Source organism: Desulfovibrio faecalis (assembly GCF_053570625.1).
In genome coordinates this window covers 3,407,501-3,464,290 of sequence record NZ_JBRBQR010000001.1, presented here as the reverse complement: position 1 = coordinate 3,464,290, position 56,790 = coordinate 3,407,501, and the positions used below count along the sequence as shown (strand labels likewise).

The following is a 56,790-nucleotide window of genomic DNA, read 5'->3' as shown; positions in this document are numbered from 1 at the left end:
CGTGAACGGTGCGACCCTTAGCTTTGCTGACAGCGCCAGCGATTCTGGCAAGATGACCTCAACCGTTGTTGCCGACCAGACCAAGCTTGGCACCAAGGTGGTGGGAGATGCCGGCGCACAGAGCTTCACCGCGAGCACCGCCATTACCTTCGACAGCGCCAAGCTCTCGCAAAAGCTTGGCGGCACAAGCGCTGACGGCACAAAAAACTTTACCTATACCTTTGTTGACAACACTGGCGGCACGCAAACCCTGACCATTGCGCAGGACAAGACCTATCAGGATCTGCTGACCCAGCTTCAGTCTTTAAGCGGTAGTACATTAAGTGGGGATGGCAAAACTGTCACTTTTGCCAATACGGAAAAATTCTATTTAAGCGCTGGCGGTACCGGCGGCGGCATGGACGGAATCACCGTCAAAACAGACGCCACGGCCACCGTTACCAACATGGCCGCTGGCACCGCGCTGGAGACGCCCCCGGCCCTGACCTATACCTACACAACCAATAATAGCACCACGCCGCAAACATTTACGATTCCTGGCGGCTCCAAGATTGCGGACGTCATCGCCGAACTCAAGAGTAAAGGGCTGTCTGGCTCACTGGTCAGCGCGGACGGGGCTACGACCATTGACCTGCAAACAGGCACCCTGCCTACAACCGGCAGTTATTATCTCAAGCTCAACAATATTGATTCGCTCAGCGGGCCGGGCATTACCGGTCAGGTGACGTCGTCCTCCAACTGGAATATCCGTGGCGCGGCAAATGCCAAATTTACGGTGGACAACTGGCCCCTGACCATGGAATCCGACACCAACAGCGTGAGCAACGTGATTGAAGGCGTGGTCTTTACCATTCAGGACAAAGGCAGCGCATCCATTACGGTCAATACAGACATCACCTCGGTGGAAAAATCCATTCAGACATTTCTTGATTCCGTCAACTCCGTTTTGATGACCATCAATGATTACACAAAATTTGACACGAACAAGGAAGTCACCACCAACGATCCCAAGAATAAGACCAGCAGCAACTACAGCACCTCGCAGCTGACCGCAGAAAAAGGCGGCTTGTTGCAGGGCAACTATGGCGTGCAATTGTTCAAGTCGCGCTTCACTTCGTTGATCAACAGCGCCCCCCCTGGTTTTGCCAGCCGGTCATCCGCCTCTGATGTGCTGTCGGGCGACGTGCTTGCCAACCTCGCCAACATGGGCATCAAGGTTGAAACCGACCAGTCGAGTTCAAACTATGGGCTGTTGGTAATTGCGCCTTCGTCCGGCATCGCTGAACTGCAGCAGATGGACAAGAGCAATTATGAGAAAATGATCAACAGCAACCTTTCGGATGTTGTGGATTTTTTCTGTTCCAGCGGCACCGGCACGACTACCAGTTCTGATTTTCGCTATGGCAGCCACATTGCGGGCATCACCAAGGGCGGTTCCTACGATGTGAACTACACTGTTGATGCTGGCGGCAATATTACCAATGTCACAGTTGGCGGCGTGGCTGCAACGCGCGACACCAGCCAGCCGGGTTATTATTACAGCGTTGCTTCCGGTGATGCGCGAGGCCTCTCACTTCAGATAGACAACCTCACCCCCGGAAACCACACGGGGCAGGTACGCATCAAGGAAGGACTGATCCAGACGGTCAGCACATTCCTCAAAAGCGAACTGACCTATACGGACGTCAACGTCTCGGGCACCGGTACCGCAGAGCAGACGTCCGCAGCCATTGCGCTCAAATCGAAGAATGGCGCGTTGATGGTTCTGAAAAACAATTATCAGAGCATCATGGAAAATATCGATAAAAAGATTACCCAGGAACAGGAGCGTCTTGATACGTGGGAGGCTCGGCAAAAAACATACTTTGCCAACCTTGAAACCCTGCTCAAAAAATACAATACCCAGAAAGACCAACTCACTTCGCAGCTCAAGCAGCTTTCCAGTTCGTCAAGCAGTTCCTCCTAACCAGCATGAAACAACAATAAGGCCAGCCAAAGAACACCGCCATAAGGACACACTATGAACAAAGCGGCGCAAGCATATTTTCAGACCAAGGTCGGCACCACGGATCAGGGGCAACTTTTGCTCATGCTCTATGACGGCGCGCTCACATTCATACAGCAGGCGCGCACAAAAATGATTGCCAATGACTATGCGGGAAAGGGCATCCTTATCTCCAAGGTTATTGACATAATCAATGAGCTTTCCGCTTCTTTGAACATGGACAAGGGCGGCAGCCTGGCTGTGAACCTGAACAACCTGTACCTGCTCTGCACGGCACGTTTGCTGCGCGCCAACCTGAAAATGGATATGGATTCACTTAACAGTGTGGAATCCATCCTTTCAGGCCTGCGTGGCGCCTATGCCCAGATTATTGAAACCCCAGAGGCCCGTCAGGCGAGCAACGATATCGCCACCCGCCTGCAACCCCTGGGGACAATGACCAGATCTCCGCAGCCTATCATACCGTCAACAGTCACTGCCGTACCGCGCTCCCATGCTCAGGCGGCCTATGGCCGTAGCGCCATGCGCCCTGCGGCAGAGGCACCCAGCCAGACGGCCGATGCCCAGCGCGCGCATGTGCAGTCTTTTGACCAAGCCACGCCGCAGGCGACAGCACCACAACCGCGCCTGCCCGGCGCTTACGGCAAACCCTAGTACAAAGCCTTGCCCTGAACAGGAAGGCTGATAGCAGTATTACGCAAAAAGCGGCGGCATCTTGGTGTCGCCGCTTTTTGCGCTGACATGCGGTCTGCCGAAAAATACCACCGATGCGGATGGCAAAAGACGCAAGGCTGTTTTGGAAAATTGATCATGATCCTCTTTGACAGGCTTATCCAGAGAAGCTAGTCTTCACAAAATTTTTAAAGAGCATCCGCTCAAAGTTTATCCATATTTTACTGCACTGCGAAACAAGCGCCATGGTGAAATCCAAAGAGTCTTCTGTTAACTGCAAAAATACATACCTCAAACTATTTGATATGTTTGATAAAGCAGGCGTCCCGCCAGAAACGCGCTGGCGCTCCCTGCTGCTTTTTTTCAGGGAAATGAAGGACTATCATTTTCTTGACGAAGAACAAAAGATTGCCATTCTCGCACAGATGGAAGATCTGTTGAAAAACAGACACTACTCTGATGAGCAGCTTGTTTCCACAATCCGCAAATGCAGCGAAATATTCAGTAAGCCAATAGTGACCCAGCTCGACAGCATGGTTCACGAAACGTCTTCCATCATAGACCAGTTTTTCAGCAAGCTGTCTTCGCGCTACGGCGACATTGCCCACCTTGAGAAAGAAAGCCTTTCCATTGTGGCGGAAAACGGTGATAGCACCGTCATGCTTGAAAAGCTGCAATCAGCCTTTCACCGGGTCAAGGTTCTTTTTGAGGAAGACATCTGCAACCTTGAAAATCTCGCCTTTATTGACCCTCTGACGCAGGTTGCCAACCGCCTGAGCCTTGATCTTTTTATCAAAAATTCTACGGCCCGGTGGCACGAAGAAGGGCAACCCTTTGCCTTGGCCCTCTTTGATATCGACCACTTCAAAACCTTTAACGACACCTACGGCCACCTTATCGGCGATCAGGTGCTTAAGGTTGTGGGCTCGCACCTCCGCAGGGCACGCGAAGAAATTGATACAGATACGGATGCCCTTGCAGCACGCTTTGGCGGCGATGAGTTTGCCCTTGTGGCCTCCGGGGCCAACGCGCATCTGTTGCCCGAAATAATCAGCCGTTTTTGCAAGGCCATCAAAAATTTCAACCTGCTCATCCGGGATACGGAAGGCAATGTTGAAAAAAATAACCTGCACATTACCGTCAGCGCCGGCATAGCCGTGTTGGATGCCAAAGCGCCCCAAATCCAAACGGCAGAACAACTTTTTGACCGGGCGGACAAAGCCCTGTACCACGCCAAGCACAATGCCCGTTCGCGCGCGGTGGTGTTAAAGGCTAACAACCAATACCTGATTCTGGACGAAGAAAACCACAAGGCTGTCTAGTGCCAGGGCAATGCCCGCAGCTTGCGCATCATTAAAAAAGGCGGGAAAACCCGCCTTTTTTATGGTGCCGAAAAAATCAGCCGCATGCCCGCCAGCAAAGGGTTACCCCCTCGCGCCCCCGTTTTTTACAGCCCAGCCCATGGTTTGGTGAAAGCTGAGCTTTACCGCCACTGCGGCAAGGCAAGCTGTCAAAAACGCCCCCGCCATATCCAGCGGATAATGCACCCCCACAAAAATCCTGGCCCAGGCCGTAGCGAACCCCAGCAGCATGACAAACAGCGCAATGCCACGCGAGCCATTTTGCAGTAACAGAGCAAACGCCAGAGAAAACAAAAAAGTGGCGTGTAAACTGGGAAAGGACGATGTGGGTTCGTGGGCAATCAGCATTCGCCCAAGCCCCAGTACAAAGGGCCGAGGATTATAATGAAGCATTCGGATCAGGCAGGCTGAACCCATGGCCACCGCCACGGTCAAAACCACACGTAAAGCCAGAGCAATGGCAAAACCGCGAGGCTTTTGCCGCACAACAGCCAACAGGGCCAACACCACAGCGATGCCGATGGGCCATTCTGCCAGTGCGGCCCCGGCCCATACTGCAAAGGGAGATGCCGCATCGCTGGCGTTAAGAACGAGAAAAATCTGGTGATTCAGTGAAATCATGATTTATGCCGGGATGCAGTGCATCAGAAAAAATCCGCATTATGCGCGCTGAAGCGTGTTGTCAAAAATTCCTTGAACATAACCACGGCCAAGGCCGCAGTGGGACTCCAGGCAAAATCCTGAAAAACAAAATGTCCGCAATACGGCAGCATGAGCAGGGAGGCCCCTGGAATCAACTTTTTCATACCCACAAGCTGCTCTGGCAAAACGATATCCCGGTCGCCACCCACAACGAGCGTTGGCGTTTGCAGGGCTTGCAGACGCTCAGTTTTTATAATGTCCATGCACTCCCACAGCTCTTTTGTCTTGCTGATGAAACTCTCGAACTTGGGGACCGGATTAAGTTCCTCATACTGTTGCGCAACTTCCGGCATATGCTCCCGAACAAAATCCGCAGACAGATTACCAACAGTTTCCAGCCAACCATCCGACATACCTTCACCAAGATAATTGCCGGATATGGCAATGAGGCTCTTTACCCTGCCCGGCAGGCGGCTTGCCATATGCAAGCCGAGGTTCGCCCCATCGCTGTAACCAACGATATGGAAAGATGGCAGATCAAGCGCCTGCGTGAAAGAAATCAGCTCCTCCGCCATCAGGGCATACTCAAAAGGCGCGTCTGTATCCGCTGTTCTGCCGTGCCCGCGCCGGTCAACAGCGATAACGCGAAAATCCTTTGCCAGCTCTGCCAGCAGGGTTTCGTAATTTTCGCAGGTATCCAGCCCGCCGTGCAAAAAAAGAAGAGGTTCCCCCTGCCCCTTTGTTGTATAAAACCAGTTGATTTCGCCAGTTGATATCTGCATTTCTTGCACTCCGATGTCTGATTTATTTATTACATTACCTTTTTACGTTGACTTATCAACTCTAGAGAGTTGCCATTAGTGCCCTGAACTGAAAAATATTTTCGCGGATACTCACACAACACGCCCGGTCCTGTAAACAAAAAGAGCCGGAGCAAATAATACTCCGGCTCTTTTTGCGCATATCAGAGTTTGCTTTCAGGCTGCTGTCAGTGCACGCCCTTACCATTAAGAAATGGCCCGTAGCGTTTGTCCGTCCCCATAATATGTCCCACGAGCCACTCTTTCAAAAAACGCATGATTTCCATGGTGACCTTGGCGCGACCACTTTTAAGCTCCTGCTCAAAAGCCAGAACTTTTTCTACCAGATCACGATGCGCTTTTTTGTGTGCAGGCGCTTCTGCGTAGCCATAGCGGTCAAAAAATTCTTCTTCCGTGGCGAAATGCTTTACTGTGTATTGCTTCAGCCTGTCCAGCACGCCTGCAAGCACCTCTTCTGACCGACGTTGCCGCATGGCGGAATTCAACTCATTGATAAGGGCCACAAGAGCCTTGTGCTGTTCGTCAATCTTTGCAACCCCTACAGAAAGATCGCTCGTCCAGCATATCAGCTGATCGGAATCTACAACACCGCCAAGATTTCCCTGCCCCATGGCGCTGACGATGGCGTCCAGTTCTTCTGCCTGACCGGATATTTCCACAAGCACACGAATGGAATTATTGACATGTTCCGCCGTTTCCTTTGCGATTGTGTTGACTTCAGCCGCACCTTTGCGAACATCTTCACTCGCTGCAGTTTGCGCCTGGCTGGATGCTGCGATGGCAGAAACTTCGTTGGCGGCCTGCTGGACAAATCCCGCAATCCTGTCCACATCTTCAGCGGCCTGTTCGGCGGCGCTTGCGCTAGTAACAATATCTTGCGCGGCGGCATCCACAGCCTGAACATTTTCGCGGGCCCTGGCCTGAATATTTCTCAATGACTCGCCGACCTCGCTGGTGGCCTTCATTGTCTTTTCCGCAAGCTTGCGCACTTCATCGGCTACCACGGCGAATCCACGGCCGGCTTCGCCAGCCCTGGCGGCCTCAATGGCGGCGTTCAGGGCCAACAGATTTGTTTGATCCGCAATGTCGGAAATAACTCCAAGCACAGCTCCAATGCCCTCGGCCTGTTGCCCAAGATTGGTCATGGTTTCCTTGAGCAGCAGAATGCGCTCTTTAACCTGATCAATGGAAAGAACTGCCGAGCGCACCCCTTGCGCGCCCGACACAGCCCCCTGCTGCGCCAAAGCAGCGTCATCCGCAGCTTTAACGGTATTGAGCGCTATACTCTGAATGGCGGAATTAATCTGCTCTATGGCTTGCGAGGCTTCCTGCATTCTTTCCCGCTGAAGCACCACATCGCGATCCACATTCTCCATGTTTTGGCCAAGTTCGCGGATACCGGAAAAAATACTCGAGGATGCAGTGGCCGCTTTTTGCGAGGCGGTGCGCATGTCATTGAGCAGTTGCCGCACCTGCGCTTCCGCAGCGCGGCTTTCCTGCAATGCAAGCTCGCTGTCTGCCGCGAGCCGGTGCGCTTCGTCGCCTTTCTGCCGGGCATCTTTAAGGGCCTGATCCAGTGAGGCGACCATAGTGCAAATACTTTCTTGCAGATCTGAGTATTCTTTGGGCATGGTGTACGCTGGGCATGCTGCGGGACGGCCACTGGCGATCTCTTGTGCGTAATCACGTATGCTGCGTAAAGGAAGTATCAGTTGCCTGTAGACCGTCCATATTAAAAAAAGACCAGCCGTGGCCGCTAATAAAAATAACACACCGTGTATTATAAACGATGCATTAGAAATAACGCCATATGTGAATGATGCTGCGCCACCGCACATCAGCACGACAGCAGAAGAAAACAACCGGAATGAGAGGCTTGTTCCTGATGCAATAGCCATGACAGATCCCCTAATATAGTCGATTGTCGATTTTCAGGAAGCAAAAACTGTCTCGATAAAAATGCAGGCTAAACAACTCAACGGGAACATTAATAACTTTTATATATAATTATACAAAGTTAAATGCAACTGTCACTCAAAAAATACGGTAGCTGCCTATCTTTTAAATCAATGGCAAAGCGTGTGCCCATTCTTGAGTAGTTTGCTTAATAAAATAAAAAAATATCTCTAGAGACTTACCGCCCCATGCATTGACCTCAGTATCAACCTTATTTGAAATATAACGGATGCATCAATTTTTTTATTAGTTGAAAAAATAATTTTTTTTGGAAATAAGCAAAATAACCATTGCCATACTGAACAAAATAACGACTACTAAAACTTCCCACTACAGCAACAAGGGAAAGCATGCGCGCTTCAAGCTCACACGTGCCCCATGATAGCCACGTGTGATATAAAGCAGCACATGACCGGGAACTTGCTTTCACATAGCGAACGCATAATTGCAGAAGCTGCGCGCCGATAAGAGTGTAGAATGGTGCAGGGGAGGGGGAAGGCTGCTTAACTAGAAAAAAAGACTGGAGCTGCATGTACGGCATTGCACCATACATGCAGCTGACGCTGACGGGAGTATGCCCTACCCTGCCAGTTCACCAAGCTCTTGCAGGCGCTGTTCCGCAAACTCCCAGCGTTGCAGCAGCTCGGTCTGCTCTGTTTCCAGCGCCACCAGACGGTCTGTCGTTTTGGCAAAAGCTTCTGGATCGCGAGCGAACAGTTCCGGGTCGGCAAGGGTCGCTTCCAGAGTTTTCTGCTCCTGCTCCAGAGCGTCCATGCGTTCGGGCAGGGCTTCCAGCTCCTGGCCCAGTAGTTCAAATTCCCTCTGTTCCTTAAAGCTGCGTCTGCGGGGCTTATCCGAGGCTGGGCGGGGAGTTGAGCGGGCGCTTTTTTCTTCCGGCTTGCGCTCCTGCGCAGGGGCCGAGCGCTGGCGCAGCCAGTCGGTATACGCGCCAACGTACTCGTGCGCCATGCCGTCGCCCTCCAGGGCGATGACGCTGGTGACAAGATTATCCAGAAAACTGCGGTCATGGCTGACCACAAGCACCGTGCCGGAATAATCCGCAATCAGCTCTTCCAGCAGATCAAGGGTTTCCGCGTCCAGATCGTTGGTGGGTTCGTCCAGCACCAGCACGTTGGATGGCCGGGTAAAGAGCTTTGCCAGCAGCAGGCGGTTGCGCTCGCCGCCGGAGAGCACCTTGACAGGCAGACGCAAGCGGTCGGGAGTGAAGAGAAAATCCTGTAAATATCCTGCAACATGGCGCGTGCTGCCGCCCACTGTGACCACGTCGTTGCCCTCTGCAACGCTGTGCATGACGCTGGCTTCCGGGTCGAGCGTTTCGCGCAGCTGATCGAAATAGCTGATTTCCAGATTGGTGCCGAGGCGCACCTCGCCTTCTGTGGGTTGCTGCTCGCCCAGCAGAACGCGGATAAGCGATGTTTTGCCCGTGCCGTTTTCGCCGATCAGGCCCACACGATCGCCGCGCTGAATGATGGTGGAAAAATTACGGATAAGCGGCGGCTGACCAAGGTAGCCGACTGAAACATTCTCGGCCTCAATAACCAGCTTGCCCGAGCGCCCGGCCTCCTGCGCGGCCATGCGCACGTTGCCCTGCCTGTCGCGCCGCTCGGCGCGCTCGGCCCGCAGGGCCACAAGAGCGCGCACCCGCCCCATGTTGCGCGTGCGGCGAGCCTTGATGCCCTGCCGAATCCACACTTCCTCCTGCGCCAGCTTTTTGTCTTGCAGGGCAAAGGCGCGCTCCTCGGCGGCAAGGCGTTCCTCGCGCCTCTCGGGGTAACGGTCGAACCCGCAGGAGTAGTTGTGCAGCTTGCCCCGGTCGATCTCCACAACACGCGTGGCAAGGCGCTTGGCAAAGGCCCTGTCGTGGCTGACAAAAATCAGGGTGCGGGCCTTGCGCAGCAAAAAATCTTCCAGCCAGGTGATGGTGGCGATATCCAGGTGGTTGGTAGGTTCGTCCAGAATGAGGTCTTCGGAGCAGATCAGCGCCCGCGCCAGAGCCACGCGGCGCTTGGTGCCGCCGGAGAGGGAGGTAAAATCCGCATCGGGATCCAACCCCAGATGGTTGATGACGGCAAGCACATCGCCGTAGCGCTCCCAGCCGCTGGTCAGCTCAAGGCTGTGCTCGGCCCCGGCATGGGCAGCGGCAAGGGCCGTGCCCTCCTCGCCCAGAACCTCCGCCACCAGAGAAAAGACAGTGCCGCGCCAGCGTTCCGGCACATCCTGCGGCATCTGGCCTATGAGCGTGCCGGGGCGGATAATCATGCCGGAATTGGGCTGCATCTGCCCGCCGAGCAGCGCCAGCAGCGATGACTTGCCCGCGCCGTTGCGGCCCACGAGACAAAGCCTGTCGCCCACTTCAACCGAAAAATCCGCAGAATCCAGTAGCGGCTTGCCGCCAAGGTTCAGGGTAACACCCTGCATGCTCAAAAATGCCAAAATATTCTCCAACACGGTGATATGATTCTGCCCAGGGCTGTGGCTGCTCTGGGTTGCGGCTGCCCTGCGGATGCTTGCTTTGCGCGATCCGCAAACTGGGCGACCAGCGCTGTGCGCAAAAAATGCGCTGCACCTGCGCCCCGCAGAGGCGTATCATTACCCCAGCGGCGAAACTGACGCAACGGGCCAGGGGCAAGGCTGCGCGCGGCGCAATCTGCACAACACACGCGGGCGACCTTGTATTGCCCGCACAAAGCGAGTACCCGAAGACATTGCCGGAACTTCATTCATTACCTAAGGGCGGGAATATGCGGAGCGCAAAAATCTTTTGCTGGTGTTTTCTGTTTGTGTTTTTTGGCGGATTTGGCTGCGCCCTTGCGGGCGAGATTCAGGTTCACGAAACCACGCAAACGACATCCCAAGGCCCGGTTGAGGTCAAAAGCTTTCTTGCTGCCGGGCAAGGGCCGCACCCGGCTATCATCGTGCTGCACGGCAGCCAGGGCCTGGATAAATTTCGGGCGTTTTATGAGCGTAACGCCACGCAGCTGGCCCACGCGGGTTTTGATACCTATGTGCTGGATTATTATAATGAGCAGGACGTCGCATGCTCCAAAACTGTGGAAACGCGGCGCGCAAATTTTTCAAAGCGCATAGGCGCGTGGTCGCAGATGATCAGCGATGTTGTGACAGACGTGCTTGCGCAGGGGCAGAAGGCCCGCCCCGTTGGCATCGTGGGTTTTTCTCAGGGGGGATATCTGGGAACATCCGTAGCCAGCAAGGATACAAGAATCGCGGCGCTGGTTGTGTATTACGGCGGCATCCCCGCTCAACGCAGGGCTGACGGCAAGCACCCCATTACCCACATGCCGCCCTTGCTGGAACTGCACGGCGACGCGGATACAGTTGTGCCCATGGAAAGAGGCAAGGAACTCGTGGAACTGACCCGCAGCCTTGGCCAAACGGCTGAGATGGTGATCTACCCCGGCGCAGGACACGGCTTTAACCGCTCTGCCGCCACAGACGCGGAGCAGCGGACGCTGGAGTTTTTTCAGCGGGTGTTGATGGACAAGAGGTAAAGGGGGCCCAATAGTTAGTGTCCGTGGGACGCCAGATAACTACCAGAAGGAATTTTCACCTAAAGAGCCTGCCGCCAGATGTTAACCCCTTGGCGGTGATTATTGAATCTGTGGTTCTGTCGGAATCTGTTCGGAGGCATGAGGCCAAGGCCAGTTGGCAACTCTGGACATTTTACCACATGGGGGGACAATACAGAAGCTTGCCCTTATGTTTTTATGCAACAGGGCACAATGAACATGACGGGGAACTGGCAAAATGATTCGTATTTGCAGGTTAGGGCTTTTTTGCCGTGCCGTAGCGAAAAACGCCGCGCTCCATAATGATGAGATCAGAAAAACTGCTTTCTTTCAAAATCTCGTCTGTGCGACGGTTGAGGTTGCATCCGTCGGCAATTCGTGTCCATGAGCCATTAGCAAAGTCAAAAATTTTACCGGCCCGCGCTCCTTTGGGCCGCACATGCTCTATGAAAATGAACAGGCCGCCCGCCTTGAGCACCCGCTGTATTTCGCTCATACTTTTTTTAATATCCGCAGTGCAAAAAAGCAGCGTGGCGACCACGGTGTCAAACTGCCCTTCTGCAAAAGGCATTTTTTCAACATTGCCCTGATAAAACGTAAAATTCTTCCCGGCCCGCCGTTCAAGTTCCTGTGAGCACTGGCGATCCAACCCTGTCAGACTGCGTATTTTTGCTGGATTATAATATCGGAGGTTGACTCCTGTTCCTATCCCGGCTTCAAGCACATCGCCATAGGCACCGGGCATTATTGCTGAACGCATTTTCTTCAATACCCACGCTTCTAAGGGCATCATGGCAATATCGTATATGTCCATGCCCGATTCCATTTGTATTACAGGGTGCGATGAAGAAGGCGGAGAGGGTGGGATTCGACAATAGAAACTAACACAACGAAATATCATAATAAAAAATAATTCCCCCGACAACAATATCCGCTTTTATGTCCCACTAAGAAAAAACTAAGAAAACAATTGAAATGCTATCCTCACGAAAAAATAAGTACGAATCCTGCCACAATCCCTTCCGCATTCTTTACGAAATCAAATAAGGTACACGCTGAAGATGAACCCCATTCAAAACAATCTGAACTTTTTTGTAGGACGACCGAGTTTTGAAAACAAATAGAAGCATGAATATATTGAATCTTGTCAAAAACCGAGGTAATTTCGAGTAAAAAATTTGGGGGGGAATAAATGGATTTTTCAGTCATAACCATCCACACAATTGACCTTGAGCAAACTAAGATTCTTAAGCGTACGATACCACAAGGATTTTCAGAATTTTCCTCTGAACTGTTTGACCACATTGACAACAACAAAACAACAAGGAACTACAAAACAAGATCGTTGAATACAGAGGTAATTAGTGCAGCGACTGAAGTCAGCAAAAATCAATCAAAGGAAATGTTTCATGAAAAATCTGAAATCATTGCAAGTCGCTTACTAAGAGAAGAACTCAATGCCCAAGATTCGATAAAAAACATGAATGGGGCCGTTCGAAAAGGATCGTGTATTCAGGCATTTGCACAATCCAGCAATGGTTTTATTTATCTTTTGGCAAAAGTCCAGCACCGTAGCTACATTGACGACATTGAACTTATCTCGAGGACTGGATTTCCGCAGGATCAAAAAGGCATTTGGAAATCATGTCTCATTTTCTTTGACTCCAATTGCAACATAAATACAATTAAGATATATTCTGACAACGGCGCAAAATACTGGAATAATACTTTTCTTGAACTCGATCCTATTAATTCTGATGATGACAATACGGCTAATTCATTTAGTGCAATCGATAATTCACTAAATATTCTTAAAAGCCACCCACGAGATAAATTAATTTTCCGAAACAATATCATTACGTATATAAAGACACATGATACAATAAACTATGATGAAATGATCTCTGATTGTGTTTCAAGAATTGACAACACAAGTGTAGAGAAGGCAACGATTGAAAAGCTGGAAAGAAAACTACGGGACCTTCCTGACAAAAAAAATTTTGATAGACAATTTACTTCAGCCCCCAAAGCAATTACCGCTAAAGTACGAAAAGTCTACACAGTGAGCCAGGGCATTAAGCTACACATCGATATTGCAGACGGAAGCCCTTGCGACAAGATTGTTTCAATTCAGGACCCCACGGGTGAAAAGTTTTTAAAGCTTGCAGTTGAAGATGAAACAACCTATCAAGCCTTCCTAAAAAGAGATTAGGAGTTACCATGAGTTTCCTAGAAAGCTTACACAGCCTTTTCCCTGGCGATGGGAAATTCTGGGAAAACAGATTGAACGCTCAATACACAATTTCGCTTGATGCAAATAACCTCCCGAAATTTAAAAGCATCTTAGATTTTTTATCAAACCTTCCAGAAAGAGATCATATTGACATAACCGTGACAGTAGATGACGAAAATTTTTTTAGCTTCGAAAACAAAAAACCTTGCGACGAAGATAGTTGGGAAACCTATTTAGAGGATTGGTTCTTCCGGGTTTTCCGTGGGTAACCCCTGTCAGGAACTGGCCGGGTAGAGGTTTAGACCGCCACAGAAGAAGTAGATGGCTGTCTTGAAATGCTCCCGGTTCCTATAACCGCAAGCCTTCCTCTTGATGGCCATGATCTTGCTGTTGAGGCCCTCGGCCACGCCGTTGGTGATCCTGTGGCGGCAGAAGGTCAGGATGTTCTCAAGATGTCTCTGAATCAGTCCGCCCACTTTGCGCATTGGGGCAAGATCTGACCTGTTCACCCAGACCAGCCATCGCTTCACAAAACGTCTGGCCCATCCCGTGCTCAGGTACTTCCAGACGTCGTTCAGGCTTTCCTTCATGGCCCAGGCCTTGGCCACCTTGAGGTTCGCTGTCTTCAAGGCCTCCAGGGCTGGCCGGTGTTTGTCCGGCAGATTCTCCTCCCGGTATAGCCAGAGGAATTTCGTGCCCTTGAGTCGATGGTCATCCTGACTTGTGAGTTCGCGGTGCTCTTGCTTGCGTACCCGGTCCACAGCCTCGCCTACGTGTTTCATGACGTGGAACCGATCGTGAACGATTTTCCCCGCCGCGTCCGGCACATGTTTGAGCGTAGCTTTAAAATAGGGCTCCCACATGTCCATGGCCACGGCCTTGATCCGCTCCAACTGCGCCTTGGTGAACTGAAGGTAGTACCCCTCAAGGCTTTCGGCCTTACGCTCGTCGGCCACATACTCCACCGTGCTGCCGATCAGATCACAAACCACGGTCACATAGTCGTGCCCCTTGCGGAATGCCTTCTCGTCAACGCCAAGATACCGCGAGGGATTCGATTGCTTGCGCTCCCGGCCCCGGCGCACCGCCCTTTCCATGACACCCCATGCTTCGTCCCAGGTGATGCGCAGGATGCGCCGCGCTCCTGTTACGGTGGCGCACTCGGTCAGCACGTCGATGATCAATCGCTCCATCAATATGGTGAAACGTGCCTTGGACTCGGCCCAAGGCACGTTGACCTGAAGGACGCCATGCTCGGGGCAGTCCACTCGGGGAATCCGAGCATGCAGGAACGTCTTGAACTGGCACGTGTCCAGATGGCGCCAGACACGAGGCTCGGCATGGTCGCGGCAAGCCAGCTCTCGACCACAAGTAGGGCAAAACCAGCGAACACCAGGACCATGCTCCACGCGGATGTCTACCCGACCTTCCGCCGTGTCCAGTTCAACAGCCTCAACAAACCAGGGCTCGGTCAGCCCGAGAATCCGAAAATATAGGTCCGTATCCTTCATTGGTGCCCTCCGGGAAGGACATTAGCAGATCAGCTACCCACGGAAAACCCGGAAGAGCCGTTTTTTTGTTTGTGCGTGATTCTCACAGGGCTAGCGAAGTCTGGAACGGATCATGCTTGGTATTTAATTCTGGCTAAAGTGTTACATGGTTAGCATGGAATTAAAATAAATGGAGCGCTGCAAGTGTTGAAAGAAATGCTGCTGGTTGAGAAATTAAAAGATAATGGATGCTCACTTAATAGGTTGATGCCGTATGCAAGCGCAAGCATAATAATAATCCAGATATTAATAATTTGTTTACGCCGTTTTTTCGCGCGCTTTATACGATTTTCTACAGTGGTATTGTCAAAAATTTGAGCGAGTTCTTCCTCAGAAAATATATTAATGTAGTTATCCTTTAATGCCGTAAAACTTTCTTTAACAGTCTCTATCCTGTCGTTTAAATTTATTACACATAATATTAAGTATGCGAAAGAAACAAGTATCACAAAAAAACAATGTTTCGTGAGGTGTCGCCGAATAATATTCCAGTATTTCCTGAAATAAGCTTTGGAAATATAGTAGTAAGTGAGAATGCTAATACCCCAATTATATTGTGAATAAGGCTCATTGATAGATTGCTGATGTGTTCAGATAAATTTAAAAGAACACCGCTGATATAGTCGCCAATTTTGTTTCTAGCTTCTAGATACTCGGATATGTTACTTTTTAAATAAATGAGATAGTTTGATTGAATTGAGGCAAGCAGTGATTCGTCAATATCGAGTATTTTTTTGAATTTGCAGTTTAGACTAACAACGTTACGAACTAGCGCAAGCTTGTCTGAAATATGCGCATCGGAGTATGCCCACTCATATATTTTATACCAATGTCTGTTAAAACGCAGATCCGCAAAATGGATTTCTTCTTTGAAATCTCTCAGGGCTGAAAATGAAGTTGAGCAGCCTTCTTTATCAAAAGAAAAAGAGTTTGAGATGAATGCAATGGATAAAAATGTTTCAAGTTTGCTGAATTTATCAGTTAGTGGATTCCCTTCGTAGTTGGTGCCTATGTGGAAATCAGATGGCAACAAGTGGCAAGATGAGAAATTTAGGAAATGGGCGTTGTCGCGGCATGCTTCAAGTGTTTTTAGTCTGCAGTCATCAAGCTGTATGCTTGCTCCATCAGAAACAAAAGCTAAATGTTCTGTCCCCCAGCATTTGCCATCCTCTAAGACATCAAAAATGATGTAGGATTCATTAAGCAGGAGTGTATTAAAAAAATTTATAAGTTCATGAAAAGATTGGTTCGCTAGGTCGTCAATAAAGTCATTATAAGAATAAATTGTACAGTGACCAAGATGCTTAGTTTTTGAAATCCTAACGGCTATATCAAACGAGCAGTCCTCATCGGTTGAATCCTCTGGCTCTTCCGGGTTTTCCGTGGGTAGCTGATCTGCTAATGTCCTTCCCGGAGGGCACCAATGAAGGATACGGACCTATATTTTCGGATTCTCGGGCTGACCGAGCCCTGGTTTGTTGAGGCTGTTGAACTGGACACGGCGGAAGGTCGGGTAGACATCCGCGTGGAGCATGGTCCTGGTGTTCGCTGGTTTTGCCCTACTTGTGGTCGAGAGCTGGCTTGCCGCGACCATGCCGAGCCTCGTGTCTGGCGCCATCTGGACACGTGCCAGTTCAAGACGTTCCTGCATGCTCGGATTCCCCGAGTGGACTGCCCCGAGCATGGCGTCCTTCAGGTCAACGTGCCTTGGGCCGAGTCCAAGGCACGTTTCACCATATTGATGGAGCGATTGATCATCGACGTGCTGACCGAGTGCGCCACCGTAACAGGAGCGCGGCGCATCCTGCGCATCACCTGGGACGAAGCATGGGGTGTCATGGAAAGGGCGGTGCGCCGGGGCCGGGAGCGCAAGCAATCGAATCCCTCGCGGTATCTTGGCGTTGACGAGAAGGCATTCCGCAAGGGGCACGACTATGTGACCGTGGTTTGTGATCTGATCGGCAGCACGGTGGAGTATGTGGCCGACGAGCGTAAGGCCGAAAGCCTTGAGGGGTACTACCTTCAGTTCACCAAGGCGCAGTTGGAGCGGATCAAGGCCGTGGCCATGGACATGTGGGAGCCCTATTTTAAAGCTACGCTCAAACATGTGCCGGACGCGGCGGGGAAAATCGTTCACGATCGGTTCCACGTCATGAAACACGTAGGCGAGGCTGTGGACCGGGTACGCAAGCAAGAGCACCGCGAACTCACAAGTCAGGATGACCATCGACTCAAGGGCACGAAATTCCTCTGGCTATACCGGGAGGAGAATCTGCCGGACAAACACCGGCCAGCCCTGGAGGCCTTGAAGACAGCGAACCTCAAGGTGGCCAAGGCCTGGGCCATGAAGGAAAGCCTGAACGACGTCTGGAAGTACCTGAGCACGGGATGGGCCAGACGTTTTGTGAAGCGATGGCTGGTCTGGGTGAACAGGTCAGATCTTGCCCCAATGCGCAAAGTGGGCGGACTGATTCAGAGACATCTTGAGAACATCCTGACCTTCTGCCGCCACAGGATCACCAACGGCGTGGCCGAGGGCCTCAACAGCAAGATCATGGCCATCAAGAGGAAGGCTTGCGGTTATAGGAACCGGGAGCATTTCAAGACAGCCATCTACTTCTTCTGTGGCGGTCTAAACCTCTACCCGGCCAGTTCCTGACAGGGGTTACCCACGGAAAACCCGGAAGAACCAAATACCATATCCCGTTTCCAGATAACGAGCTGATATATCATTCTGATCTCATGCTGAGGTGGCCTTTCGAATGTTATTTAAAAATATGCTTTGAGCTGTTTAAGAAGCGATTGTGCATGTACGTTGTGACTGAATCGTATCTCTCTGAGGATGGTGAGGTGGAAAATATAATAATGAGTTTCCCGACTTCAAGCCTTTCTTATGATTTTGCAACTAAGTCATTTAATGCCTTTGCATTCAAACGTGAGCAGGTTGAAAAAAATTGAAAAAAAGAAAAAGGAATATGTTTATGCGCCAGCTAGCGATTTAATTTCTCAAGAATTTCATTTATGCACAGTTAGGAATATTAATAGATTGGCGGCGCAACTTGCTTATGCAATATGCCTTACATCTCATGATAGGTATTATAAAAATTTTGAGCCAGACAACGTGCTTAATGCAATCTATGGCCCTAATTACGACCCCCTGATATATGAGGGGAAAGAGAAAAAGTCTGAATGGCAAGTCAAGGATGAAAATCTTTGGAGCAACAATCGGACTAGACCCAAAGATTCGCGCAAGGAAGAAAAAGATTTGGATCCAGTTCGTGCTTTTATCCAAAAGAAGCGAGAGCAAGGGGTTACTTCTAAAAAAGAAATCGCCAGAGCCATTGATATCTTTTTCCCAGACTTTTTATCAAATCAAGAACTAGGTGAATTGCTGCCCGCTAAGCGCAAAAAGACGATTAAATATGACAGTCAAAGAAAACACGGTTATCGATTGCGCAAGGTTACATAAATTTGTCCCACTCAATTTGTCCCAGATTATTTTTATTTTTGTCCAATAGTTTTCCTTGACTGTCCGACTAGTGGGACACGCCAAAATAGGCCCATGTTCTCCAACATGGGCCGTTTTTATTTCATAACGGCCCGTAAACCTCAGGAGCCGTTATGGCAAAAGTCGATTTTTTGTATCGGCAACGAAACTACCTGCCTGACGAGGGGTTTGTTCGTTTGTCGCAAATTCTCCAAGTCTTGCCCATTGGCAAAACAAGCTGGTGGGAAGGCGTCAAAAAAGGCCGCTATCCCACCCCTGTGAAGTTAGGGCCGCGCACCACCGTTTGGCGCGTTGAAGATATTCGGGCGCTGATCAGCAATGTGGAAGGAGGGGACGCCGCATGACCTCCCCATTTGTTCCTCTTGGTTCACAAAATAATCTTCCCCCATTGAAGGCGATCAGTATGGAGGAATTTCTTTTAAGCACCTTGCCCGAACGCGACTACCTGCTTCATCCGGTAATTCCTGAGCAGGGGATAGTCATGGGGCATAGGCAAAACCTTTACGGCGTTGCACATGTCCCTGTCTGTGGCTGGTGGGTTGTCCCTGTTCAACTGGCATGCTCCCAAGGCTCGGCGCGTTTTGTATGTGGATGGCGAAATGCCAGCTATCTCCATGCAAGAGCGCCTAGCAGCTTTGGCCACGGGCATGGCAGCACCGCCCCATGCGATGCAGAATTTTTCCATTATCACCCCCGACATTCAATCGCGGCCCATGCCGGACTTGGCAACAACCTATGGGCAGCAGGCTCTTGAACCATTTCTTGCTGGAGTCGATTTGCTGGTTTTAGACAACCTCGCCACCCTTTGCCGCACTGGCAAAGAAAACGAATCCCAATCATGGACGCCCATGCAGACCTGGCTATTGGATTTGCGGCGGCGGGGCATGGCAGTTTTGCTTGTGCATCACGCGGGCAAATCAGGCGATCAGCGCGGAACCTCGGCACGCGAAGACATTATGGACACGGTTATAAGCCTACGGAGGCCCACAACCTACAGTGTTGCCGAAGGTGCGCGGTTTGAAGTCCATTTGACCAAGGCGCGGGGAATTGTGGGCGAGGATGCAATGCCCTTTGAGGTGCATCTGCGCAGTGAAGGGAATCAGCTCATTTGGGATGTGAACGAGCTGGTCAATGTTCAGGCCGAACAATTGAAGCAGCTCTTGGCAGAAGGCTTCTCCATTCGGGATTGCGCCGACGAAATGGGGGTGAGCAAGTCTGTGGTTCATCGGCTCAAGAAGAAGCTGGAGGAGGGCGGCGATGCTGGTGCTGTTCGTTATTAATGCTGTGTCCCACCGTCCCACCCCTAAGGACAGGGACAGTGGGACAGCTTTGCAAAATATCGCCTCCCCCGCGTCAGATGGCTTGAAGCAAGCCATGTTTTCGCTTCGCTCAAACGGCTTGCTCTGCGAGGCGTCAAAGCACATTGCCGCTTCACGGCAAAAGGAGCGCGCCTATGCTTGCTGAGTCGCGCAAACACGCCCCCCGAAAAAGTGGACGCCCAAAGGGCGACCCCATAAAGGTGCGCCACATGACAATCGGGGTGCGTGTTAATCCGGCAGAGTGGGAGGCGCTTCAGCTTCGTGCGCGGCACATGGGCATGAGCCCTGCGCAGTGGTTGCGCACAGCAGCTTTGAGCAGGCGCATGCCGCTTCCCCCTGTGCCAGAGGTGAACCGCAAGGCCTACGGCGAGCTTGCGCGGCTGGGCGTAAATCTCAACCAGATCGCCAAGGCTGCCAATGCGGGGCGAACGGCTGTTCCCTTCGGGCTGCTACGGGAGCTGCTTAGCCAGATAATGTGCTTGCAAGCTTCGCTGATGGGGGTTGCTGGCAGCATGCCGCCAGTGGCAGGGGAAGTGCCTTGATTGCCAAGTGCATCAAGGGCAAAGGCTTTCGTGGAGCGGCAGCCTACGATTTGCAGCCCCATAAAAGCCTGTTGCTTGAAACCAATATGGCAGGCCGCACACCACGCGCCCTTGCTGCGGAATTTGGAGCTATTCGTGCCTTAAGGCCGAATCTGTCCAAGGCCGTTTGCCATGTGAGCCTCAGTTTGCACCCGGAAGAATCCCTGTCAGATGAACAGTGGTGTGAGGCCGCGCATTCGTGGCTTCAGGGCATGGGCTTTGTAAACAATCAATATGTCATTAGCCGACATACAGACGCGGCGCACGCACACATTCATATTCTGGTGAACAGGATTGCGCTGGATGGAAAAGTGGTGAGTGACGCGCACGACTACAGGCGACAAGAAAAAATCATGCGGGAGCTAGAGCAACGGTTTTCTCTTCGGCAGGTGCGCTCAAGTCGGGAAACGTTGCGGGCAGCCCTTACGAAAGGGGAGATTGAGCACGCCCTGCGTACTGGTGAGGCTTCCACCCGTATGAACCTACAAAAAATAATTGATGCGGCCCTTACGCAAAAAATTGCGTTGAATGCGTTTTGTCAGCAGTTGGCAGCCCAGGGCGTGACCGTGCGTTTAAATAAAGCCTCCACCGGATTTGTTTCGGGGATCAGCTTTGCGCTTAGTGACGTGACGTTTAAGGGCAGCAAGCTCGGCAAAGGCTACACATGGGGGGCATTGCAACTTAGAGGATTACTCCATGAGCAAGATAGACGAATTAAAGAGTATGAGCAGGGCATCGGAAGCGACAACGCCACCAGCCCCGCCGAGCGAGATAGATCAGACAAGGTTAGAGGCAAGCCTGATGGTTCTGAGCTTGCAGGAGGAAGCGCGAATCAAGAATTCACAGGAGCTGATTCAGCTTTTACGAGAATTGCAGAGAAGTACCTCTCAGGCCGCGCGGGAGATCGGAACCGCAGCTCACCAAGTAAGGGATTATCCCGTTGAGGTTTTGAATCAGCACCGGGCGCGTATGGAGCAATGCTTGGCAAAGTGCGAGGCGGCGGCAATCGCATCAAAGGAATATTTTGATAAATCGCGTGCAGTAATGGATGGTTACGGCAAGGAATTGCGGGGTGATACGTGGTGGTTGGCAAGTGTAACTTCTGGATGCACAGCGATTGCTTTCATGCTCCTGTTCTTGTTTCTCCGCTGGCTAGGTCATTGAGTATTGCCGTAGGGATTTAGGCTATCATCCCAGCCAGTTAATAAATACAGGCTGCTATGCGTAACCGCATGGCAGCCTTCTTTCGCGCTGTAAAAATCAGATACCAAGCCGGATATTTTTTCTGGCGTTTCCTTTATGAGCAGTTCTCAGGCTGCTTGCGGAATTTCCCATTTGTCGCTCAGGCGCCCTCCTTCCTGCACATTTGAGCACCTTACTTTTTCATATCGGCCAAAGCCGCGTCCACCTGCTGTATAATTTCGCGCACTGTCCGAGCGTCCACATCCACGGTTGCGGCGGCCGCAAAAAAATCCTTTTCGGTTATATCCTTGCCCTTGTTGTTGACCATGCAGGTCTGTTCCCCGTTAATGCCCTCTGACGGCGTAAGGTCATAAACCGGGGCCATGCGCCACTGGTTTTCCTTGTTCAGCAGAAAAGAAAAGTTTTTGGAATGGTCGTCCTTGTTGCCGGAGCGCACGTTGAACACCATGAGCCGAACCATTTTAAGTACTTCGCGCATGTCTTTGGTGAGCAGCAGCGTCAGGCGCAGCAGGCTTTCATAGGTGAGCGAGGGTTCGCGGTGCGATGCGTGCAGCAGGCCGCAGGCGGTGTGCACATGCACCTTTTGGCCATGCACCCTGTCAAAGCGTTGGACGCCGAAATATCCCGGCGAGGTTGCAGACGGAAACAGGTGCGTTTCCGGCATATCCAGTCCGGCTTCTCTGGCCGCCAGGGAATATGCGTATTCCGTCAGCCCGGTGTTTGGCGGTTCGTGCGCGGAGCGAAATTTGATGATCCAGGGGGTTCCTTGGGGTTCCCCCGCCCCCTGCGGCACAATGCGGTAATCATCGGCAACGTTCACCAGAATTTTGGGTCTGGCCCCTGCGGATGAGCCATTGAGCTGAATAAGTTTGTCCAGTTGCCCCGCATCCACAGGCGCATCGCGCAGAATCCGCAGCGATTCGTCTGCCAGAGCATCCAGTTCCGCCACAGAAACGGCTTCTTCTGCCTGTGCCGCCGCCGGGGTGTACTCTAGCGCGCCCATGCCGTGGGCACCCACCATGGCAAGGCGCTGCAAGGGCAGGCAGGCATGGAGCGATGAGCCTTTTTTTCGTAATGCCCTGTCCAGCAAAAGCAGCCCCCAGCCATCGGGCAGGCTGTCGTTGAACACGCCGAACAGCCCGTCAAAGGTGCGCTTGGGGTCTTCCTTGACCTCTGGGCTGAGCGGAAGCCTGAACGGCGAAATGTTGATGCCCGAATCAAGAAATTCTGGCGCGTACTGGAACAGAATGGCGTTGCTGTGCGCGGCCAGCTTACCCACATGGCGGCGTACGCCGTATGCATGCAGATGCACGTCAAGATTCATGGCGTTTTCTCCCTGCCCGCTTGCGGGGTGCTGGGGATTGCGGCTTGAAGAGGTTTTCTGTGCGCGGCGGGTTGAACAAGCCGGAAAAGGCTTCAAGATCGTTAAGAATCAGGGCGATAGCCAGCAGGGACGCGAGCGAGATTTCCCCTGTTGTTTCAAAGCGCTTCACAGAGCCAAGGGAAACGCCGCTACGGGCCGCCAAATCTTTCTGGCTCATATTGAGAGCAAGACGTTTGGCCTGCGCCTTGGCGGCGATGCCGAGCCGGATTTCCTGCGGAGTTTTTAGAATATCGTCTAACATAATAGCTCTTAACTTTATTTTTTGGTATAGTAGCTAAAATATGAGATGATAGCAATTGGTTGATGGGGGATAGCCCTCCACAATTGCGCTGGAGCTGCGGATTCCGGCCGCACGAGTGCATGAAATTATTAACGAGAAGCGGGGCATTTCTGTGGATACAGCCCTACGGCTTGCAAAGTTTTTTGAAACTGACCTCAATCTGTGGGTCAACTTGCAGGCGCAATACGAAGCAGATTCGAGGGATGCCCAGAAGCGCACGGATATGGAAAGGATAGTTCCTTACAGCGCGTTGCAAGCTCAAAAAGCATCTTTATAAATCAAAAAAATATCGCTCAAGCGGCACAGAGTTCTTTGCAGAAATTCTTGGAAGAGTGCTTAAACCTGAGCTTGTTTTTTTGGTTCTTCCGGGTTTTCCGTGGGTAACCCCTGTCAGGAACTGGCCGGGTAGAGGTTTAGACCGCCACAGAAGAAGTAGATGGCTGTCTTGAAATGCTCCCGGTTCCTATAACCGCAAGCCTTCCTCTTGATGGCCATGATCTTGCTGTTGAGGCCCTCGGCCACGCCGTTGGTGATCCTGTGGCGGCAGAAGGTCAGGATGTTCTCAAGATGTCTCTGAATCAGTCCGCCCACTTTGCGCATTGGGGCAAGATCTGACCTGTTCACCCAGACCAGCCATCGCTTCACAAAACGTCTGGCCCATCCCGTGCTCAGGTACTTCCAGACGTCGTTCAGGCTTTCCTTCATGGCCCAGGCCTTGGCCACCTTGAGGTTCGCTGTCTTCAAGGCCTCCAGGGCTGGCCGGTGTTTGTCCGGCAGATTCTCCTCCCGGTATAGCCAGAGGAATTTCGTGCCCTTGAGTCGATGGTCATCCTGACTTGTGAGTTCGCGGTGCTCTTGCTTGCGTACCCGGTCCACAGCCTCGCCTACGTGTTTCATGACGTGGAACCGATCGTGAACGATTTTCCCCGCCGCGTCCGGCACATGTTTGAGCGTAGCTTTAAAATAGGGCTCCCACATGTCCATGGCCACGGCCTTGATCCGCTCCAACTGCGCCTTGGTGAACTGAAGGTAGTACCCCTCAAGGCTTTCGGCCTTACGCTCGTCGGCCACATACTCCACCGTGCTGCCGATCAGATCACAAACCACGGTCACATAGTCGTGCCCCTTGCGGAATGCCTTCTCGTCAACGCCAAGATACCGCGAGGGATTCGATTGCTTGCGCTCCCGGCCCCGGCGCACCGCCCTTTCCATGACACCCCATGCTTCGTCCCAGGTGATGCGCAGGATGCGCCGCGCTCCTGTTACGGTGGCGCACTCGGTCAGCACGTCGATGATCAATCGCTCCATCAATATGGTGAAACGTGCCTTGGACTCGGCCCAAGGCACGTTGACCTGAAGGACGCCATGCTCGGGGCAGTCCACTCGGGGAATCCGAGCATGCAGGAACGTCTTGAACTGGCACGTGTCCAGATGGCGCCAGACACGAGGCTCGGCATGGTCGCGGCAAGCCAGCTCTCGACCACAAGTAGGGCAAAACCAGCGAACACCAGGACCATGCTCCACGCGGATGTCTACCCGACCTTCCGCCGTGTCCAGTTCAACAGCCTCAACAAACCAGGGCTCGGTCAGCCCGAGAATCCGAAAATATAGGTCCGTATCCTTCATTGGTGCCCTCCGGGAAGGACATTAGCAGATCAGCTACCCACGGAAAACCCGGAAGAGCCAATACCGGAAAGATCGTCACCATCGACCAGTCCACGGATCTGGACGCCGTGCTGGGGGCAACCGCCAGCGACCTCAAAACCCAGGTGACGGCAGCGCGCCTCAACGCCGGGCAAAACTGGTACGGCTGCGTCTTGCCCTACACTGTGGCCGAATCCACGCCTGACGCTCTGGACGCCGCCTTTGAAAGCGCCGTCAACACGGCAATGGAACACGTCAAGGTCGAGGCCATCATCCGCACCGACCCCGTCACCAGGGCAACCAGCGTGGAAGCCATGCAGGCCCTGGCCGAAGGCATCATGGCCAAGTACATGCGCCCCCTCTGGATCATGGCCCGCGCTCCCCAGTTCAACAGCGCAATCCAGACCTTTGCCGATTATCAGGCCTTGGCATCTGCCCTTCAGGCGGGCATTGCCGCCGACCAGGTCATGCTGACCGTGAGCCTTTGGGGGCACGAGATGGGCACCCTTGCCGGACGGCTGGCCAGTGAGGCCGTCACCGTGGCCGACAGCCCCATGCGCGTGGCCACTGGCGCACTGGTGGGCGTGTGGAGTAACCGCCCCACAGACAAAACCGGGCGCGTCATTGACCTCTCCGTGCTCAAGGCGCTGGACGCCGCGCGCTTCTCCGTGCCGCAGTGGTACCCTGACTATGAGGGCATGTACTGGGGCGATGGCAATGTGCTGGACGTCAACGGCGGCGATTTTCAGGTCATTGAAAACCTGCGCGTGATTCAAAAATGCATGCGCCGCGTGTACCCCCTGGCCGTGGCCCGCATCGGCGACCGCAGGCTCAACCAGACACCGGCCAGCATCGCCCAGGCGCAGACAGCCTTCATGGCTCCGCTGCGCGCCATGAGCCGCAGCCGCACCATTTTGGGCATCGTCTTTCCCGGCGAGATTGAACCGCCCAAGGAAGGCGACATCACCCTCACTTGGGTCAGCAAGTACAGCGTGGAAGTCTTCATTGCTGCGCGCCCCTACAACTGCCCAAAAAAGATCACCTGCAACCTTTTGCTTGACCTGACAAACTACGCAACCGCGACAGCGTAGGAGGCTCTACATGCAACGCATCAGCGGCAAAAATTTTGATGTTTCCATTGGCGACCTCACCATGAACGTGGGCAAGGCGACCCTGACCATCGAGGACAAAACCGATGTGGCCAAGGACAACGGCGTTCCCAACGGCCACGTGGACGGAGAAGTCTCCGGCTCTGGCGATATGGAACTGGACGCCCAGGCCATTGGCATCCTGGGCGAAGCCGCCAAGGCGGCTGGCTCGTGGCGTGGGCTCCCATCCTTCGACATCCTGTTCTACGCCAAAACAGGGCAGGATGAAGAAATGAAGGTCGAGGCCTTCGGCTGCAAATTTGTGCTCGACAGCCTGCTCGACCTGGACAAGGCGGGCGGCCAGAAACACATCAGCAAGGTCAAATACTTTGTCACCAGCCCGGACTTTATTCGCATCAACGGCGTGCCCTACCTGCGGCCTGAAGAAACCGAAGGTCTTATCAGCAACGACAAGTAAGGAACCAACATGGATCGCAAGGAAGTTCTGCGCCGCGCCTTTATTTTTAGCGAGCTTGAAGAAGGCCGCGACAAATACACCAATGACCCGCGCGATGCGGGCGGCCCCACCAAGTGGGGCATGGCCCTCAATTATAACCGCGACATCATGCCCGACAAGGACGGCAACGGCATCATTGACGAAAATGATGTGCGCCTTCTTGAAGAGACTGACGCCCTGGTCATGTACGAAAAACGCTACTGGCGGCCCAACATCAAGCCGGAATACCCGGACGCCCTGGCCTTCATGCTGGTGGACATGATGCTCAACCCCGGCCCTGGGGCAAGCCCCAAACTTCTGCAACAGGCGCTCAAGGCCTGCGGCCAGAAGGTGGACGTGGACGGCGATATCGGCGGGCAAACCCTTGCCGCGGTCGCGGCGGTCGATCTTGTGTCCCTGCTCCGCGCGCTCGCGGATCAGCGCCTTGCCTACTACCAGTCGCGGCCCAAATTCCCGGTGTACGGCAAGGGCTGGACTTCCAGAACCCGGCGCTGCCTTGAGGCCGCGCTGCAAATGGCGCGGGGGCAGTAATGGGCAAAACCATCGCTACCATCGTTTTTGCCGTGCTGCTCACGGCCGTGGTTGTCTGGCTGGTCTGGCAGGGGCGTGAACAGGCCACGCAAATGGGCAAGCTGGAAGAAACCGCCAAGGCCAATGCCGCCGCCGTGCAGGAACAAAAAGAATGGGCGGGCAATGTGGACAAAGCACTGGGAGACTGGCGCATCCAGCGCGACGCCCAGGACAAAAAAACTGCCGACCTGCGCAAGCAACTGGAGGCCGCGCGCCATGATGACAAAACGTTTTCTGCCTGGGCTGATAGCCCTTTGCCTGACACTGCTGTTCGCCTGCTCCAATCCGGCGCCGCGCGTTGAGGTTGTGCGGCAAGCGCCCCCGGGCGCGTTGCTTGCCCAAACGCCGGAACCTATGCCGCCTGCCCAGGGCGCAACCAACGGCGAGCTGCTGGACTACGCCATTGAACTACAAGACGCCGTTCACAGCGCTAACGACGACAAAACAGCCCTGCGCGGGCTTTACGAGGATGCACATGCAGGATCCCGAATCTCTCAACTACCTTGAACGCTTCCTGCAATTCATCCTCCTGCCGGCCAGCCTGTACGGCGCGGGCGGGGCGCTCATGCACTCCACCCGCAAGGGCCGCACCCTTGGCCAGGCAATGAGCGAAGTTGTGGGCGGCGTGGTCACGGCCAACATGGTCTGCCCGCTGATCCAGGCGGAAACCCCGGCCCAATGGCACTACACTCTTTTTTTTCTGGTTGGTTGGGGTGGGCTGGAGCTTGTGGGCAGGCTGTATGAGGCGGGCGTCTGCGCTCTGGAAAGGTACATTCAACGCAAGGTCAACCCCGGCGACAATGCCGGCACACCACAATAAGGAGCTACTCATGGAAAAGAAGATTTCCCTCACGGTCAACGACCAGCCGCTGAACTTCACCGTCACCCTGGCGGACTACAACAAGTACATCAACGAAATTACGCCGTTCAACAAGATTGCCCCAGGGCGAAACTTCCTTATGCGCACGGTCGATGCAGACAGCAAGGATGCCCTGCGCGAGGTGGTCGACCTGCCCGGCGTTGGCGTCCAGATCGCCGCGTCTATCCTTGAGGAATATACCCCCGATGTGAATATCACGGTGGGAAAATAGAAGCCCATGCTGCCTCGCTGGAAGACGATGCCATAGGGCAGATGGTTGCCCTTTCGCTCCACTGGTTCCCCGGGCGGGAACTCAGCGAGGAAAGCATGGGCGAGGCCCTGTGGCTGGAAAAAGATTCCTGGGAAAAGATGAGCGTGGCCGTGGCAAATGGCATTGCCAAAGCCTTCAGGGGCTAGAAGCGGCTCTTTTCGCCCCAGGCTGTGTTGGGCCGCGCCGCGCGCTCGGTGCTTCAGCCGTTGCTGCGCAGCAGCTTACGGATGAAGACAGCAATGGGTTATACGGTAGGCAATCAGCGCAATTGCTGTCGCTATGCGTAGCTTCCTTCGTCGCAACGCCTACCGCCATGTATTGCTCGATACACTCCCTCGCCTTGCGGCTTGCCCGCCTTGCCCGGGACGAAAACTGCTCGCTTCTAGAGGTCATAATGTCAGCACTGCAAAAACTGCTTTTCGCCATCGGCGTGTCGGATGAAGCCAGCGGTAAAATGCTGGGCATCCAACGCGCCGTGGATAAGACGTGCAGTACGGCAAAAAACAGCTTTGGCGGTTTGACCTCTGCTCTGAGCGGAGCCTTAAGCGCAGGCGCGCTTTCCGGCATGATCGGCCCTGCCAGGGCCTTCAACAAGTCCGTCAACGAGGTAGCCAGTCTTGGCACGGATACCACCGCCCTCGATGCCCTGCAAAAGGCATCAAAGCAGTTTGTCATCAGCTACGGCGGAGACGCGGCGGAAATCGTCAGCTCCGCTTACGACATCAAAAGCGCCATTGCCGGGCTGCAAGGCACGGAGCTGGCCTCGTTCACCGTGGCCTCCGCCACACTGGCCAGGGCCACCAAGGCCGATGCGGGCACCATCACCGCATACATGGGCACCATGTACGGCATCTTCAAGCAGCAGGCGGACAAAATGGGCAAGGCCCAGTGGGTGGAGCAGATGGCCGGGCGCACAGCCCTGGCCGTGCAGATGTTCAAAACCACAGGCATGGAAATGAGTTCGGCCTTCACTGCCCTTGGGGCTAATGCCCAGGCTGCCGGCATATCCGCACAGGAGCAAATTGCCGTGCTCGGCATGCTGCAATCGACCATGGGCGGCTCTGAAGCCGGCACCAAGTACAAGGCCTTTCTTGCTGGCGTGGGCAACGCCCAAAAGGAGCTTGGTCTCAAGTTTACCGACAAGAGCGGCAACATGCTGGGTATGGACAGGATTCTGGAAAAGATTCGGGGCAAGTTTGGCGACACCTTGAGCGTCAAGGAATCCGACATGCTTAAAAAGGCTTTCGGCTCGGACGAGGCCGTCAGCCTCATAAAGCTGCTGCTCACGCAAACCGGGGATCTGAAGCAGAATATTGCCGACCTTGGCCAGGTCAACAACATGGACAAGGCCCAGGAAATGGCCCGGACAATGTCTGGCGTCTGGGGCCGCCTGTCAGGCTCCTGGCAAGCTGTGCGCATCAGCTTTGGGCAGCGCCTCCTGCCCACCATCAACATAGTGGTGGGCAAGCTGGCGGACTTTGTGGCCTACATCCACAAGTGCATTGAAATCGCGCCCGGGCTAACAACAAAAATTGGCCTGCTGGCGGTTGGACTCACCGTTGTGGGCGCAGTGCTTGGCCTTGTGGGGGCTGCCTTTGCCTTTGGCAAGGTTGTACTCATGGGCTTTCTTGTGGCTGGCGGCCCGCTCATTGGCCTGCTCGGCAAGCTGAAAATGCTCTTTGTCTTCGTCAAAACGGCGGTGTGGGTTTTCGCCTTTGCCGGAACCTACCTGGCCATGGTCTTTAAAATGATGGCCGTCGGCGCTCTCAAGTTCGGGGCTGCCCTGCTGGCCAACCCCATCACCTGGGTAGTCCTGGGCATCATGGCTCTGGTGGGCGCGGTCGTGGCCCTGGTCTACTACTGGTCTGACCTGGTCGCGTGGTTTTCCAACACCAGTTGGGGGCAAGGCCTTATCACCATGTTTCAGAATCTGCGCCAGTGGTGGAATGACCTCACCGCCTCCTTTACCGATGGCACATGGATACAAACCCTCATGGGCCTGCTGGATACCCTCATGGCCCCTCTGCGTTCCCTAGGCGACGGCATCGGATGGATCGGCGAGAAGCTGGGCATCATCAGCGGCGAAGGCCCAAAGATTGAAGCCTCTGGCGTGGGCGCTCTTGCCGCTCCCCGCCAGTCGCAGATCCTGCCTGGCGGCGTGGCTGGACAGATCAGCAATGCCACCAACAACAGCGGCAAAACCGTGACTATCGGCTCCATCACCATTCAGCCGCAAACCATGCCCTCGCTCGATGATTTTGACGGCCTGGGCTACCTGGGGTGAGGCAATGAAAGGCACTCTTGGCTTTCCCCTACAACTGACCGACCCCGGCAATTACTGGGATCTGCGCATTGTGGATAACGACATTGCGCTTGACGTGGGCCGCCAGCCCCTCAAGCTGGCCGACCGCGCAAGCATTGCCCAGGACATTGCCCACATGATCCGCGAGCGCGGCTACCTCACGGCCATGATTGCCGAGCGTGACGTGCGCAAACGCAAGTACCAGATGGTGCTCATCACCCTCGCCGTGGACGACGACAAGCGCATCGTGCCCGGCACGGCCAGAATCACGGAATCCGTAGCCGGGGAACTCTGGCTCACGGCCAAAACTGTGGACTACGGCGAGCTGACCCTGCAACTCACCTATGCCCAGGCGGAGCAAGCAAATGGCTGATACAAACACCACAGACGCCTTGTTCACGCAAATGGCCGCAGAGGCGGGCATGCCCACAACCGAAGCCGAGATGCAGCAGGCCTGGGCCCAGTGTAATGTGGAGGCCGGTTCGCCCTTCTCCAACAGTTCGGAATTTTCGCCCTTCTGGCGGCTTATGTCGGCCATTGCCACCAAGCCCAGCCAGTGGTTGCTCACCCTGCTGGTCAAGCATGTCCTGCCCAACGTCTTTTTAAAGTACGCCTCGGGCGCATGGCTGGACGTATTCGCCTGGGGCGTGGACGTTACCCGCAAGGGGGCTGTAGCCGCCCTGGGCAGTCTTACCTTCAGCCGCAACCCCGGCACCGCTGGCGCTGTGGCCATACCTGCCGGCACGGTGGTGGAAAGCCCGACCATCAACGGCACCACCTACCGCCTCACCACACTTGCCGCCGCCGTCATACCCGATGGGCAGGAGAGCGCCCTGGTGCCCGTGCGGGCTGAAGCCACGGGCGCAGCCTACAACCTCGGCCCGGGCTATTACTCCCTTCTGCCCAAGCCCGTTCCCGGCATCGCTTCCGTCGCCAATGCGGACGGCTGGCTCACCACCGAAGGCGCGGACGAAGAATCGGACGAAGCCTTGCGCCTGCGCAGCCGCAACCAGTTTGCGGCCGTTGGCCAGTACCACCACGATGCCGCCTACCGGGCCATGATCGCCGCCTTTGCGGGCATACGCGTGGACTACATATTTTTTGAGAAAGACGCCCCGCGCGGCCCGGGCACGGCCAATGCCCACATCATGACCGAATCCGGCGTTCCGCCGCAGGAGCTGGTGGAGGCCATCAATACCTTTGTCCAGACCAGTGGCAACCATGGCCACGGCGACGACTTGCGCTGTATGGCCATAACCACCACGCCCGTGGATCTGCGCGTCACCGTGTACCCGCCTGTGGGCATGGATGCGGCCAGGGCTGAAGCTCTGCGCCTTGGCGTGGAAAACCGGGTGCGCTGCGCCTTCAGGGAGAATACCGACTTCACCCTTACAAGGGTGCTTCCGCTCACGCGCTTTTCCTTCTCCACCCTCTCGCAGGAGCTGCACGCCCAGTTGCCGGATCTGCGCAGCGTGGAGTTTACCCGCCCGGCTGCGGCAGGCGAAGCCGTTGAAAACGAATTTGTGTGGGTGGACATTGTGCCCGCCCGGGCGCTGCCTGTGCTGGCAAGCCTTGAGGTTGTGCTGGGGGCCGGGCAATGAGCGACGACAACAAGCTGGATCTGCCGGAAGTAAGTTTCTGGATGAACGGGGCCAACGCACAGGCCCTGTGCAAGGCGGCGCAGCTCTGGTTTCAGCGCCTGGGCGATGCGGCCATCTGGCCAGCGCGCCAGTTCAACCCCATGACGTGCAGCCTGCCCGTGCTGGATCTGCTGGCCTGGCAGCGCGGCGTGGCCCGTTACAGCAACGAGCCGGAACGCCTCTACCGCCTGCGCGTCACCCATGCCTACGCCAACGCGCGCGACTCTGGCCAGACGGCAGGCTGGGGCCGCATTTTTGAGCGCCTGGAGCTTGGGGGACTCTCCCTGGCCGAGCGCGTACCCGGGCAAGATTGGGATCGCGTGGGCATCATTGCCGATGATTCGCAGTTTCCCGACCAGCAGAACGTGCTGGAAATCATCATTGACGACTACGGCCGCACCTGCCGCCGCTATTACTTCGACAGCCGCATTCCCATTCCGGCCCTGGCCCATGTGGGCCGCTTTTCCTGGCATCAGGAAACCGTAGAAGCCGCCATGAGCACCCGCGCCATTACCGATGCCGGCGCGCGTCTGGCCGTGTTTGACCACCATGCCGCCACACTGGAGGCCCACGCATGCGGCAGCCGTTAGGCGAGTTTTCGAGCCTTACGGATGGCGACAGCAGTTCGTTACCGAGGCTTCAACCCACAGAGGTTTTACGATGAGTACAATACTGACCGCCGCGGGCGAGAGCCTTATTGCCCGCCTTCAGGCCGAGGGCAAGGCCCTCATTATCGACACCATGATTCTGGCCAATGTGCCCGGGCAGGATCACACCCAGGCCATCGCGCCCGGCGTTACCGTGCCGGCAGAGGCGCAAATCGCCCTGCGCTACGCCATCCCCCCGCAGTACCGCGCCTACGTCAACCCCAACCAGGTTGTCTACAGCGCCATGCTGGGCAGCGACATGGGCGATTTTACCTTCAACTGGCAGGCCCTCTGGTGCAGCGAGCACAACACCCTGGTGGCTGTGGCCACCTTCCCCGCGCTGGAAAAACGCCGCTACGACGAGGCCAACGGCAAGACGGGCAATAACCTGACCCGTAACTTTCTGCTGACCTTCACGGGCGCGCGCGAACTCACGGGCCTGACCATCAGCGCCGACGTGTGGCAGCTTGATTTTACCGTGCGTCTCAACGGCATTGACGAGCGCCAGCGCCTCGCCAATTTCGACATCTACGGCCAGGCCTTTTTCGATGCCGATGGCTGGCTGCTGCAAAAAACGGCAGAGGCCTACGCCTTTGCGCCGGGCCTTGGCTATGTGGGCGGCATCCGCGCGGCCCTTGCCGAGAGCCTGCCCCTGGCAGCGCCGGAAAGCGCCAACCTGCCGCAGAACGTCTGGCTTGACGTCTGCCTCAAGCACACCGGCAGCGACCGCGTGGCCGAGGCCTCGCCCATGCTCACGCCGCCCGCAGCGCCCCTGGCGGACAGCGCCGCTGACGAAACTGGCCTCATGCACTACCGCGCCCTGGTTGCCCGCATCGAGGCGGACGGCACGGTAACGGATCTGCGACCGCGCAAAACATCCGGAGCGCTGCCCATACCGGACGTAGCCACGCCGGAAGTTGCGGGCACCATGCGGCCCGATGGCATCACCTGCCACATGGACGCGGAGCTGCTGAAGGTCAGCGGACGCTACGCCATTTGCGCCACAGCGGCGGCCACGGCGGCCAAAACCGCAAGCCTTGACCACTTTGCGCTTATCCCGGGCGTGGTTCTTCAGGTGGCATTTGCCACGGTAAACACCGCAGCAAACCCCACATTGAACATCAATGACACAGGGGCCAAACCGCTCACGTACTGCGGCGTAGCCGTTGAGGTGGGCGCGCTGGCGCAGGGGCAGGTCTACACCCTGATTTTTTCCGGCAACGCCTGGCAGATCATCGGCGGCATGGCTCCCTACCCCATCGGGCAATATACCTGGTTTGAAGACGAACTTGTCCGCCCAGGCTTCAAGCCTTGCAATGCCAACGTCATTTCGGCATTCGCCGCCACATACCCGCAGATGGCCGCCTATCTGTCCACAACGCACGGCGCAAAGCGGCTCTTTGCCTCGCTTGCAGAGTACGAGGCGGCCCATAACGCCGCGTGGGCAACGCTTGCCGATGGCTCCCAGGTCAGGTGGAACAACATCGGCGGCGCTGCAAAATTCTGGTGGAACAAGGCCGCGGACACGCTCCTTATGCCTGACCTCACGGGCATGCTCCGCGAAATGGCGGGATATGACGCTCTCGGCGTGGGAGGCGTGCATATAGACACAATGCGGCGGCTACGAGGATATTCTGACCGAAAATATGGAACGCTTGTTGGATTGCAAGACCCCGGAAAACTCAAATGGTCGGAATACGCCGGTTACCAAGATTCACAAAGCATTGCCGGACAGATTGCCGCCCTTAATGTCGAGCGCGAGTGGTTTGACTCCGGCAATGTTGCGCCGACTGGTAACAAAACCGCGCCCCGCGCTTGGGGCGCACTGGCCTGCGCTTACCTCGGCATTCCTGCGGTATAGTTATGTAGGCTGCCCCAGATAGCAGCACGCAAGAGCGCCCCAACCCCTCGGTTTGTTGGCTGCGCCGGTGGACACAATGCGAGACGCATCAAACACAAAACCACGTTGACCACTGACAGACTGATTGTATGAGTTTGCACCGGGAGTTGTTGGGCCAAAGGCAATCGCCCCCACGGCCCCACCATCAGGGTAATACGGGTACATGCCCCAGGTGGCACCACTCAATAACGAGCCCGTGATGTTGCGAATCATATCAATATGCACACCTCCCACGCCGGGAGCTGGTTAAAAAATTAAGGAGTAACCAATGGCAATTGCCCATAGATATACGCGCCCTGACCAGTATTATATCAGCTCAGATGAAGACTACGGCTACCCGCCGTACAACTCCACGCCCGATGCTCTGCCCCCAAGGCCATGGAAAAACCAGTGGCCGCAGTACGTGGACAACAAAGGCTGGGTGCTGGTTGAGGATCACCGGCAGCGCGCGGAACCGCACTTTGCAGCAGAGGACGTGCAACCCGGCACCGAGTATTGGCTGCCGGGCGATACGCACCTTACCCCGGCGCGCCGCATGCACGCACCTGGCCCCTTGCCTAAAGACGCCCTGACCAAACGCCCGGAGCAACCGCTGGCAGAAATCAAAGCCGCAAAGGTTGCAACTATCATTGCCGGGCATGAGGCAGCCCTGGCCGGTGCCGTGGCACTGTCTGACCCCACACCGTCAACAGTTGCGGTAGAGGCAGGGCTTCTGGCCGCTTCTGACCCGGAGGGGCTGGAGTACGTGCGCAATGCCCTGGCCGCCCGCCGCGGTGAACTGCTGGCAGCAGTGGAAGCCGCCGAAACGGCTGAATCCGTGCAGGCCATTGTCGTCAGCTACGCTGTGTAGGAGGCCCGCATGTTCTCCACCTCACTGCCTACCGAGATCAGGGGCGGCATCTGCACTGGCCCGACATCCCCCAAGGAAGACGGCGCCACCGCCCGCGGCCCGGGGCGTGTGACCATCATCAGCGACCGCGTGTTCGACTTCCGCGACTACCCCGCCGCAAAACAGGACGAAGTTATCAGCGGCGTGGATGGGGCAATAGTGCGTTTGCAGCGCTGCGTTATCCTCGGCGGCATCAAAGCCGTACTTGCGGGCAATGGCGATCACCCCGGCAACGACATGCGCTTCGGGCACTGGGAAATGGAGGATTGCGTCATTGTGGGCGCGGGGCGTCGCTGCCCTGAAGCGCAAGATTTTGTGGAGCTGACCATGCGCCGCTGCTGGATCCACAACTGGGGCCGCGCCTTCGACGTGCGGGCATTCGGCGGATGGGCCCACAGGGGCGGGCGCATAGCTGCGGAGCGCTGCCTGTTTACCCAGAGCGGCGGCATATGGGGCCTTGGGCTGCGCACCACTCTGGCAGATATTTTCGCCCACGTCGGGCAGGCGTGGAATGACGATGGCCTGGGCGGCCTGCTGCGCTGGCAAACCTATTTACCCGGCGTATGCCGTGGGCTCATGTGCAACACAGGCGGTCTAGCCCTCGCCACAAAATGCTACCGAAACAAGGCGTGGATCCGCGTTGAAAACTGCAACGAGTTTATCACCCGGGCCGAAGCTCTGGAGATTGTTTCCGGCATTGACGCGCTTATGTCTGAGGAAGGCCGTAAACGGCTGGGCAGTCTGGTGGATATATTCAACGCCCTGGGGGATGCATGACCGTCTCCTTTTCCCCTTTACGACTTCGCCAGCCCACCAGCATTGCCGACATGGCCGAGCGGGTGGGCGGAGCGCTCACGGCCGTGGGCCAAACCATCAGCGATGGGCTGGCGGATCTGGGCAACCTGTCCCTGCCACCGCTGCCGGATATGCCCGAGCTTCCTTCAGCCGACGAGCTGCGCAAGGGCTTGGCCACGGCGCTTGAAGGCACAGCGCGCTTTCTTGAAGTATCGCCCTACCAGTACGGCATTGGCAGCCGCATGGGCGAGGCCGCGTGGCTCACGCCAGCGCAGGCGCTGCGCCTCACCGCGCAAAGTCTTGGCGGCCTGACCGTGGACGATGTGACGAATATGGACACAGCCCTGGTGCTGGTGCTTACCGCCGCCGTGGATCAGTCCAGCCTGGCCGGGGCGCTTGGCAGCCTCAACAAGGCTTTTCCCCTGCCCGAGCTGCAAAAGCTGCAACGCCGAGCCAAAGGCGTGGCAGATCTGGAGCAGACAAAATTTGTTGTGCCGGCAGCGCCAGCCTACCCGCCGTGGAGCACAGTGGCCCCGCGCCAGTTGCCGCAGGCGCGCAGATCCAGTCGGGCCATGACGACAATGGTTGCCCAGGCTGAAGGCATGGAAGCCGCGGCAAAGCCGCCCGCCGATGTCATGGCAAATTTTGCCAGACGGCAACAGGCCAGGGTGCAAAAAGCACAGCAGGATCTGGCGGCGGTCGGCAATGACCTTGCCGCCCTGGTGGATCTTTCCGCATGGTTCGGCGTGTATGTGGACGGGGCAGCCGCAGTTGCGGCCAAGGCCCTCGCCAGCCTTGCCCCGCCCCTGGACGAGCGCTTCAAGTGCTGCACCGTGCTTTCGTGGTACGGCACCAGGGCCGAGGTGGCCTACTACAAAGAACTTTTCGGACTCTAGGATTACCGCCATGCCAGACTTCTTGCTCCTCGATGATTACACCGTTCCCGGCTTCGGCCTGACCGTCTCGCTCACCCTGCCCATCAAGGACGAGGACGCCAGCGGCGATTCTTCCAGCACGTCAAAGGCGGAAAAGGGCAAGAAGGGCAAAAAGCTGGAGGTCAAGACCAAGATCCGCTTCAAGGACGAGGACAAACTCACTGAATTTATGTCCCTGGCCGAGGCCATGAGCAAGGGCGACGGCAAGCTGTTCACAATCACAAACCGCGTGGCCAATGCAGGCGGCATGCGCCAGGGGCGCTTTTCCGGTGACGTGAAGGTAGATCCGCAGGAGGGCCTCGCCATGTGGGAGCTGTCCTTCAGCTTGTCCGAACACAAGTCCGTGTCTGAAATGGCTGAAGACCGTGAGGGCACCCCCGCAGTTGCCGCCCAACAGAACAACGGCGACAAGGTGGACGGTGCAGCCGCTCCGGACGGATCCACCGGGGAGAACTTGGACATGCTGCAACGCGGGCTCAAGAAGCTGGAAGACTGGTGGGGATAGGCCATGCGGTTACGCAAAAAGCTCATGGTCGCAGGGCAGGAATACGGCCTGGTCGACGATAACGTGGCCCTCTACTACAACCGCCCCGGGCGCGCCGTGTTTCAGGTGCGCGCTACGGACGAGCAGGCGGAAGCGCTCACGGGCATGGTGCAGTTCGCCCTTGGCTGGGCGCATTCAGACGGCATGACCCTGTTTTTCACGGGCGACGTTGAACGCGCCGTGCGGGTGGACGGCCAGCAGCGCCGCCTCTTCTGCCGCGAAATTTCGGCCCGGCTGGATAGCAACATCCCGCTGGCCATTCGCCACGCCACCCTCAAGGACGTGCTAGGCGCGTATGCCGCCGCTACCGGGCTTGAGTTCATCCTGCCGGATAAACCATATGCCTCGGTCAAAGCGCCGGCCTTTTACGGGCACGGCAGCGGTTTTCACGGACTGGCCTGCGCGGGCGACATTTTCGGCATTGCCGACTACCACTGGCAGGCCCAGGGCGATGGAAAAATATTTGTGGGATCCTGGGCAGATTCCCGCTGGCCAGACAGGCCCGGCACAATCTCGGAAGAATTTTTCACCGCTGCCGGCAGCGCGGCCCGCAAAATTGCGGCCGTGCCCACCATGCGCCCCGGTGCCGTGCTCAACGGGCAGAGGGTGCGCATGGTGCGATTTTCTGGCCACAACATGACCGTGGGCTTTGAGGACGTGTAACCATGCGCGAAATGATAAAAAAAATCGTCATGGAGCTGCTGCCGGAACTGGCGGGCGGTCTGCATCTGGATCGCTACGCCCGGGTTCTGGCCGCGGGGGATTCCCCCACAGAGGGAGCCACCAGCGAACGCTTTCGCCCCCGGTATGCCGTGGATCTGGAAATTCTCGGGCCGGATATGGAGCCTGACAAAAACTTTCCCCGCTACAGCGCCGTGCCGCTGCCCGTGAGTGTGGGCGGCGGGCAGGAAAGCGGCACGTTCTGCTTTCCCGAAGAGGGCGCGCTGTGCGTGGTGGGCTTCGCCTATGGTCGGCAGGATCACCCCATCATCCGGCAGATTTTCCCCCTGGGCGTGAGCCTGCCCGCGCTGGAACGCGGCGAGGTGCTCATGCAGCAAAGCCCCACCAGCTTTCAGCGGGTGGACGCCCAGGGCAACTGGAAGCGCGAAACCACCGCCGACATCAACGAAAGCTCGCTTGCCCGCACCGTGAAGGCGGAGAATTACTCCGCAGACCTTGGCAGCGAAAACCGCAGTGTGGCCGCCCACAGTACCGAAAGCGTGGGGAGCTGCAAAACTATCGAGGCCGGCACGGTGCTGACCATGCTGGCAGGCCTGCGGGCAGACCTGGGCAGCCTTGGCGCGCTCAACCTCACGGCAGGGGGCGACTCCACCCACTCCACCGCAGGCGCTGCGCAGGAGACGGTGGGCAAGGATCACACAAGCAAGGTCGCAGGCAACCGCCAGATCGACATTGCGGGCAACCGAGGCCTGATTGTCCAGGGAGCCGACACCGTGACCGTGGAAGGCGAGGAAACCATCAAGGCCAAGGGCAAGGTCACTATCGAAAGCGCGCAAGAGATCCTGCTGCGCGCGCCCGTGGTCAAAATTCAGGGCATCCTCACCACCGAGGGCTACGAGGGCGGCCCGGGCAGCTCTACCCTTTATGGCGACTTTACCGTGCGCAACGGCGGCGTAGCCGTGCCCGACAAGGACGTTAGCGCAGGGGCCGTTTCCCTGCGTGGCCATACCCATACGGGCGTCATGCCCGGAAGTTCCACCACCGGCACCCCGGTGGGTGGATAATCATCAACCCATGAGAGCCACGAGCCCCAACACCACGCCCACGAGGCTTCGGACTCCTCATGCAATCGCTTACCCTTTCCCCGTCCATAACGTTGTTCCAGGGCGATGCCCTGGACGTGCTCCGCTCCCTGCCTGACGACAGCGTCGACATGGTGCTGACTGACCCGCCCTACTCAAGCGGTGGGTCGACCTTGTCTGCCCGGCAGGCTGATCCGGCGCAAAAATACCAGGCGACCGGCACCAAACGCACATATCCAGCCATGTTGGGCGATGCCAAAGACCAGCATAGCTGGATCCTGTGGAGTACGTTGTGGCTTTCCCAGTGCTTGCGCGTAGCCCGGGAGGGTGCCGTGTGCCTTGTCTTTACCGACTGGCGGCAGTTGCCCAGCCTTACGGATGCTGTGCAGGCGGCTGGCTGGAAATGGGTGGGCATTATCCCCTGGGACAAGCGCAGCGCCAGGCCGCAAATCGGCAAATTCAAACAACAATGCGAGTACTTGATCTTTGGGATCAAGGGGCACTTCTCACCGCATACACGGCAGTGTCTGCCGGGGTTATACTCATACCCCGTGATAGCTGCGCGCAAAAACCACCTCACAGCCAAACCCGTGCAGCTTCTCCGCGACCTGCTGGCCATCGCGCCTGAAGGCGGGCGTGTGCTGGATCCTTTCATGGGCGGCGGCTCCGTTGGGGCTGCCTGCATTGCCACCGGGCATCCCTACACCGGCGTTGAGCTCTCGCCGGAATATTTCGACATCAGCTCCCGCTGGCTGGCAGACCTGGCCGGCCTTCCTCTGGAGGGGCAGCCGTGCGCGTAACCACCACCCAACCGCTCCCCGAACTGCGCTGTCAGCACTGCGGCAAAAAGCTGGCTGAAGGCTACGTCGACCTGCTGGTCATCAAGTGCCCCCGCTGCCGCGCCTACAACACATTGAGGACGGATTGTCCCAAACGCGAGGGCAATAACCTCCAAAGCCCTGCGCAAAACCACTAAAGAACGGCAAAAAACAGCAAAAAACCACAAAAAAGGCGGAATTTTCCGCCTTTTTTATATTTTCGGTCATTTTCTGGCCTGTTTTCCCATTCTGTACATGTCTTTTTGCCGCTTTTAGCTACCCACAGCCACGCCTTGAGCCCAGATGTGAGCGCTTCTTCCATCATCAAACCTTGCTTTGTAAATTGACTCTAATCTCGGAACTGCCAGCCTCAATGAAAAGTGAGCCCCTCGCAATCTCAAAATAAATCTGCCTTAAGATCGCGATTCTGCTCCAATCAAAAAAATGATGGCTCTTCCGGGTTTTCCGTGGGTAGCTGATCTGCTAATGTCCTTCCCGGAGGGCACCAATGAAGGATACGGACCTATATTTTCGGATTCTCGGGCTGACCGAGCCCTGGTTTGTTGAGGCTGTTGAACTGGACACGGCGGAAGGTCGGGTAGACATCCGCGTGGAGCATGGTCCTGGTGTTCGCTGGTTTTGCCCTACTTGTGGTCGAGAGCTGGCTTGCCGCGACCATGCCGAGCCTCGTGTCTGGCGCCATCTGGACACGTGCCAGTTCAAGACGTTCCTGCATGCTCGGATTCCCCGAGTGGACTGCCCCGAGCATGGCGTCCTTCAGGTCAACGTGCCTTGGGCCGAGTCCAAGGCACGTTTCACCATATTGATGGAGCGATTGATCATCGACGTGCTGACCGAGTGCGCCACCGTAACAGGAGCGCGGCGCATCCTGCGCATCACCTGGGACGAAGCATGGGGTGTCATGGAAAGGGCGGTGCGCCGGGGCCGGGAGCGCAAGCAATCGAATCCCTCGCGGTATCTTGGCGTTGACGAGAAGGCATTCCGCAAGGGGCACGACTATGTGACCGTGGTTTGTGATCTGATCGGCAGCACGGTGGAGTATGTGGCCGACGAGCGTAAGGCCGAAAGCCTTGAGGGGTACTACCTTCAGTTCACCAAGGCGCAGTTGGAGCGGATCAAGGCCGTGGCCATGGACATGTGGGAGCCCTATTTTAAAGCTACGCTCAAACATGTGCCGGACGCGGCGGGGAAAATCGTTCACGATCGGTTCCACGTCATGAAACACGTAGGCGAGGCTGTGGACCGGGTACGCAAGCAAGAGCACCGCGAACTCACAAGTCAGGATGACCATCGACTCAAGGGCACGAAATTCCTCTGGCTATACCGGGAGGAGAATCTGCCGGACAAACACCGGCCAGCCCTGGAGGCCTTGAAGACAGCGAACCTCAAGGTGGCCAAGGCCTGGGCCATGAAGGAAAGCCTGAACGACGTCTGGAAGTACCTGAGCACGGGATGGGCCAGACGTTTTGTGAAGCGATGGCTGGTCTGGGTGAACAGGTCAGATCTTGCCCCAATGCGCAAAGTGGGCGGACTGATTCAGAGACATCTTGAGAACATCCTGACCTTCTGCCGCCACAGGATCACCAACGGCGTGGCCGAGGGCCTCAACAGCAAGATCATGGCCATCAAGAGGAAGGCTTGCGGTTATAGGAACCGGGAGCATTTCAAGACAGCCATCTACTTCTTCTGTGGCGGTCTAAACCTCTACCCGGCCAGTTCCTGACAGGGGTTACCCACGGAAAACCCGGAAGAACCAAAATGATTTCAGTTTTAAACGAGGCAATACCCAGAAGCTGATAAATACCCCTTGACTAACTTAATCAAAAATAGCAGTTTCTAATTAAGAAAAAACAAGGAGTGAAAAATGCCTATCGAAGACGTTTTGTCAATGTTGTCAGCGGAAATAAAGGATTTAGCATCCCAAGCCAATCTTGTAAGCCTTTTAAGGGGGAAATCAAAAAATGACAATGGGAGGTTAACTGAATTTGGAAGGAAATTAATACGGATTTGTTTGGAGCATCAAATTTCACAAAAAAACATTGCTCTTCTGCTTGGCATTAGCGCCTCAGCAGTTAACCAGCATGCAGAAAACACTTCTACTCAAATGAAGGACAACGCCATGAAAAAATATGATGTTATTAATTGGCTGTATGGTGATGTGGCAGTGAATGTTTCGTTTGCAATTCCTGATTTCATTAATGGCATAAAACAAATACCAGAATATAATGGTCAGGCTAAATATGGATCATATAACAATGAAGATTATATTATGATCACAGGTAGCATGGATCTGTCACGTAGTTGCGCTAATGTTATGGGTGAAATTTGCAATTCTAACCGCCCAGCAGGCATCACAGCAAAGATAAAAATTGAGGGTGAAGCCACCCGCGATGGGTTCGTTGAAAACGCCAGCTATCCCTTCATGAGTAAAAATCCTCCGATGGTTCTTATTTGCCTGAAGAAGCTGGTTGTTAAGCCATAACCCCATTTACCCCGATGGATAAACCAATTGTTGAAGCAAGATTGCTTTCAGTAAAACGAATCCCTCGAGATAGTTACAGCTATCGCGAGGGATACAAATATGCCAAGAAACCCAGATGACCGGCAACTTGGCAGATCCGTGAACGTACACGTTTGCACAAGATGATTATTTATTAACAGTAAAGGTAGCTTTCGTAAAGACCCGGAGGGATGTTTTATCCATTAGGAGGTAACCATGACAACTCGTCCTAGTTACTAGGTGGTCTTCCGCATGTGGTTTCGTCATCCGAAATCCAGAAAGATTATTCGCACCGGGCGCCGATCCCCATTTGGGTAAAGGCGTAACAAGAGAGAGGTAAGGGAATTTTCCCTTACCTCTTTTTTTGTAGCACTTGCCAGAGCTCTGCCAAGCGCTTGGGGGAAGCGGATATTGCTGCAAGCAAAATCTAAAGAGATCACATGCAAAGGGAGATGCCGCTCCGCCGCGCACCCCAGAAAAAAAGCACTCCTCCGCCCCAAACCTTCGGCGTTTTTTTGACGCTTCTGTGCAATCCCAGGGACTGCGCAAAGGGCAGGCAAATCTACGGGGCCAGGGGCGGGAAAGGGAAACTCTCCGTTGCACGCAATGCAGCCATTTGCAAATGATTGCAGGCTGATTGCACACATCCTTGCCATTCAATTAGGCATAATGTGCCTATTTTTTTACCTTTTTAAAAAAAACGTGACCGTCTGAATCGTGTTGTTTTGCAAGGGCCTGCGAACAGTATCACGAATGAAATCACGAATTGTCCCTAGGCACACCCAAAATCAGGGCATAAAAAAAGAGCTGGTCACATTTGTAACCAGCTCAAATTATTTACTAATGGCGGAGAGGGTGGGATTCGAACCCACGTAGGAGCTATTAACCCCTAACTCGATTTCGAGTCGAGCGCGTTACGGCCGCTTCGCTACCTCTCCGCAGGCCACAAAGGGCGTTGGGTGCCCCGCTTGCAGCCGAAGGCGGTATATAGCCTATCTTTGGGTGAAAGGCAATGCTTCTGTCTCACAATGGCGCGTCGCCGCTGTGCTTTGTCTCAAAATGGCTAAGAGTCGCCCGCAATTCCTTTATTTACATCCCCCGGCAACCTGAGGGAAACGCCCCCATGGATATAGGCGCAAGGCCGAGGACAGAAGATCATCAGGTAAGAAGGGACCGGGAAGCAGGCCAAAATTTTCGTCCAGCCCTGACCAGCCAAGGAAAAAGGCCGCGTGCCCATATCTACGATATCGTCCTAGTCACGCTCTCTCCCCTCCTGCAAAACCCGCCCGTAGTGCTTGCCTGCGCCACTCCTAGTGCTTGCCCAGCGCCGCCATGACCTCCAGAGCATCAGCCTGCTCGGGGTCTGTCTGCAAGGCGCGCAGGGCGTTATCTTCCGCAGCCTGTTTTTTACGCCAGGCAAGATATAGCTTCGACATTTTGCCAAAGGTGGAGGCATGTCCGCCAAACGTACGCAGCACCGCCTGATACACCGCCTCGGCCTTTTCGTATTCCCGCAGTTCCATCCACGCCGCCACAGCTCCGGTGTAGGCCGAGGCCTCGCGCGGCTGGATGGTCATGGATTCCTCATACATGGCGGCGGCTTCGGCAAACAGCCCGGCAGCGGCAAAAATCTGGCCCATTTGCAGGCGGATGCCTTCCTCATCGCCAAACTCTTCCACTATGCGCTTCAAAAAAGCGCGCCCCTTGGCGACCTGCCCCTCGCGCAAAAAATCGAGCCCGCTGCTGATAAGCTGCTTTTTCCGCTCCAGCCGGGCCTCTGCCTCCTGCTGCACAGCCTGCTCTGCCGCAGTTTGCAGAATCTTTGCCAGCCCATCCAGTACGGTGGAAAGCGTTGCTTCCTTGCCCGCTTGCAGGGTGATGCTGCGCGGATTGCCCGTATTGCCGGGATCAAGCAGCGGTTGCAGGGCGCTATGGCGCACAATGCCCCCCAAAAATTCCCCGATCTGAATATCCAGTTCCGCCCTTGCTGAACGCATCAGCTTTACCCCGGCCAGAAGCCGCAGCGCCTCACTCATGGTCACAAGAGCGCGCTCAACTTCGTCTCGCCGCAGATAGCCCATTGCACGGGCGATATTTTCCCTGATTTCTTTTGGAGCAGTAGTCAGCATGCCGAGCCGTCCTCCAGCCAGTGATGCCGCACTGTTTGAACGTTGCTTCGCAAAATCTGCAAGGCCGCATCCGGCACAAGGAAATCCACGTTCCGGCCTGTCAGCCAAAGTTGACGCACCCGAGATGCGCTCACAGCCAGCCACGGCACAGAAAGAAAATGCGCCAGGCCCCCCCCCGGCAAGACCATGCACGGGCAGGCAGGCAGCAATGGAGCGAACTCTGCGGCATCGGGCCACAAGGCTTTGGCGGCGGTGATAAAATCGGCAGAGGTATGTCCCTTGCGGGGCACAACCACAAAATGACACAGCCGGGGCAGATCCAGCCCCTTATGCCATGTGGAGAGCAAGGCGAAATCCGGGCTGCCCAGAATAAAATACAGATCCGTATCCGGCTCTGCCTCACGATAGGCGCAAAGCGTATCCCACGTATACGACGGCCCCTGGCGCTGAGCCTCCATCCGGTTGCAGCGCAGCCAGGGCAAGCCCTGAGCGCAGGCTTCTACCATGTCGGCGCGCAGATCAAAAGGCAACATGCCGCGCTGCGCCTTGTGCGGCGGTACGGCGCAAGGCACCATATCCACGCCCTGCACAAGATCGCCCAAGGCCTCGCGGGCCTCTATGGCCAGCCGCAGGTGTCCCACATGGGGCGGGTTAAAACTGCCGCCAAGAATGGCTCTGCCCGGCGGGGGAGACGCCGCTTCCGTCATTTATCCGCGCACCTGCCCCTGGCCAAGCACCACAAACTTGGTGGTAGTCAGTTCGTCCACGCCCATGGGGCCGTAGGCATGCAGCTTTGAGGTAGAAATGCCGATCTCCGCGCCCAGGCCAAGCTGCCCGCCATCGTTGAAACGGCTGGAAGCGTTGACTGCCACCATGGAAGCATCCGCCTCGCGCAAAAAGCGCATGGCATGCTCATGGTTGTTGGTGCAGATGATTTCTGTATGATTTGAGCCGTAGCGGGCAATGTGATCCAGCGCGGCATCCATACTTTCCACCACGCAAACAGCAAGCACCAAGGCATGGAATTCCTGCCCGAGATCATCGGGCTGCTGGGCAACGGCAGTCGCGCCAAGCAGGGGCAGCGATTGCGGGCAGGCGCGAAATTCCACCCCGGCAGCGCCAAGCTTTGCCGCCACCTTGGGCAGAAAATCCTTGACCACGTCGCAGTGCACCAGCAGGCATTCCAGCGCGTTGCACACACCGGGGCGCTGCACCTTGCCGTTAAAAACAATCTCTGCGGCTGCATCCAGATCGGCATCCACATCAATATACGCGTGGCACACGCCCTTGAAGTGCTTGAGCACGGGCATGGTGGCAGCTTCGGTCACGGCGCGCACAAGGCCCTCGCCGCCGCGCGGGATGATTACATCAATATAGCTGTCGAGCTTGCACAGAGCGTTGACGGCTTCGTGTCCGGGTATGGACACAAGCTGGGCCGCATCGGCGGGCAATCCCGCCTGGGCCAGCGCATCGCACAGGGCCTTGGCAAGCGCGATGTTGGAGCGCAAGGCCTCGCTGCCGCCGCGCAGAATAACCGCATTGCCCGCCTTGATGCACAAAATGGCGGCGTCGATGGTCACATTGGGGCGCGCCTCGTAGATCATGGCGATCACACCCAACGGCACGCGCATACGGCCCACAAGCAGGCCGTTGGGCCGCTGCCACTGACGCTCCGTAGCGCCCACAGGGTCAGGCAGATTGGCCACGTGGCGGCAGGCTGCGCGCATTTCATCCATGATGGCAGGGGTAAGCGTCAAGCGGTCAAGGCGGGGGGCATCCTGCCCGGCGGCACGGGCCGCAGCAAGGTCTTCCGCATTGGCGGCCAGAATTTCGGCCTCCCGCTCCTGCAGCAGTTGCGCCAGCCCCAGCAGGGCTTGCGTTTTGGCATCGGGGTGGGCCTTGGCTATGGCCCTGGCCGCTTCCTTTGCCCGCGCGCCAAGGCGCGACATTTCTTCTGCAGGCGTCATGCATACTCCTTATTGTATTGGCCGGGGCCGCGCGGGCAGCCTGACCAGAGGATATTTGTTTTGACAGAGGGGCTTATTCTGGCCTAAGAAAAAAGCTTCCGTCCAGCTCCGCCGATCGTGAAACGCGCAGGGCAAACGCGCGGAAAAACTACGGCGGTTCCGCCTCCCTAAGGAGTTTTGATACATGAATCCGCAAAAGAATCAAGGCGCAGAGGATTCCCCCCTGTTGCGCGACCTTCAGGCAGAAGTCAGCTCCGAAAGCGCCCCCATGCTCCAGTTCATGCTGCGCCACGCTGGCACCATAGCCAGCATTGTGGTGCTGTTTGTGCTGGTTCTGGCGGGCACCGGCATCTGGCGCTGGTACAGCACATCTAAAAATGATGAGGCGCGGCAGTCGCTTGCGCGCATTGTGCTGCAAACCAGCGGCCCCGCGCAGGTCAAGGAACTTGCCGCCCTGGCGGAAAAAGCTCCTGCTGACGTGAAGTTTTCCGCCTATCTGGCTCTGGGCCAGAGCGCCATGAGCAACGGCGACAACGCCACTGCCGCAGATGCCTTTGCCAAGGCCGCCAAGGAAAGCGAAGGCCCCCTTGCGCTGATTGCCGGCATGAACGAGGCCGGCGCCATGCTCAAGGCCGGAAAATACGCCGATGCCCTTGCCCTGCTGCAAAAGCTGCAAGCAGCGCTGCCGGGTGAAGTTACAGCTCCCCAGCTCAAGCAGATGATGGCCGAAGCCGCCGTAGCCGCCGGGCAGACAGAACAGGCCGCACGCATATACCTTTCCCTCTCGCGCGAGGCGCAGGGCCTCAACAGCGAATATTTCCGCGCCCGCGCAACCACGCTGGCCCCCAAGATTGTTGAAGAAGAAGCTGCCCAGACTGCGACCCCGGCAGCGCCAGACGGCGCTGGGGAAAAATCTTCCGGCAAAGCCCAGTAAATATCTCTTCGCAAGCCCGCGCATGTGCAAACAGCGCGGGCTTGCGTCATTGTAGGCGGGGCCGCATGGGTCGCGCCATTCTGCATCCAGTTGCGGTTCAGGCGCATATGCCTGGGCCTGGAGGGAACATGAGCAATCATCCGCTGTTGCAGGGCGCTCGCGGCGAGCGGCACCTGCTGTTGGGAAACGAAGCCATTGTGCGCGGCGCGCTTGAAGCGGGTGTGCATATGGTCAGTTGTTACCCTGGCACTCCGTCTTCGGAAGTGCCGGACACGTTCCACCGACTTGGCGGCGAAGGCCGCTATCGGCTGGAATATTCCGTCAACGAGAAGGTGGCTATGGAAGTGGCCGCCGGTGCCGCCCTTGGCGGTGCCATGAGCCTCGTGACCATGAAGCATGTGGGCGTCAACGTGGCTGCCGACCCGCTGTTCACCTCCGTTTACACTGGCCTGCCCGGCGGCATGGTCTTGCTGACGGCAGACGACCCCGGTTGCCACTCGAGCCAGAACGAACAGGACAACCGCACCTATGCGCGCTTTGCCCTGCTTCCCTGTTTTGAGCCTGCCTCAGCGCAGGAAGCCAAGGACATGACCCGCGAGGCCTTTCGTCTTGCCCGCGAGCTGCAACAGCCCGTGATGCTGCGCACCACCACCCGCGTCAGCCACATGCGCGGCGCTGTGGATTTTGACGATCTGCCCGCCACCCAGCCCAAGGTTGAGTTCAAGCGCGACCCGAGCCGTTTTGTGCCGGTTCCCGCTGTGGCCCGCAAGCGCCATCTGGTGCTGGACGGCATCATTGAAAAAGCCCGTCAGTTTGCGGAATCCAGCCGCTTCAATACAGTGCATGAACCCCAGACACCCACGCGCCTCGGCATCATCACCAGCGGCGTGGCCCGCAACTACCTAGCCGACGCCCTTTCGGCTGGCGGATGGGAAGACCGTGTGCGTGTGCTTGAGCTTGGCATGACCTGGCCCCTGCCCACCGCCATGATCACCGAATTTTTACGCGGCTGCGACCGTGTGCTGGTGCTTGAAGAAGGCGTTGACCTGCTGGAGCAGGACATCCGCGCCCTGGTGCAAAAGCAGGACATCCACGTGCGCATTGAAGGCAAGGATTCCGGCCTTACCGGCCAGGGTGAATACTCCACCACCCTTGTCATGCGCCGCCTTTCCTCCTGGCTCGACACGCCCTGCCCGGCCAAGCCCGTGCGCAGCGTGGATATGGAGCTGCCGGGCCGCCCGCCGAACCTCTGCGCCGGTTGCTCGCACCGCGCCGTCTACTATGCCGCGCGGCAGGTTTTTGGCGACGATGCCTTCTACTCCAGCGACATCGGCTGTTACACCCTGGGTCTGTTGCCGCCTCTGCGCGCTGCGGATTTTCTGGTGTGCATGGGGTCTTCCATATCCGCAGGCAGCGGCTTTGCCCGCGCATCGGAAAAACCCGTTGTGGCCTTTATCGGCGACTCCACGTTCTTCCACTCCGGCATGACCGGCCTTGCCAACGCGGTTTTCAACCAGCATGACGTCATTCTGGTCATTCTGGACAACGGCACCACGGCCATGACCGGGCATCAGCCCAACCCCGGCATGCTGCAGGACATGCTTGGCTCCATGAGCCAGCACATGGATATCGAAGCCATTGTGCGCGCCATGGGCGTTACCCAGTGCGCCAAGGTGCGCTCCTTCAACGTGAAGGCCGTCACCAAGGCGCTGGAAGAAATGAAGGCCCAGAGCGGCGTGCGCGTGCTGATTACCGAAGAGCCCTGCGTGCTGTATGCCCGCCGTCAGCTCAAAAAGGCCCAGCCCCAGGTGGCCGAAGTGGCCCAGCAGGGGCCGGAAGCCATGCGCTGCCTTGAGCAGCTGGCCTGCCCCGCCTTTTACCGCGAGGGCGACAATCTTGCTGTGGACGCCACTCTCTGCACGGGCTGCATGGTCTGTTTGCAGGTTGCGCCCACGGCCTTCAAGGCGCGGAAGCGGTAGGGAGATATTATGAAGACACAAGAAATGCAAAAACGGATGCGTATATTCTTTACCGGCGTGGGCGGTCAGGGAACCCTGACGGCCACAACCCTGCTGGCCCGCACGGCGCTGGAAGCCGGACTGGATGTGGTGGCTGGCGAAGTGCACGGCATGGCCCAGCGCGGCGGCGTCGTGGAATCTGTCATGCTGCTTGGCGGCTGGCGTTCCCCCAAGCTGGACTACGGCGAAGCCGATGTGCTGCTTGGCTTTGAGCCGCTGGAAACCCTGCGCGCCCTGCCCTATTTGCAACCCGGCGGCGCGATCTTTTCCAGCAGCGATGCCCTGCCGCCCCTCAGCGTTTCACTGGGCAAGGCAGTGTACCCCGACATGCCGCACATTATGGAAAAGGCCCGTCAGGTCGCCGGACAGTGCCACTTTGTGCCCTGCCGCGAACTTGGCATGCAGGCCGGTTCCGTACAGAGCGGCAACACTGTGCTGCTGAGCGTGGTCTGTTCTTCTGGCGTGCTGCCCTTTGGCGTGGACGCGCTGGAAGCTGCCATTAAAAAATTCCTGCCCGCGAAATTGCAGGAATCCAACCTCAAGGCGCTGGAGCTGGGCAAGGCTTACGTAAATAAATAGCGCCTTACGCTTAGCCTGCGCTGCCGCAGTGCCTGAACGTACTCCATTGAACGCAAGAAGCCCCTTCATTGAAGGGGCTTCTTTTTTGTGGCGGGATAATTTTTGCCTCAGCAGTTCTGCATCTGCTCAATGAGGCCTTCAAGATTTTTGGCCTGGGCAGAAAGCCCCGCAACGGCGCGCGAAGCAGCGTTCATGGCAACAGCTGTTTGCCGCGAAAGGCTGGTAACATCCCCAATAGTACGGTTAATCTGGTCAGTGGCCACAGCCTGCTGCTCGCTGGCGGTGGCAATGGCGCTGACCTGATTAGCGGTTTCTTCCACTGTTCCCACAATGCCCTCCAGCGCCTGCCCTGACTGCTGGGCAGCTTCGGTTGCCAGCGAGATGCCTTTTACCGCTTCCTCCACAGAGGCGGCGCTATGGGCCACGCTTTGCTGAATAGCCTTGATGGCCGTATCAACATCGTGGGTGGAAGCCATTGTTTTTTCCGCAAGTTTGCGCACTTCGTCCGCCACCACGGCAAAGCCGCGCCCTGCATCCCCAGCCCGTGCGGCCTCAATGGCGGCATTGAGGGCGAGCAGATTGGTCTGATCCGCAATATCGGAAATTACGTTCATGATACGCGTGATGGCCTGCGCATGCCCGCCAAGCTGCTCCATATCATCCTTGAGGCGCAAGGAAGTGGAGCGCACGGTTTCAATACTCTCCAGAGCGTGGCGAACCACCTTGGCCCCATCCTCTGCTTTTTGGCGGGTTTCTGCCGAGGAATCAGAAGCCACTGCTGCATTATGCGCAACCTCGCCCACAGTGGCGTTCATCTGCTCCATGCCAGTGGCGGCTTCTGTGAGCCTCTGGGCCGTGCTGTCGGCGCTTTCTTCCGCCTGCCGGATGGTTTCGCCGACCTGACCCGAGGCAGTGGCCACAACGTGAGTCACTTCTTCCAGAGCCTCGGCCACCTGCTGCATGGCCTCTGTTTTTGCCCGTGCATCGCGCTCCGCCGCCTCAGCCTGCTGCAGGGCGGCATTAGCCCTGGCGGATTCTTCTCGGGCCTTTTCCGATTCACTGCGCGCACTTTCTATATGCGCCTTCAGAGCCTGAACCATGAGTACCAGCGAGGCGTACACACCTTGCTGGCGGCCTGAGTGCTCAAGATCGTAATCCCCTTGAGCCACGCGGCACGCTATAAGCTGCAACTGCGCGGGATCCTTGCCGAGCTGACGCTTGATGGCAAGCGTGATGCCCGCCGTAACCGCAATGCTGAACAGTATGCCCACGATGGCAAGCGCGGCCCCGGCCATGCGCGACTGGCGCGCAATTTCCTGCGCGCCCGCCGCAGCCTCCTGACTACGCTGCACGTCGTGCTGTACAAGCTGGTCAAAATAGCGCGCAAGGCGGATAAAATCGGCCCTGCTACGGGTGAACAGCGCAATGGAACCATCAGTGTCACCCTCGCCCGCCAGTCGGATAATTTCTTCGCGTGTGGCTTCCTCCGCACGCAACTGGGCCGTGATGTTGCCCCACAGCTCATCATCCACTTGTTCGCCCGCCTGCTTACGCGTCTCAATCAATGCCTGATAGGCCTCAGCGTGCTGCGCAAACTGCTTGAGTGCGCGCTTGATACGGTCGCGATACTCGGCAATGGTGACTCTATCCGTATGGGGGGTGAGGGCCGCCAGATCTGAACGAGCCGAATAAAGCAGGGAGGCCATGGTCTGCACCGCAACGAGCGAGGGTACATACTGCTGATCCATATGGCTGACGGCGTGATCAATACGATCGGTATTGACGTAATACACGCCGAACAGCGCCAGCATGAGAACAATGATGCTGCTGAACGAAAGAACCAGTTTCGTGGTCAGCTTCATGAACACTCCCGTAGTTTGATTGCTGCCCCTGCGAGGGCAGCAAAGATCGTTAGGCTTCAAGCTGGTAGTTGCTGCCGCTGATGCGTTTGCACTGTTTTTTCAGCGTGGCTGCGGCCCGCGCCAGATCAAAGCTGCTCTGAAAGTTGCTGGCCTTGACGCCGACAATGGTCAGGGACATGAGCGGGAAGCGCTCCTCAATATTGCTGCGGCTTTTGCCCTCAATGTAACCGCGCTGGACGTCATCGGCACTGTAAAAGGCAGGCACGCTATCGTTAAAGGCCGAGATGATGGTTTCGCATACGCTACGAGCTGTCAGGGCGTCTGTTACAGCGATAAAATCATCACCGCCGATGTGCCCCACAAAGTCATCCTCGAGCGCGCTTTCCTTGATGATGGAGGAAAGGCGCTTGAGCGCCCTGTCGCCATTTTTAAAGCCGTATTTGTCGTTGTAAGCCTTGAAGTTGTCGATATCGAAGTAGAGAACAATGCGTGGCAAACCAAGACGCACAAGCCGTTCCAGCTCAATATCTATGAGCGCGTTGCCGGGCAGTTCTGAAAGGGGGTTGAGTTGGCGCGCATTGGCGACCTCAAGCTCAATGCTTTTTTCGAGCAGTTCCTTGACTGTCACCACGCCCTGGTAGCGCCCCTCGCGGGTCACGGTAACAAAATCATAGAGTTTGGCGTCATCACGGCGCATGGCCTGCCGCGCTACCAGATCAATGGTGCACTGGTGGTCTACACACAGAAAGGAGCGGTCCATGACCGCCTCCACGGCTTTGTCGGCAAAAAGGGAAAAACCGAACCTTCCGCTCAGTTGCTCGTGCAGGCGGTTGCGCGTGAGCGCCCCAACGGGAATCTCGCCCATGACAACGCACAGGCTATTGAGCTTGCTGTTTTTTTCAAACAGATCAACCACGCTGCGTATGGGCATGTGCGGCGGTACAACAGTGCCTGGGCGGCAAATGTGCCGCACATGAAACTTGTGGACGCGCGCGCCGAAAAATCTATTTTTAATTTTGTTTTCACGGTGAATGACCTGAAGGGCCTCCGGATCTACGGCCCTAGGCGTGGGGTCTGGCCTGCGGAGAAAATATCCCTGCCCGTAGGGCACATCAAAGCTTATGAGGGTTGCCAGCTCTTCTTCAGTTTCTATGCCCTCGGCAATGATGCGCGTATTGGTGAGCGCCGCGAATTCCTGCATGCTCTTGATAAGCGCCTGCCGGGTAAGATCTTTATCCACACCGCGTATGAGCTGCATGTCGAGCTTGATAAAGTGCGGCTGTACGTCTGATATGAGGTTGAGGCCGGAATAGCCCGCACCTGCATCATCAATGCTGATCTGGTAATTCTGGCCTTTGTAGTGCTCGATAATCTGTTTGAAGCCGCGCAGGTTCACGACGGATTCACGCTCGGTGATTTCAAAAACAATATCTTCGGCGCTGATGGCAAAACGGGTCAGGTATTCCTTGGTGAATCCCATACCGAAATGGGAATCCTGAATAATGTTGGGATTTACATTAAGGAACAGACGGATGCCCGTTGGCATCTGGCGGGCAGCGCGCAGAGCGCTGCGCCTAAAGAGATGCTCAAGCTCCAGCATGCGGCCGTTTTCCAGCGCGCACTGAATGAGGGCCTCGGGATTTTCAAGCGGAGTGCCTGCAGGGCCGCGACCCAACGCTTCGTAACCAAAAACTGCGCCATCACGAAGAGAAACAATGGGCTGGAGCACGCTGGTGATGGTCTGATCCTGGAGCACGTCCAGCAAGGCCTGACGACGCTGATCATCATCATCGGCATTTGCAACATTCAGTGAAGTTGATGCGGGGGGCGGAACCATGGAAGTAGCACGGCGTGGATGAGAGCACGAATCCGCCAAGCTTGCAGGATGCAGCGGCAGATCGCAAAAAGTTTCTACAAATAAATCCTGCGCGGAAGAATCGGGCATGACCCCCTCCACATGACTTGCTGTGTTGGTTGGGCTGCGGTCTGTTCGCCTGAAGTAGGCGGTATCAATCGGCTGTTAGCTCGGTACTCAGACTCGTAGTCACAAACATCACTAAGCCGATACTATGGCGGGTCTGTTACAAAAATAATTGAATTTGACGGCGAATCAAATTCGTCAGAGATAATTTGAAAAGACAATTACCAAAAAGAAAGAGGGAATTGAGCCAATTGTTACAGCAGTATTACGCGACTTTTGACAACAAAGTTACAGCGGTAATTGTGCGTTTGCGCGGGGCCTCAATTGATCGGCGTGTAGATGGGAGAACGGATGATCTTTAGTGATAGCCCTGTCCGATGCGGCAATGATGCCAAGAACACGTTGATCGGCTCAACTTAATTTATTATTGCCCTTCGGGCGCTATCTTCCGCCGTCCGGCGGAGTTTGGTACGCCTGTGCGGCGCGCAGCAAGGCGGGGCCTGTTATGGGGCTACGCCCCCTTCTCGGCCCCCCTTGCATCCCCCCCGAAGCACCCCGAAGAGGGACTACCAATTACCCCAGCATGGCGAGGGCAACGCGGCTGAAGCTCCGGGAGCTTCCTTCCCTCGCTGCGCTCGGTCAGGCGATCTCCCTCCGCGCCGCGTAAATGCCAGATGGCGCATTTGCTTGGATAAAGTCCGTTTCAGCCAACTCCCCTGACAACAATTATACTGTTAAAGCTGGTCGTTGGCTCAAGATGTCTCGCCACAATCGCGGGAATGATGTGAAATGGTTGTGACGCCGCCTTCCATCCCAGCCTTTCTTACGGCCTGCCATCAAAAGGTGGTTGTGGCGTTGACTTCCTTAGACTCGCCGGAGCGTGAGTGGAGGCGATGTGCGGGTGTTGGACGAATTTGCAAAATACGCATTTTGCGGCCTGAAAAGGAAGCGCCGGGATTTTGAGCGCAGCGTACTCAAGTACGTGAGCATCAAAATTTCGGCGCTGACGCATTCAGGGCGTAAAAGACGGGTTTGCGTAAATGCGGCTGACAGGCTCTGGCAGAACTGCAAGCGGTGAGGTTCAAGGGATTTCGGGCAGAGGGAGGCTGTGAAGCAAGAAGGAGAAGGAAGAAGAAGGCCACGCCCAAGGTGGCGTTGCGGTAAAGCGGAGGGATGTTGGCAGGCGAGAAGGCCGCGAGGAAGGAGCAAGGGGGGAAACGACAAAGCCCCTTGCGCTAGTAGCAGCAAGGGGCTTTGGAGCAATCGTTGACAGCGGCCTACTTTCCCACATGACGTTATGCAGTATCATCGGCGATGGAGAGCTTAACTTCCGAGTTCGGAATGGGATCGGGTGTACCCTCTCCTCCATGGCTATCAACGAAATTTGTCAAAATATTAATTGACAGGGACGGAAGGATTTTTTTCAAACACAAGCCGCACGGGCTATTAGTACTGGTCAGCTCCACACCTCGCGGCGCTTCCACCTCCAGCCTATCAACGAGGTAGTCTACCTCGGCCCTTTAGGGATTGCTCCAGGGAGAACTTATCTTAAGGCAGGCTTCCCGCTTAGATGCTTTCAGCGGTTATCCCTTCCGCACATAGCTACCCTGCTGTGCCGTTGGCACGACAACAGGTCCACCAGGGGTGCGTCCATCCCGGTCCTCTCGTACTAGGGACAGGCCCTTTCAATTCTCCAGCGCCCACAGAAGATAGGGACCAAACTGTCTCACGACGTTTTAAACCCAGCTCGCGTACCACTTTAAACGGCGAACAGCCGTACCCTTGGGACCTGCTTCAGCCCCAGGATGTGATGAGCCGACATCGAGGTGCCAAACCGCATCGTCGATGTGAACTCTTGGATGCGATCAGCCTGTTATCCCCGGCGTACCTTTTATCCAATGAGCGATGACCCTTCCATTCGGGATCACCGGATCACTAACACCTACTTTCGTACCTGCTCGAGATGTCTCTCTTGCAGTCAAGCTCCCTTATGCGTTTGCACTCGACGGCTGGTTTCCAATCAGCCTGAGGGAACCTTTGCATGCCTCCGTTACTCTTTAGGAGGCGACCGCCCCAGTCAAACTACCCACCAGACACTGTTCCCTCACCGGATAACGGTCGAGGGTTAGGGACCTGAAAAAACAAGGGTGGTATTTCAACAATGACTCCCCCCATACTAGCGTACAGAGTTCACAGTCTCCCACCTATCCTACACATGCAGTTCCAAATCCCAATGTCAAGCTATAGTAAAGGTGCACAGGGTCTTTCCGTCTTTCTGCGGGTACACGGCATTTTCACCGCGACTTCAATTTCACCGAGTCTCTGGCCGAGACAGTGTGGAGATCGTTACGCCATTCGTGCAGGTCGGAACTTACCCGACAAGGAATTTCGCTACCTTAGGACCGTTATAGTTACGGCCGCCGTTTACCGGGGCTTCAATTCGAAGCTTCGCTTGCGCTGACCTCTCCTTTTAACCTTCCGGCACCGGGCAGGCGTCAGTCCGTATACGTCGTCTTTAGGACTTCGCACAGACCTATGTTTTTAGTAAACAGTCGCCACCACCATTTCTCTGCGGCTCCCTCAGGCTCGTTAAGTGAATTAACTTCACCCGGAG

At 56.0% G+C, this 56,790-nt stretch carries 55 protein-coding genes, 1 tRNA gene and 2 rRNA genes (2 of these 58 only partly in view); 39 read left to right on the top strand and 19 right to left on the bottom strand.

Features of this window, described 5'->3' with window-relative positions:
* The 3 genes from fliD to ACUZ79_RS15230 form a co-directional block, all read left to right on the top strand.
* Positions 1-1,966, top strand: partial view of a flagellar filament capping protein FliD gene (gene fliD, locus ACUZ79_RS15240; RefSeq protein ID WP_449252102.1) — the 3' portion only. Its footprint begins 1,142 nt before the window's first position; only the last 1,966 of its 3,108 coding nucleotides appear in the window; its start codon lies off the left edge, out of view; its stop codon occupies positions 1,964-1,966.
* Between the two features lie 54 nt (positions 1,967-2,020).
* Complete coding sequence (gene fliS, locus ACUZ79_RS15235) at positions 2,021-2,659, top strand: flagellar export chaperone FliS (protein ID WP_449252101.1); 639 nt, start codon at positions 2,021-2,023, stop codon at positions 2,657-2,659.
* A gap of 323 nt (positions 2,660-2,982) precedes the next feature.
* Positions 2,983-3,999 (top strand): GGDEF domain-containing protein, encoded by a 1,017-nt coding sequence (locus ACUZ79_RS15230; protein WP_240825784.1) that lies wholly within the window; start codon positions 2,983-2,985, stop codon positions 3,997-3,999.
* 102 nt (positions 4,000-4,101) lie between these two features.
* Here the strand turns inward: ACUZ79_RS15230 and ACUZ79_RS15225 are convergent, their stop codons facing one another.
* The 4 genes from ACUZ79_RS15225 to ACUZ79_RS15210 all read right to left on the bottom strand — a co-directional run bounded on the left by ACUZ79_RS15225 (position 4,102) and on the right by ACUZ79_RS15210 (position 9,911).
* On the bottom strand, positions 4,102-4,659 hold the full coding sequence (locus ACUZ79_RS15225) for a phosphatase PAP2 family protein (RefSeq protein ID WP_449252100.1): 558 nt from the start codon (positions 4,657-4,659) through the stop codon (positions 4,102-4,104).
* 23 nt (positions 4,660-4,682) lie between these two features.
* Complete coding sequence (locus ACUZ79_RS15220) at positions 4,683-5,462, bottom strand: alpha/beta fold hydrolase (RefSeq protein WP_449252099.1); 780 nt, start codon at positions 5,460-5,462, stop codon at positions 4,683-4,685.
* 206 nt (positions 5,463-5,668) lie between these two features.
* The gene (locus ACUZ79_RS15215) at positions 5,669-7,132 is read right to left on the bottom strand and encodes a bacteriohemerythrin (protein WP_449252098.1); all 1,464 of its coding nucleotides are present in this window, start codon (positions 7,130-7,132) and stop codon (positions 5,669-5,671) included.
* A gap of 904 nt (positions 7,133-8,036) precedes the next feature.
* Positions 8,037-9,911, bottom strand: a complete 1,875-nt coding sequence (locus tag ACUZ79_RS15210) for an ATP-binding cassette domain-containing protein (protein ID WP_449252097.1) — start codon at positions 9,909-9,911, stop codon at positions 8,037-8,039.
* A 308-nt stretch (positions 9,912-10,219) separates the two neighbouring features.
* Here ACUZ79_RS15210 and ACUZ79_RS15205 point away from each other — a divergent pair, with 308 nt between their 5' ends.
* Complete coding sequence (locus tag ACUZ79_RS15205; protein ID WP_449252096.1) at positions 10,220-10,987, top strand: dienelactone hydrolase family protein; 768 nt, start codon at positions 10,220-10,222, stop codon at positions 10,985-10,987.
* 274 nt (positions 10,988-11,261) lie between these two features.
* On the opposite strand, the gene ACUZ79_RS15200 is transcribed toward ACUZ79_RS15205, so the two are convergent.
* The gene (locus ACUZ79_RS15200; protein WP_449252095.1) at positions 11,262-11,831 is read right to left on the bottom strand and encodes a class I SAM-dependent methyltransferase; all 570 of its coding nucleotides are present in this window, start codon (positions 11,829-11,831) and stop codon (positions 11,262-11,264) included.
* 366 nt (positions 11,832-12,197) lie between these two features.
* On the opposite strand from ACUZ79_RS15200, the gene ACUZ79_RS15195 reads away from it, so the two are divergent.
* Entirely contained in the window at positions 12,198-13,217 is a 1,020-nt protein-coding gene (locus ACUZ79_RS15195) for a hypothetical protein (protein ID WP_449252094.1), read from the top strand.
* A gap of 8 nt (positions 13,218-13,225) precedes the next feature.
* A complete protein-coding gene (locus ACUZ79_RS15190) occupies positions 13,226-13,507 on the top strand; it encodes a hypothetical protein (RefSeq protein ID WP_449252093.1) in 282 nt (93 codons plus the stop codon).
* 6 nt (positions 13,508-13,513) lie between these two features.
* Here the strand turns inward: ACUZ79_RS15190 and ACUZ79_RS15185 are convergent, their stop codons facing one another.
* Both ACUZ79_RS15185 and ACUZ79_RS15180 read right to left on the bottom strand, forming a co-directional pair.
* Positions 13,514-14,749, bottom strand: a complete 1,236-nt coding sequence (locus ACUZ79_RS15185; RefSeq protein ID WP_096152604.1) for an ISL3 family transposase — start codon at positions 14,747-14,749, stop codon at positions 13,514-13,516.
* A 484-nt stretch (positions 14,750-15,233) separates the two neighbouring features.
* Entirely contained in the window at positions 15,234-15,821 is a 588-nt protein-coding gene (locus ACUZ79_RS15180; RefSeq protein ID WP_449252092.1) for a hypothetical protein, read from the bottom strand.
* 390 nt (positions 15,822-16,211) lie between these two features.
* On the opposite strand from ACUZ79_RS15180, the gene ACUZ79_RS15175 reads away from it, so the two are divergent.
* The 6 genes from ACUZ79_RS15175 to ACUZ79_RS15150 all read left to right on the top strand — a co-directional run bounded on the left by ACUZ79_RS15175 (position 16,212) and on the right by ACUZ79_RS15150 (position 21,140).
* The gene (locus ACUZ79_RS15175) at positions 16,212-17,447 is read left to right on the top strand and encodes an ISL3 family transposase (RefSeq protein WP_096152604.1); all 1,236 of its coding nucleotides are present in this window, start codon (positions 16,212-16,214) and stop codon (positions 17,445-17,447) included.
* A gap of 276 nt (positions 17,448-17,723) precedes the next feature.
* On the top strand, positions 17,724-18,257 hold the full coding sequence (locus ACUZ79_RS15170) for a hypothetical protein (protein WP_449252091.1): 534 nt from the start codon (positions 17,724-17,726) through the stop codon (positions 18,255-18,257).
* Positions 18,258-18,409: 152 nt separating this feature from the next.
* Positions 18,410-18,640 (top strand): helix-turn-helix transcriptional regulator, encoded by a 231-nt coding sequence (locus ACUZ79_RS15165; protein WP_233483315.1) that lies wholly within the window; start codon positions 18,410-18,412, stop codon positions 18,638-18,640.
* A 171-nt stretch (positions 18,641-18,811) separates the two neighbouring features.
* Positions 18,812-19,576: an AAA family ATPase gene (locus ACUZ79_RS15160; RefSeq protein ID WP_449252090.1), complete on the top strand. Its 765-nt coding sequence runs from the start codon at positions 18,812-18,814 to the stop codon at positions 19,574-19,576.
* A 173-nt stretch (positions 19,577-19,749) separates the two neighbouring features.
* A complete protein-coding gene (locus ACUZ79_RS15155) occupies positions 19,750-20,157 on the top strand; it encodes a plasmid mobilization protein (RefSeq protein WP_449252089.1) in 408 nt (135 codons plus the stop codon).
* Positions 20,154-21,140, top strand: a complete 987-nt coding sequence (locus ACUZ79_RS15150) for a relaxase/mobilization nuclease domain-containing protein (RefSeq protein ID WP_449252088.1) — start codon at positions 20,154-20,156, stop codon at positions 21,138-21,140. The genes ACUZ79_RS15155 and ACUZ79_RS15150 overlap by 4 nt, the downstream gene beginning before the upstream one ends.
* Positions 21,141-21,571: 431 nt before the next feature.
* Here the strand turns inward: ACUZ79_RS15150 and ACUZ79_RS15145 are convergent, their stop codons facing one another.
* Both ACUZ79_RS15145 and ACUZ79_RS15140 read right to left on the bottom strand, forming a co-directional pair.
* Entirely contained in the window at positions 21,572-22,723 is a 1,152-nt protein-coding gene (locus tag ACUZ79_RS15145) for a type II toxin-antitoxin system HipA family toxin (RefSeq protein WP_449252087.1), read from the bottom strand.
* A complete protein-coding gene (locus tag ACUZ79_RS15140; protein ID WP_227119438.1) occupies positions 22,713-23,024 on the bottom strand; it encodes a helix-turn-helix domain-containing protein in 312 nt (103 codons plus the stop codon). The genes ACUZ79_RS15145 and ACUZ79_RS15140 overlap by 11 nt, the downstream gene beginning before the upstream one ends.
* Positions 23,025-23,106: 82 nt before the next feature.
* On the opposite strand from ACUZ79_RS15140, the gene ACUZ79_RS15135 reads away from it, so the two are divergent.
* On the top strand, positions 23,107-23,340 hold the full coding sequence (locus ACUZ79_RS15135; RefSeq protein ID WP_449252184.1) for a HigA family addiction module antitoxin: 234 nt from the start codon (positions 23,107-23,109) through the stop codon (positions 23,338-23,340).
* Between the two features lie 113 nt (positions 23,341-23,453).
* Here the strand turns inward: ACUZ79_RS15135 and ACUZ79_RS15130 are convergent, their stop codons facing one another.
* A complete protein-coding gene (locus ACUZ79_RS15130) occupies positions 23,454-24,689 on the bottom strand; it encodes an ISL3 family transposase (protein WP_096152604.1) in 1,236 nt (411 codons plus the stop codon).
* A gap of 2 nt (positions 24,690-24,691) precedes the next feature.
* Between ACUZ79_RS15130 and ACUZ79_RS15125 the strand changes: the two genes are divergently transcribed.
* From ACUZ79_RS15125 to ACUZ79_RS15025, 21 genes are all read left to right on the top strand, one after another.
* A complete protein-coding gene (locus ACUZ79_RS15125; protein WP_449252086.1) occupies positions 24,692-25,798 on the top strand; it encodes a DUF2586 domain-containing protein in 1,107 nt (368 codons plus the stop codon).
* A gap of 10 nt (positions 25,799-25,808) precedes the next feature.
* Positions 25,809-26,273 (top strand): phage protein, encoded by a 465-nt coding sequence (locus tag ACUZ79_RS15120; RefSeq protein WP_449252085.1) that lies wholly within the window; start codon positions 25,809-25,811, stop codon positions 26,271-26,273.
* 9 nt (positions 26,274-26,282) lie between these two features.
* Positions 26,283-26,843 (top strand): glycoside hydrolase family 108 protein, encoded by a 561-nt coding sequence (locus ACUZ79_RS15115; RefSeq protein ID WP_449252084.1) that lies wholly within the window; start codon positions 26,283-26,285, stop codon positions 26,841-26,843.
* Complete coding sequence (locus tag ACUZ79_RS15110) at positions 26,843-27,184, top strand: hypothetical protein (protein ID WP_449252083.1); 342 nt, start codon at positions 26,843-26,845, stop codon at positions 27,182-27,184. Before ACUZ79_RS15115 ends, ACUZ79_RS15110 begins: the two co-directional genes overlap by 1 nt.
* Positions 27,099-27,389 (top strand): Rz1-like lysis system protein LysC, encoded by a 291-nt coding sequence (gene lysC, locus ACUZ79_RS15105; RefSeq protein ID WP_449252082.1) that lies wholly within the window; start codon positions 27,099-27,101, stop codon positions 27,387-27,389. Before ACUZ79_RS15110 ends, lysC begins: the two co-directional genes overlap by 86 nt.
* On the top strand, positions 27,358-27,702 hold the full coding sequence (locus ACUZ79_RS15100) for a hypothetical protein (protein WP_449252081.1): 345 nt from the start codon (positions 27,358-27,360) through the stop codon (positions 27,700-27,702). The genes lysC and ACUZ79_RS15100 overlap by 32 nt, the downstream gene beginning before the upstream one ends.
* A 10-nt stretch (positions 27,703-27,712) precedes the next feature.
* Positions 27,713-27,973, top strand: coding sequence for a putative phage tail assembly chaperone (locus tag ACUZ79_RS15095; RefSeq protein WP_449252080.1), 261 nt, complete (start codon positions 27,713-27,715; stop codon positions 27,971-27,973).
* A gap of 41 nt (positions 27,974-28,014) precedes the next feature.
* Entirely contained in the window at positions 28,015-28,158 is a 144-nt protein-coding gene (locus tag ACUZ79_RS15090; RefSeq protein WP_449248528.1) for a DUF6890 family protein, read from the top strand.
* Positions 28,159-28,406: 248 nt separating this feature from the next.
* On the top strand, positions 28,407-30,296 hold the full coding sequence (locus tag ACUZ79_RS15085; protein WP_449252079.1) for a phage tail tape measure protein: 1,890 nt from the start codon (positions 28,407-28,409) through the stop codon (positions 30,294-30,296).
* Between the two features lie 4 nt (positions 30,297-30,300).
* Complete coding sequence (locus tag ACUZ79_RS15080; RefSeq protein ID WP_449252078.1) at positions 30,301-30,687, top strand: DUF2590 family protein; 387 nt, start codon at positions 30,301-30,303, stop codon at positions 30,685-30,687.
* Positions 30,680-31,915 (top strand): baseplate J/gp47 family protein, encoded by a 1,236-nt coding sequence (locus tag ACUZ79_RS15075; protein ID WP_449252077.1) that lies wholly within the window; start codon positions 30,680-30,682, stop codon positions 31,913-31,915. Before ACUZ79_RS15080 ends, ACUZ79_RS15075 begins: the two co-directional genes overlap by 8 nt.
* Complete coding sequence (locus tag ACUZ79_RS15070) at positions 31,912-32,544, top strand: phage tail protein (protein ID WP_449252076.1); 633 nt, start codon at positions 31,912-31,914, stop codon at positions 32,542-32,544. The genes ACUZ79_RS15075 and ACUZ79_RS15070 overlap by 4 nt, the downstream gene beginning before the upstream one ends.
* 70 nt (positions 32,545-32,614) lie before the next feature.
* Positions 32,615-34,462 (top strand): phage tail protein, encoded by a 1,848-nt coding sequence (locus ACUZ79_RS15065; RefSeq protein WP_449252075.1) that lies wholly within the window; start codon positions 32,615-32,617, stop codon positions 34,460-34,462.
* 307 nt (positions 34,463-34,769) lie between these two features.
* Complete coding sequence (locus tag ACUZ79_RS15060; RefSeq protein WP_449252074.1) at positions 34,770-35,351, top strand: phage tail protein; 582 nt, start codon at positions 34,770-34,772, stop codon at positions 35,349-35,351.
* Positions 35,352-35,360: 9 nt separating this feature from the next.
* A complete protein-coding gene (locus ACUZ79_RS15055; protein WP_449252073.1) occupies positions 35,361-36,167 on the top strand; it encodes a hypothetical protein in 807 nt (268 codons plus the stop codon).
* Complete coding sequence (locus tag ACUZ79_RS15050) at positions 36,164-37,081, top strand: hypothetical protein (protein ID WP_449252072.1); 918 nt, start codon at positions 36,164-36,166, stop codon at positions 37,079-37,081. The genes ACUZ79_RS15055 and ACUZ79_RS15050 overlap by 4 nt, the downstream gene beginning before the upstream one ends.
* Before the next feature lie 10 nt (positions 37,082-37,091).
* Complete coding sequence (locus ACUZ79_RS15045) at positions 37,092-37,625, top strand: baseplate complex protein (protein WP_449252071.1); 534 nt, start codon at positions 37,092-37,094, stop codon at positions 37,623-37,625.
* Positions 37,626-37,628: 3 nt separating this feature from the next.
* Positions 37,629-38,327, top strand: coding sequence for a hypothetical protein (locus ACUZ79_RS15040; RefSeq protein ID WP_449252070.1), 699 nt, complete (start codon positions 37,629-37,631; stop codon positions 38,325-38,327).
* Between the two features lie 2 nt (positions 38,328-38,329).
* A complete protein-coding gene (locus ACUZ79_RS15035) occupies positions 38,330-39,409 on the top strand; it encodes a bacteriophage T4 gp5 trimerisation domain-containing protein (RefSeq protein WP_449252069.1) in 1,080 nt (359 codons plus the stop codon).
* A 59-nt stretch (positions 39,410-39,468) separates the two neighbouring features.
* Positions 39,469-40,227: a DNA-methyltransferase gene (locus ACUZ79_RS15030; protein ID WP_449252068.1), complete on the top strand. Its 759-nt coding sequence runs from the start codon at positions 39,469-39,471 to the stop codon at positions 40,225-40,227.
* Positions 40,218-40,403 (top strand): Com family DNA-binding transcriptional regulator, encoded by a 186-nt coding sequence (locus ACUZ79_RS15025; protein ID WP_449252067.1) that lies wholly within the window; start codon positions 40,218-40,220, stop codon positions 40,401-40,403. Before ACUZ79_RS15030 ends, ACUZ79_RS15025 begins: the two co-directional genes overlap by 10 nt.
* Here the strand turns inward: ACUZ79_RS15025 and ACUZ79_RS15020 are convergent.
* Positions 40,400-40,570 (bottom strand): hypothetical protein, encoded by a 171-nt coding sequence (locus tag ACUZ79_RS15020; RefSeq protein WP_449252066.1) that lies wholly within the window; start codon positions 40,568-40,570, stop codon positions 40,400-40,402. The genes ACUZ79_RS15025 and ACUZ79_RS15020 overlap by 4 nt on opposite strands.
* A gap of 183 nt (positions 40,571-40,753) precedes the next feature.
* On the opposite strand from ACUZ79_RS15020, the gene ACUZ79_RS15015 reads away from it, so the two are divergent.
* The gene (locus ACUZ79_RS15015; RefSeq protein WP_096152604.1) at positions 40,754-41,989 is read left to right on the top strand and encodes an ISL3 family transposase; all 1,236 of its coding nucleotides are present in this window, start codon (positions 40,754-40,756) and stop codon (positions 41,987-41,989) included.
* 141 nt (positions 41,990-42,130) lie between these two features.
* A complete protein-coding gene (locus ACUZ79_RS15010) occupies positions 42,131-42,748 on the top strand; it encodes a hypothetical protein (RefSeq protein ID WP_449252065.1) in 618 nt (205 codons plus the stop codon).
* Between the two features lie 862 nt (positions 42,749-43,610).
* On the opposite strand, the gene ACUZ79_RS15005 is transcribed toward ACUZ79_RS15010, so the two are convergent.
* The 4 genes from ACUZ79_RS15005 to ACUZ79_RS14990 form a co-directional block, all read right to left on the bottom strand.
* Positions 43,611-43,704: transfer RNA gene (locus ACUZ79_RS15005), tRNA-Ser, on the bottom strand.
* 372 nt (positions 43,705-44,076) lie between these two features.
* Entirely contained in the window at positions 44,077-44,895 is an 819-nt protein-coding gene (locus ACUZ79_RS15000; protein ID WP_449252064.1) for a tetratricopeptide repeat protein, read from the bottom strand.
* A complete protein-coding gene (nadD, locus tag ACUZ79_RS14995) occupies positions 44,889-45,602 on the bottom strand; it encodes a nicotinate (nicotinamide) nucleotide adenylyltransferase (protein ID WP_240825804.1) in 714 nt (237 codons plus the stop codon). Before nadD ends, ACUZ79_RS15000 begins: the two co-directional genes overlap by 7 nt.
* Positions 45,603-46,862 (bottom strand): glutamate-5-semialdehyde dehydrogenase, encoded by a 1,260-nt coding sequence (locus ACUZ79_RS14990; protein ID WP_240825805.1) that lies wholly within the window; start codon positions 46,860-46,862, stop codon positions 45,603-45,605.
* A gap of 184 nt (positions 46,863-47,046) precedes the next feature.
* Here ACUZ79_RS14990 and ACUZ79_RS14985 point away from each other — a divergent pair, with 184 nt between their 5' ends.
* The 3 genes from ACUZ79_RS14985 (at position 47,047) to ACUZ79_RS14975 (ending at position 50,393) form a co-directional block, all read left to right on the top strand.
* Positions 47,047-47,796 (top strand): tetratricopeptide repeat protein, encoded by a 750-nt coding sequence (locus tag ACUZ79_RS14985; RefSeq protein ID WP_240825806.1) that lies wholly within the window; start codon positions 47,047-47,049, stop codon positions 47,794-47,796.
* Positions 47,797-47,924: 128 nt separating this feature from the next.
* Complete coding sequence (iorA, locus tag ACUZ79_RS14980) at positions 47,925-49,775, top strand: indolepyruvate ferredoxin oxidoreductase subunit alpha (protein ID WP_240825808.1); 1,851 nt, start codon at positions 47,925-47,927, stop codon at positions 49,773-49,775.
* A 9-nt stretch (positions 49,776-49,784) separates the two neighbouring features.
* Positions 49,785-50,393, top strand: a complete 609-nt coding sequence (locus ACUZ79_RS14975) for an indolepyruvate oxidoreductase subunit beta (protein ID WP_240825809.1) — start codon at positions 49,785-49,787, stop codon at positions 50,391-50,393.
* Between the two features lie 107 nt (positions 50,394-50,500).
* Here the strand turns inward: ACUZ79_RS14975 and ACUZ79_RS14970 are convergent, their stop codons facing one another.
* The 4 genes from ACUZ79_RS14970 to ACUZ79_RS14955 form a co-directional block, all read right to left on the bottom strand.
* Positions 50,501-52,255 (bottom strand): methyl-accepting chemotaxis protein, encoded by a 1,755-nt coding sequence (locus tag ACUZ79_RS14970; RefSeq protein ID WP_449252063.1) that lies wholly within the window; start codon positions 52,253-52,255, stop codon positions 50,501-50,503.
* Between the two features lie 49 nt (positions 52,256-52,304).
* Entirely contained in the window at positions 52,305-54,200 is a 1,896-nt protein-coding gene (locus ACUZ79_RS14965) for a bifunctional diguanylate cyclase/phosphodiesterase (protein ID WP_449252062.1), read from the bottom strand.
* Between the two features lie 1,240 nt (positions 54,201-55,440).
* Positions 55,441-55,555: ribosomal RNA gene (gene rrf / locus ACUZ79_RS14960) — 5S ribosomal RNA — on the bottom strand.
* A 46-nt stretch (positions 55,556-55,601) separates the two neighbouring features.
* Positions 55,602-56,790 (bottom strand): 23S ribosomal RNA (locus tag ACUZ79_RS14955) (it continues 1,745 nt past the right edge of the window).

Bases quoted from the DNA above. Each gene is read 5' to 3' on its own strand.
- ACUZ79_RS15045 (WP_449252071.1), top strand. From the start codon at position 37,092: ATGCCAGACTTCTTGCTCCTCGATGATTACACCGTTCCCGGCTTCGGC.
- ACUZ79_RS15175 (WP_096152604.1), top strand. From the start codon at position 16,212: ATGAAGGATACGGACCTATATTTTCGGATTCTCGGGCTGACCGAGCCC.
- ACUZ79_RS15165 (WP_233483315.1), top strand. From the start codon at position 18,410: ATGGCAAAAGTCGATTTTTTGTATCGGCAACGAAACTACCTGCCTGAC.
- ACUZ79_RS15000 (WP_449252064.1), bottom strand. From the start codon at position 44,895: ATGCTGACTACTGCTCCAAAAGAAATCAGGGAAAATATCGCCCGTGCA.
- ACUZ79_RS15220 (WP_449252099.1), bottom strand. From the start codon at position 5,462: ATGCAGATATCAACTGGCGAAATCAACTGGTTTTATACAACAAAGGGG.
- ACUZ79_RS14965 (WP_449252062.1), bottom strand. From the start codon at position 54,200: ATGCCCGATTCTTCCGCGCAGGATTTATTTGTAGAAACTTTTTGCGAT.
- ACUZ79_RS15200 (WP_449252095.1), bottom strand. From the start codon at position 11,831: ATGGAATCGGGCATGGACATATACGATATTGCCATGATGCCCTTAGAA.
- ACUZ79_RS14985 (WP_240825806.1), top strand. From the start codon at position 47,047: ATGAATCCGCAAAAGAATCAAGGCGCAGAGGATTCCCCCCTGTTGCGC.
- ACUZ79_RS15095 (WP_449252080.1), top strand. From the start codon at position 27,713: ATGGAAAAGAAGATTTCCCTCACGGTCAACGACCAGCCGCTGAACTTC.
- ACUZ79_RS15040 (WP_449252070.1), top strand. From the start codon at position 37,629: ATGCGGTTACGCAAAAAGCTCATGGTCGCAGGGCAGGAATACGGCCTG.
- ACUZ79_RS15195 (WP_449252094.1), top strand. From the start codon at position 12,198: ATGGATTTTTCAGTCATAACCATCCACACAATTGACCTTGAGCAAACT.
- ACUZ79_RS15020 (WP_449252066.1), bottom strand. From the start codon at position 40,570: ATGATGGAAGAAGCGCTCACATCTGGGCTCAAGGCGTGGCTGTGGGTA.
- ACUZ79_RS14990 (WP_240825805.1), bottom strand. From the start codon at position 46,862: ATGACGCCTGCAGAAGAAATGTCGCGCCTTGGCGCGCGGGCAAAGGAA.
- ACUZ79_RS14975 (WP_240825809.1), top strand. From the start codon at position 49,785: ATGAAGACACAAGAAATGCAAAAACGGATGCGTATATTCTTTACCGGC.
- ACUZ79_RS15085 (WP_449252079.1), top strand. From the start codon at position 28,407: ATGTCAGCACTGCAAAAACTGCTTTTCGCCATCGGCGTGTCGGATGAA.
- ACUZ79_RS15080 (WP_449252078.1), top strand. From the start codon at position 30,301: ATGAAAGGCACTCTTGGCTTTCCCCTACAACTGACCGACCCCGGCAAT.
- ACUZ79_RS15155 (WP_449252089.1), top strand. From the start codon at position 19,750: ATGCTTGCTGAGTCGCGCAAACACGCCCCCCGAAAAAGTGGACGCCCA.
- nadD (WP_240825804.1), bottom strand. From the start codon at position 45,602: ATGACGGAAGCGGCGTCTCCCCCGCCGGGCAGAGCCATTCTTGGCGGC.
- ACUZ79_RS15100 (WP_449252081.1), top strand. From the start codon at position 27,358: ATGCAGGATCCCGAATCTCTCAACTACCTTGAACGCTTCCTGCAATTC.
- ACUZ79_RS15055 (WP_449252073.1), top strand. From the start codon at position 35,361: ATGTTCTCCACCTCACTGCCTACCGAGATCAGGGGCGGCATCTGCACT.
- ACUZ79_RS15010 (WP_449252065.1), top strand. From the start codon at position 42,131: ATGCCTATCGAAGACGTTTTGTCAATGTTGTCAGCGGAAATAAAGGAT.
- ACUZ79_RS15120 (WP_449252085.1), top strand. From the start codon at position 25,809: ATGCAACGCATCAGCGGCAAAAATTTTGATGTTTCCATTGGCGACCTC.
- ACUZ79_RS15030 (WP_449252068.1), top strand. From the start codon at position 39,469: ATGCAATCGCTTACCCTTTCCCCGTCCATAACGTTGTTCCAGGGCGAT.
- lysC (WP_449252082.1), top strand. From the start codon at position 27,099: ATGATGACAAAACGTTTTCTGCCTGGGCTGATAGCCCTTTGCCTGACA.
- ACUZ79_RS15060 (WP_449252074.1), top strand. From the start codon at position 34,770: ATGGCAATTGCCCATAGATATACGCGCCCTGACCAGTATTATATCAGC.
- ACUZ79_RS15205 (WP_449252096.1), top strand. From the start codon at position 10,220: ATGCGGAGCGCAAAAATCTTTTGCTGGTGTTTTCTGTTTGTGTTTTTT.
- ACUZ79_RS15075 (WP_449252077.1), top strand. From the start codon at position 30,680: ATGGCTGATACAAACACCACAGACGCCTTGTTCACGCAAATGGCCGCA.
- ACUZ79_RS15145 (WP_449252087.1), bottom strand. From the start codon at position 22,723: ATGAATCTTGACGTGCATCTGCATGCATACGGCGTACGCCGCCATGTG.
- ACUZ79_RS15065 (WP_449252075.1), top strand. From the start codon at position 32,615: ATGAGTACAATACTGACCGCCGCGGGCGAGAGCCTTATTGCCCGCCTT.
- fliS (WP_449252101.1), top strand. From the start codon at position 2,021: ATGAACAAAGCGGCGCAAGCATATTTTCAGACCAAGGTCGGCACCACG.
- ACUZ79_RS15035 (WP_449252069.1), top strand. From the start codon at position 38,330: ATGCGCGAAATGATAAAAAAAATCGTCATGGAGCTGCTGCCGGAACTG.
- ACUZ79_RS15070 (WP_449252076.1), top strand. From the start codon at position 31,912: ATGAGCGACGACAACAAGCTGGATCTGCCGGAAGTAAGTTTCTGGATG.
- ACUZ79_RS15050 (WP_449252072.1), top strand. From the start codon at position 36,164: ATGACCGTCTCCTTTTCCCCTTTACGACTTCGCCAGCCCACCAGCATT.
- ACUZ79_RS15110 (WP_449252083.1), top strand. From the start codon at position 26,843: ATGGGCAAAACCATCGCTACCATCGTTTTTGCCGTGCTGCTCACGGCC.
- ACUZ79_RS15185 (WP_096152604.1), bottom strand. From the start codon at position 14,749: ATGAAGGATACGGACCTATATTTTCGGATTCTCGGGCTGACCGAGCCC.
- ACUZ79_RS15090 (WP_449248528.1), top strand. From the start codon at position 28,015: ATGGTTGCCCTTTCGCTCCACTGGTTCCCCGGGCGGGAACTCAGCGAG.
- ACUZ79_RS15015 (WP_096152604.1), top strand. From the start codon at position 40,754: ATGAAGGATACGGACCTATATTTTCGGATTCTCGGGCTGACCGAGCCC.
- ACUZ79_RS15230 (WP_240825784.1), top strand. From the start codon at position 2,983: ATGTTTGATAAAGCAGGCGTCCCGCCAGAAACGCGCTGGCGCTCCCTG.
- ACUZ79_RS15215 (WP_449252098.1), bottom strand. From the start codon at position 7,132: ATGCCCAAAGAATACTCAGATCTGCAAGAAAGTATTTGCACTATGGTC.
- ACUZ79_RS15160 (WP_449252090.1), top strand. From the start codon at position 18,812: ATGTCCCTGTCTGTGGCTGGTGGGTTGTCCCTGTTCAACTGGCATGCT.
- ACUZ79_RS15130 (WP_096152604.1), bottom strand. From the start codon at position 24,689: ATGAAGGATACGGACCTATATTTTCGGATTCTCGGGCTGACCGAGCCC.
- ACUZ79_RS14970 (WP_449252063.1), bottom strand. From the start codon at position 52,255: ATGAAGCTGACCACGAAACTGGTTCTTTCGTTCAGCAGCATCATTGTT.
- ACUZ79_RS15115 (WP_449252084.1), top strand. From the start codon at position 26,283: ATGGATCGCAAGGAAGTTCTGCGCCGCGCCTTTATTTTTAGCGAGCTT.
- ACUZ79_RS15140 (WP_227119438.1), bottom strand. From the start codon at position 23,024: ATGTTAGACGATATTCTAAAAACTCCGCAGGAAATCCGGCTCGGCATC.
- ACUZ79_RS15225 (WP_449252100.1), bottom strand. From the start codon at position 4,659: ATGATTTCACTGAATCACCAGATTTTTCTCGTTCTTAACGCCAGCGAT.
- ACUZ79_RS15190 (WP_449252093.1), top strand. From the start codon at position 13,226: ATGAGTTTCCTAGAAAGCTTACACAGCCTTTTCCCTGGCGATGGGAAA.
- iorA (WP_240825808.1), top strand. From the start codon at position 47,925: ATGAGCAATCATCCGCTGTTGCAGGGCGCTCGCGGCGAGCGGCACCTG.